Source organism: Hydrotalea sp. (assembly GCF_049968455.1).
In the GTDB taxonomy this organism is placed as follows: domain Bacteria; phylum Bacteroidota; class Bacteroidia; order Chitinophagales; family Chitinophagaceae; genus Hydrotalea.
Window position 1 is genome coordinate 18,952 of record NZ_JBMFQT010000017.1, and the last position, 47,525, is coordinate 66,476.

At 36.6% G+C, this 47,525-nt stretch carries 41 protein-coding genes; 4 read left to right on the forward strand and 37 right to left on the reverse strand.

Translation table 11 applies throughout. The features are described 5' to 3' along the window. The 14 genes from ACP5P5_RS11605 to ACP5P5_RS11670 form a co-directional block, all read right to left on the reverse strand. A partial coding sequence (locus ACP5P5_RS11605) for a hypothetical protein (protein ID WP_428286280.1) occupies positions 1-377 on the reverse strand: 377 nt, incomplete at its 3' end. A gap of 322 nt (positions 378-699) precedes the next feature. Continuing rightward, positions 700-1,704, reverse strand: a complete 1,005-nt coding sequence (gene obgE / locus ACP5P5_RS11610; RefSeq protein ID WP_428286281.1) for a GTPase ObgE — start codon at positions 1,702-1,704, stop codon at positions 700-702. Positions 1,705-1,746: 42 nt separating this feature from the next. Next, positions 1,747-2,352: a transferase hexapeptide repeat family protein gene (locus ACP5P5_RS11615; RefSeq protein WP_428286282.1), complete on the reverse strand. Its 606-nt coding sequence runs from the start codon at positions 2,350-2,352 to the stop codon at positions 1,747-1,749. Further along, positions 2,349-2,768 carry a hydroxyphenylacetyl-CoA thioesterase PaaI gene (gene paaI, locus ACP5P5_RS11620; protein WP_428286283.1) on the reverse strand — a complete coding sequence of 140 codons (420 nt, stop codon included), beginning with the start codon at positions 2,766-2,768 and terminating at the stop codon, positions 2,349-2,351. Before paaI ends, ACP5P5_RS11615 begins: the two co-directional genes overlap by 4 nt. 10 nt (positions 2,769-2,778) lie before the next feature. Beyond that, positions 2,779-3,552, reverse strand: coding sequence for an enoyl-CoA hydratase-related protein (locus tag ACP5P5_RS11625; protein ID WP_428286284.1), 774 nt, complete (start codon positions 3,550-3,552; stop codon positions 2,779-2,781). A gap of 9 nt (positions 3,553-3,561) precedes the next feature. Beyond that, positions 3,562-4,068 (reverse strand): 1,2-phenylacetyl-CoA epoxidase subunit PaaD, encoded by a 507-nt coding sequence (gene paaD / locus ACP5P5_RS11630; RefSeq protein WP_428286285.1) that lies wholly within the window; start codon positions 4,066-4,068, stop codon positions 3,562-3,564. Continuing rightward, complete coding sequence (gene paaC, locus ACP5P5_RS11635) at positions 4,062-4,901, reverse strand: 1,2-phenylacetyl-CoA epoxidase subunit PaaC (RefSeq protein WP_428286286.1); 840 nt, start codon at positions 4,899-4,901, stop codon at positions 4,062-4,064. The genes paaD and paaC overlap by 7 nt, the downstream gene beginning before the upstream one ends. A gap of 30 nt (positions 4,902-4,931) precedes the next feature. Continuing rightward, positions 4,932-5,288, reverse strand: a complete 357-nt coding sequence (paaB, locus tag ACP5P5_RS11640; RefSeq protein WP_428286287.1) for a 1,2-phenylacetyl-CoA epoxidase subunit PaaB — start codon at positions 5,286-5,288, stop codon at positions 4,932-4,934. Positions 5,289-5,306: 18 nt separating this feature from the next. Continuing rightward, positions 5,307-6,290 carry a 1,2-phenylacetyl-CoA epoxidase subunit PaaA gene (gene paaA, locus ACP5P5_RS11645; RefSeq protein ID WP_428286288.1) on the reverse strand — a complete coding sequence of 328 codons (984 nt, stop codon included), beginning with the start codon at positions 6,288-6,290 and terminating at the stop codon, positions 5,307-5,309. A gap of 60 nt (positions 6,291-6,350) precedes the next feature. Beyond that, entirely contained in the window at positions 6,351-7,421 is a 1,071-nt protein-coding gene (gene paaE, locus ACP5P5_RS11650) for a 1,2-phenylacetyl-CoA epoxidase subunit PaaE (RefSeq protein ID WP_428286289.1), read from the reverse strand. A gap of 38 nt (positions 7,422-7,459) precedes the next feature. Then, complete coding sequence (locus ACP5P5_RS11655) at positions 7,460-8,053, reverse strand: TetR/AcrR family transcriptional regulator (protein WP_428286290.1); 594 nt, start codon at positions 8,051-8,053, stop codon at positions 7,460-7,462. 24 nt (positions 8,054-8,077) lie between these two features. Continuing rightward, positions 8,078-8,998 (reverse strand): phosphatidate cytidylyltransferase, encoded by a 921-nt coding sequence (locus ACP5P5_RS11660; protein ID WP_428286291.1) that lies wholly within the window; start codon positions 8,996-8,998, stop codon positions 8,078-8,080. A gap of 15 nt (positions 8,999-9,013) precedes the next feature. Further along, positions 9,014-9,226, reverse strand: a complete 213-nt coding sequence (locus ACP5P5_RS11665) for a putative signal transducing protein (protein ID WP_428286292.1) — start codon at positions 9,224-9,226, stop codon at positions 9,014-9,016. Positions 9,227-9,240: 14 nt separating this feature from the next. Beyond that, a complete protein-coding gene (locus ACP5P5_RS11670) occupies positions 9,241-10,197 on the reverse strand; it encodes a lysostaphin resistance A-like protein (RefSeq protein ID WP_428286293.1) in 957 nt (318 codons plus the stop codon). A 70-nt stretch (positions 10,198-10,267) separates the two neighbouring features. Here ACP5P5_RS11670 and dusB point away from each other — a divergent pair, with 70 nt between their 5' ends. Next, positions 10,268-11,305, forward strand: coding sequence for a tRNA dihydrouridine synthase DusB (gene dusB, locus ACP5P5_RS11675; protein WP_428286294.1), 1,038 nt, complete (start codon positions 10,268-10,270; stop codon positions 11,303-11,305). A gap of 88 nt (positions 11,306-11,393) precedes the next feature. Here dusB and ACP5P5_RS11680 read toward each other — a convergent pair whose 3' ends face one another. The 12 genes from ACP5P5_RS11680 to ACP5P5_RS11735 all read right to left on the reverse strand — a co-directional run bounded on the left by ACP5P5_RS11680 (position 11,394) and on the right by ACP5P5_RS11735 (position 30,506). Next, positions 11,394-11,939: a glutathione peroxidase gene (locus ACP5P5_RS11680; RefSeq protein ID WP_428286295.1), complete on the reverse strand. Its 546-nt coding sequence runs from the start codon at positions 11,937-11,939 to the stop codon at positions 11,394-11,396. Between the two features lie 106 nt (positions 11,940-12,045). Continuing rightward, complete coding sequence (locus tag ACP5P5_RS11685) at positions 12,046-13,425, reverse strand: aldehyde dehydrogenase (protein ID WP_428286296.1); 1,380 nt, start codon at positions 13,423-13,425, stop codon at positions 12,046-12,048. A 124-nt stretch (positions 13,426-13,549) separates the two neighbouring features. Next, entirely contained in the window at positions 13,550-15,832 is a 2,283-nt protein-coding gene (bglX, locus tag ACP5P5_RS11690; protein ID WP_428286297.1) for a beta-glucosidase BglX, read from the reverse strand. Between the two features lie 25 nt (positions 15,833-15,857). Beyond that, on the reverse strand, positions 15,858-17,624 hold the full coding sequence (locus tag ACP5P5_RS11695) for a family 43 glycosylhydrolase (protein WP_428286298.1): 1,767 nt from the start codon (positions 17,622-17,624) through the stop codon (positions 15,858-15,860). A 1-nt stretch (position 17,625) separates the two neighbouring features. Beyond that, positions 17,626-18,954, reverse strand: coding sequence for a glucoamylase family protein (locus ACP5P5_RS11700; RefSeq protein ID WP_428286299.1), 1,329 nt, complete (start codon positions 18,952-18,954; stop codon positions 17,626-17,628). Between the two features lie 15 nt (positions 18,955-18,969). Continuing rightward, positions 18,970-20,646: a glucoamylase family protein gene (locus ACP5P5_RS11705; RefSeq protein ID WP_428286300.1), complete on the reverse strand. Its 1,677-nt coding sequence runs from the start codon at positions 20,644-20,646 to the stop codon at positions 18,970-18,972. A 93-nt stretch (positions 20,647-20,739) separates the two neighbouring features. Next, positions 20,740-21,600: a LamG domain-containing protein gene (locus ACP5P5_RS11710; RefSeq protein WP_428286301.1), complete on the reverse strand. Its 861-nt coding sequence runs from the start codon at positions 21,598-21,600 to the stop codon at positions 20,740-20,742. A gap of 26 nt (positions 21,601-21,626) precedes the next feature. Beyond that, positions 21,627-23,132: a RagB/SusD family nutrient uptake outer membrane protein gene (locus tag ACP5P5_RS11715; RefSeq protein WP_428286302.1), complete on the reverse strand. Its 1,506-nt coding sequence runs from the start codon at positions 23,130-23,132 to the stop codon at positions 21,627-21,629. 20 nt (positions 23,133-23,152) lie between these two features. Then, entirely contained in the window at positions 23,153-26,503 is a 3,351-nt protein-coding gene (locus ACP5P5_RS11720) for a TonB-dependent receptor (RefSeq protein WP_428286303.1), read from the reverse strand. A gap of 163 nt (positions 26,504-26,666) precedes the next feature. After that, positions 26,667-27,812 carry a FecR family protein gene (locus ACP5P5_RS11725; protein ID WP_428286304.1) on the reverse strand — a complete coding sequence of 382 codons (1,146 nt, stop codon included), beginning with the start codon at positions 27,810-27,812 and terminating at the stop codon, positions 26,667-26,669. Positions 27,813-27,874: 62 nt separating this feature from the next. Next, positions 27,875-28,417, reverse strand: a complete 543-nt coding sequence (locus ACP5P5_RS11730) for an RNA polymerase sigma-70 factor (protein WP_428286305.1) — start codon at positions 28,415-28,417, stop codon at positions 27,875-27,877. 136 nt (positions 28,418-28,553) lie between these two features. Beyond that, on the reverse strand, positions 28,554-30,506 hold the full coding sequence (locus ACP5P5_RS11735) for a M1 family metallopeptidase (RefSeq protein WP_428286306.1): 1,953 nt from the start codon (positions 30,504-30,506) through the stop codon (positions 28,554-28,556). A 193-nt stretch (positions 30,507-30,699) separates the two neighbouring features. On the opposite strand from ACP5P5_RS11735, the gene ACP5P5_RS11740 reads away from it, so the two are divergent. After that, positions 30,700-31,374 (forward strand): phosphatidylserine decarboxylase family protein, encoded by a 675-nt coding sequence (locus ACP5P5_RS11740; RefSeq protein ID WP_428286307.1) that lies wholly within the window; start codon positions 30,700-30,702, stop codon positions 31,372-31,374. A gap of 55 nt (positions 31,375-31,429) precedes the next feature. After that, on the forward strand, positions 31,430-31,612 hold the full coding sequence (locus ACP5P5_RS11745) for a hypothetical protein (protein ID WP_428286308.1): 183 nt from the start codon (positions 31,430-31,432) through the stop codon (positions 31,610-31,612). A 56-nt stretch (positions 31,613-31,668) separates the two neighbouring features. Here the strand turns inward: ACP5P5_RS11745 and ACP5P5_RS11750 are convergent, their stop codons facing one another. Then, positions 31,669-32,373: a YjjG family noncanonical pyrimidine nucleotidase gene (locus tag ACP5P5_RS11750; protein WP_428286309.1), complete on the reverse strand. Its 705-nt coding sequence runs from the start codon at positions 32,371-32,373 to the stop codon at positions 31,669-31,671. 66 nt (positions 32,374-32,439) lie between these two features. Here ACP5P5_RS11750 and ACP5P5_RS11755 point away from each other — a divergent pair, with 66 nt between their 5' ends. Then, a complete protein-coding gene (locus tag ACP5P5_RS11755) occupies positions 32,440-33,138 on the forward strand; it encodes an SDR family oxidoreductase (RefSeq protein WP_428286310.1) in 699 nt (232 codons plus the stop codon). Positions 33,139-33,194: 56 nt separating this feature from the next. On the opposite strand, the gene ACP5P5_RS11760 is transcribed toward ACP5P5_RS11755, so the two are convergent. The 10 genes from ACP5P5_RS11760 to ACP5P5_RS11805 form a co-directional block, all read right to left on the reverse strand. Then, the gene (locus ACP5P5_RS11760; RefSeq protein ID WP_428286311.1) at positions 33,195-34,115 is read right to left on the reverse strand and encodes a PfkB family carbohydrate kinase; all 921 of its coding nucleotides are present in this window, start codon (positions 34,113-34,115) and stop codon (positions 33,195-33,197) included. Positions 34,116-34,226: 111 nt separating this feature from the next. After that, on the reverse strand, positions 34,227-36,950 hold the full coding sequence (gene metH, locus ACP5P5_RS11765; RefSeq protein ID WP_428286312.1) for a methionine synthase: 2,724 nt from the start codon (positions 36,948-36,950) through the stop codon (positions 34,227-34,229). A gap of 23 nt (positions 36,951-36,973) precedes the next feature. Next, positions 36,974-37,990 (reverse strand): homocysteine S-methyltransferase family protein, encoded by a 1,017-nt coding sequence (locus ACP5P5_RS11770; RefSeq protein WP_428286313.1) that lies wholly within the window; start codon positions 37,988-37,990, stop codon positions 36,974-36,976. A 321-nt stretch (positions 37,991-38,311) separates the two neighbouring features. Next, positions 38,312-38,839, reverse strand: coding sequence for a YceI family protein (locus ACP5P5_RS11775; RefSeq protein ID WP_428286314.1), 528 nt, complete (start codon positions 38,837-38,839; stop codon positions 38,312-38,314). A gap of 22 nt (positions 38,840-38,861) precedes the next feature. After that, positions 38,862-39,281: an OB-fold protein gene (locus tag ACP5P5_RS11780; RefSeq protein ID WP_428286315.1), complete on the reverse strand. Its 420-nt coding sequence runs from the start codon at positions 39,279-39,281 to the stop codon at positions 38,862-38,864. A 119-nt stretch (positions 39,282-39,400) separates the two neighbouring features. After that, positions 39,401-40,018, reverse strand: coding sequence for a recombination mediator RecR (gene recR, locus ACP5P5_RS11785; RefSeq protein ID WP_428286316.1), 618 nt, complete (start codon positions 40,016-40,018; stop codon positions 39,401-39,403). 58 nt (positions 40,019-40,076) lie between these two features. Further along, positions 40,077-41,486 (reverse strand): Ig-like domain-containing protein, encoded by a 1,410-nt coding sequence (locus ACP5P5_RS11790; protein WP_428286317.1) that lies wholly within the window; start codon positions 41,484-41,486, stop codon positions 40,077-40,079. Between the two features lie 91 nt (positions 41,487-41,577). Next, entirely contained in the window at positions 41,578-44,724 is a 3,147-nt protein-coding gene (locus ACP5P5_RS11795; protein WP_428286318.1) for an ATP-dependent helicase, read from the reverse strand. 260 nt (positions 44,725-44,984) lie between these two features. Then, a complete protein-coding gene (locus ACP5P5_RS11800) occupies positions 44,985-46,190 on the reverse strand; it encodes an efflux RND transporter periplasmic adaptor subunit (RefSeq protein ID WP_428286319.1) in 1,206 nt (401 codons plus the stop codon). A 2-nt stretch (positions 46,191-46,192) separates the two neighbouring features. Next, a partial coding sequence (locus tag ACP5P5_RS11805; protein WP_428286320.1) for an efflux RND transporter periplasmic adaptor subunit occupies positions 46,193-47,525 on the reverse strand: 1,333 nt, incomplete at its 5' end.

Sequence of the window (47,525 nt, forward strand, 5' to 3'; positions counted from 1 at the left end):
GTGCGAATAGAAATATCAAATTTCTTTACATCATTTCCGTTTGCGTTACTTACCACTGCTGTTAATTTTTGATAGGCATTTTTAGGAACACTAAAACGCTTTACAAAATTTGTGTCTTTAAACGAATCGGAATAAATAACATTGCCATTTTCATCGTAGAAAGTTAAATCAAATCTGCTACCAGTAGGATTGGCATAAGTTACAGTAAAGTTTACAAAATCTTCACTGCTACCAGTATATTTAATTTGCACTTTGTTATTATCATTCTCTGTGCTAACAGTGCGGGCATTGGTGTTAACCGATAAGAATAAGGCTGCAGCTAATAAGCTACCTGCAAAAAAATTGCGTGCTACTTTGTTTAAATTAATTCTTTTCATGTTTTTTGGTTTTAAATGAAACAATAATTTATCGCTGATGCTTTCACATCATTTTTTTTTTGTTAAAAAATTGATTTCATTTGACAACCAATCATCTATTGTATTTCATAGTAGGCAAGCGAAGAACGTTAAAGGAAGAATTTAGTAAGGCCTACTGCATTCATTGATTAATACAAAAATACAAAAAAGGTAACCCATGATGCAAAATTTTGGAATATTAATAAAATATTACCAACAAAATGACGAACGTTTGTTTGTTTTTAAGAAGAAAAGCCAACAAAAATACACATGAAATAAATTATAATAAATAACGTGATACTCTTTACGCTGAAACGGGTTTATTCAATAATTGCCATAAAGCATCTTTTAACTTCATTAACCCTTCGCCAGTAACAGATGAAATGAAGAGATGCGGAATATTTTTGGGAAGGTGGTTAGCAATTTCTGCTTTTAACTCTTCATCCAGCATATCAGCTTTGCTGATTGCAATCATAAAATCTTTCTGTAACATTTCCGGATTGTAAGCAGAAAGTTCATTCAATAAAATTTGAAATTCGGCAGCATGATCATTACTATCTGCGGGAATGAGGAAAAGTAACACAGCATTTCGTTCAATATGACGTAAAAATCGATGACCTAAGCCTTTACCTTCAGCGGCCCCTTCAATAATACCCGGCAAATCGGCAATACAAAAACTTTTACCACCGCGATAGGCTACCATACCTAATTGCGGCACAAGAGTAGTAAATGCATAATCGGCAATTTTGGGCTTGGCAGCTGTAATAACACTTAATAAAGTTGATTTTCCTGCATTGGGGAAACCCACCAAACCTACATCAGCTAGCACCTTTAATTCAAGGTATTTCCAGCCTTCAGTTCCGGGTTCTCCGGGTTGTGCATATTCAGGTGCTTGATTGGTAGGTGTTGCAAAATTGGCATTTCCCAAACCCCCACGGCCACCCCGCAACCAAATAACTTCTTGTTTATCTTCTAATATTTCAGCTTCAATTGCACCTGTAACCTCATCTTTTGCAATGGTTCCTAGTGGTACTTCAATAATAATATCTTCACCATCTTGTCCGGTACAATTATTTTTTGAACCCGACTCACCATTCTGAGCTAATACATTTTTGTAGTAACGCAAATGCAGTAACGTCCATAAGTTGGCATTTCCACGTAAAATGATATGACCACCCCGACCTCCATTACCACCATCAGGGCCACCTTTTGCAGTTAATTTATTTCGCATAAAATGACTGGCTCCTGCACCACCATGGCCACTTCTACAAAAAATGCGTATATAGTCTATGAAATTATTATCGGCCACAATTCATTATTAAGTTTAGCGCACAAAGGTAACACAAAGCAATTATTTATGTGGCTTTGTTTCATTCCAGGTTTTATATGCTTTTTCAATATCATTCTTATCAAGCGCACCAGGCAATTCAGTTAAAGGGTTGCAAGGTTCCCAATACAAACGCATTTGCTCTGGTAATGCTTGGTATAATGCGGTACCTTCTATTTTCCATTGAATCATTTCATCACTTACTTCTTTTATTTTTTTGGCAGGATTTCCGACAATTAAACTTCGTGGTTCAAAAATAGTATCAGCTTTAATAAATGATAAAGCACCAACTATGCATTCACTACCCAAAACAACATTATCCATTATTACAGTATTCATACCTATTAAACAATTTTCACCAATGGTAGCACCGTGAATAATGGCACCATGCCCAATATGAGCATTTTGTTTTAAAGTTACAGTTACACCGGGAAACATATGTATGGTGCAATTTTCCTGCACATTGCAACCATCTTCAATCACAATTCTTCCCCAATCACCACGTATAGCTGCGCCGGGACCAATGTAAACATGTTTACCAATAATAACATTTCCGGTAACAGCAGCTTGCGGATGTACAAATGCAGATGGATGAATAACGGGAATGTATTGCCGAAACTTATAAATCATACAACAACAGGTTTAGCAGTACGAAAACAAGTGCCTTTAAACAAAGCAATTAAATGATTGTGCTGGTTATAAATTTTAACCAAATATAAGCCTGTGCTTTTTCCATTATGTAACTCTATGGCTTCAGCAGTTAATTGATCACCTACATGAACCGGTTTTAAGAATTGTATGGAAGTATCTAATGCCAATGAAAGTTGATTCCGGTTATTACAGGCGAAAGCAAAAGCACTATCAGCAAAAGAAAATGCAATACCACCGTGCACTACACCTAATCCATTCATCATTTCGGGTCTTACATTCATAGCTATTTTACTATACCCTTCTTTAATAGCAAGTACCTGAATACCCAACCATTTTGAAAAGGCATCGGAATTTACTATTGATTGCACGACCGCTTCAGGTGAAATATTTGACATAGCATTATTTTTAATTGCCGGTAAAAATGGGTGTACGTTTTTGTATGAAAGCATTTACACCCTCTTTAAAATCATTAGTGGCTGATGCTTTTTGCTGCAAAACATCTTCTAATTCCAATTGCTGATTTAAATTTTGATGCATAGAAGCCTGTAAAGCTTGTTTTATGAAACCCAAAGCTTGCGTAGGCATGTTAGCCAATAGCTGAGCTAATTGTTTAGAGGCATTTTCAAACTCACCGGTAGGAAATTTTTTATAAATCATGCCCATGTTAACAGCTTCTGTAGCCGATACTTTATCGCCCAGCATCATTAAGGCCATTGCTTTTTGATATCCAATTAAACGCGGCAAAAAATAAGTACCTCCGCTATCAGGAATTAAACCAATTTTTGAAAACGCTTGTATAAAAGATGCCTGTTCACTGGACACTACGATATCACAAGCCAAAGCAATGTTAGCGCCGGCACCTGCTGCAACACCATTCACTGCTGCAACAACAGGTTTTTGCAATTGTTGTATAAGAGTAATGATAGGATTGAACTGTTCTTTTAAAATCCTATTCATGCCCGGACCATTGGGGTCAAGCACTTCTTCTAAATCTTGCCCGGCACAAAAGCCTTTACCCGCGCCGGTAATATAAACACAACGTATTGCATTGCTATTGCAGGCTTGTAATTTTTCTTGCATTAACAATGCCATTGGACGATTAAAAGCATTTAATTTCTCCGGACGATTGAGGGTGATAAATGCAATACCGTTATTTAATTCAAATAAAATTTCGGCCATAAAAGCAAATTAATGACATTTAAAATAATCAAATGGTTCCTTACAATCCTGGCATTGATACAAAGCTTTACAAGCCGTACTGCCAAATCGTGAAATTAAACGTGTATTATAAGATAAACAATGCGGACACTGAATTGCTTCTTCTTCCTGAAACTCATCGGTTTTACAAACCGTTTGCTTTGGTAGCGGGGGTGCAATGCCGTAAGCTTTTAGTTTTTCTTTCCCCGATTCACTCATCCAATCGGTTGTCCATGCAGGTGAAAGTACTTTTTCAACTTTTACTTCTTTAAAACCGTATTCCAGCAATACCAATCGAATTTGCATACTAATCACATCCATAGCAGGGCATCCGCTATAAGTAGGTGTTATGGTTACTGTAATACTTTCGGAATTATGAACACTTACATTTCTGACAATACCCAAATCAACAATTGATAAAACCGGGACTTCGGGATCATTAACCGTACTTAACAATTGCCAAACTTCGGATTCGGTATGTTCAATAGTATTTACCATACTGCATTAGGATATGTACGTGGTAAAAATTGCATTTCAGCCAAAATATAACCGAGATGTTCCGTATGAATGCCCAATTTACCGCCCGATTGGTACCATTTTCCAAATGTTTGTTCCGGTAAGGTAGCCAATTGAAATGTGTGATTGATGGTATTTAACCAAGCTTGTTTCAAAAGGACAATAGATGTATCGTCTAACTCAAATGTAGTTTTTTCATATTCGGTACAATTAAAAAATTCACCTACATAAGGCCACAAATAATCTATTGTTTTAAGCATGCGTTCCCGGCTTTCGGCTGTTCCATCGCCCAAGCGCATCACCCATTCACCGCTCCACTTTACATGGTATTGAATTTCTTTTAGCGATTTTTCCGCAATACCAGCCAATTGTACATCATTATTCTTCAGCAATTGCTGAAATAATATTTGCCGATAACTGCTAAATAAGAAAATCTTTACAATGGTTTGAGCCCAATCGCCATTGGGCAGTTCTACCAACAAGTGGTTTTTATAAGCATTCGTATTTCGTAAGTAAGCCAGGCTATCTTCAGTTATAGCACCCGGTATAATATCAAAATCGGCTAACGCCAATGCAGTATCGTTGGGAAGTTTTTGTAAAAATTCGGTGGCATATTGATAAAAATTACGTGCTTGCCCTACAAAATCTAATGCAATATTAGTTAAAGCAATATCTTGTTCAAGAATAGGACCATGACCACACCATTCGCTGCATCGGTGCCCCATTATCAAACTGTCGTCGGCCAAATGAAGCAATGCCTCTACCTTAAATTTTTGAGCATTTTCGTTTTCAGCTAATAAAGTTTGTTCTTGCATAATCATCAATATAATTGGGCAATAAAATTTTTACATATACTTTAATTCATCAGGCAACTGATAAAAGGTAGGATGACGATAAATTTTATCATTTGCAGGATCATACAATGCCCCTGCTTCAGTGGGATTGGATGCATGAATGTATTTGCTTTCAACCACCCAAATACTTATCCCTTCCATACGACGGGTATAAACATCGCGGGCATTTTCAATGGCCATAGCAGCATCGGCTGCATGCAAGCTACCCACATGTTTGTGATCTAACCCTTGTTTACTTCTTATGAAAACTTCCCACAACGGCCATTCACGATTGTTAACGGGTGCGGATGCTCCCCCTTCTATTTCGCCATAATCGCCATAAAAAAACTTAGTGATATGTATATTCATTTTTGCTATAATTTGTTTTTATTGTAATGCAGGTGCATTTTCGGTTGACTTAGCAGTATTTTGAAAAGCATATTTTCGTGCAGATTTTTTTTCTTCATATGCTAAGGCTGCTTCACGTACCCATGCACCGTTATCCCAGGCTTGAACCCGTGTTGCCAATCTCTCTTTATTGCAAGGACCATTACCTTTTACTACATTCCAAAATTCTTCCCAGTTAATGGGCCCAAAGTCGTAGTGCTTTCTTTCTTCATTCCATTTTAAATCTTTATCCGGTAAAGTCATGCCTAGAAACTTCACTTGCTCAGCACATACATCTACAAACTTTTGTCTTAACTCATCATTAGTAAAACGCTTTATTTTCCATTTCATACTTTGTGCAGTATGTGGAGAATCATTATCGGTTGGGCCAAACATCATTAAAGAAGGCCACCACCAACGATTAATGGCATCCTGACACATTTTGCGTTGTGCAGCATTACCTTTTGACAAGGCTAATAAAATTTCAAAGCCCTGGCGTTGATGAAAACTTTCTTCCTTACAAATACGAACCATGGCTCTTGCATAAGGTCCATAGGAACAACGTGATAAAGGCACCTGATTCATAATGGCAGCACCATCAACTAACCAACCAATGGCACCCATATCGGCCCAGGTTAAAGTAGGATAATTAAATATGGAAGAATACTTTGCTTTACCGCTATGTAGTTGATAATACATTTCATCACGGGTAATGCCTAAAGTTTCAGTAGCGGAATATAAATATAGTCCATGGCCGGCCTCGTCTTGAACTTTGGCTAATAAAATAGCTTTACGCCTTAATGAAGGCGCACGGGTAATCCAATTGCCTTCAGGTAACATTCCTACAATTTCACTATGGGCATGTTGTGATATTTGACGAATAAGGGTTTTACGGTATTCATCGGGCATCCAATCCTGCGGTTCAATTTTTATATCCGCATCAATTTTTTGTTGAAATTGTTCGGCTAATTTATTTGCATCCATAACCCAAATTTTAGCTTTCAAATTTACGGAAATAAGTAGCATTTGCTAACAATTGTTAGCTTATTTAACATCATAATCAACAGAAACCTCATCAGAAACGGGGTGACTTTGGCAGGTTAGAATAAATCCGGCCTCCACTTCATCGGGCTCAAGGGCAAAATTGGCATCCATATTTACCTTCCCTTTTAAAAGTTTAGCGCGGCAAGTTGAACATACGCCACCTTTGCAGGCATAGGGCACATCAATACCTTGCTGCATAGCTGCATCTAAAATACTGGTACCATTTCCACTCATGGAAAAATGGAAGACATGACCATCAAGTTGTAAGGTAATAGCATGATTATCCGTTACAGAGGTGGCTACTTGCGTTGCAGCAGTTCGAGGTTGGGCATTAATGGAAGTGAACAACTCAAAATGAATACGTGACTCAGGTATTTGCTGTTCAAGCAAAAAATCTTTCATCTCAGTAATCATATCCGATGGGCCGCAAATAAAATATTCATCGGCATTTAACGGTACAACTTGTTTAGATAAGGCAGCACATTTTGATGCATTAATTCTACCTTCATTCAAAGGCATTTCAACTTTTTCGCGGCTAAATAAAGGAATAAGCATAAACCTTTGCATATAGCAATTTTTCAAGGCTTCCAGTTCTTCTTTAAACATCATGTCGGCCTTGGTTTTATTACCATATACTAAAGTAAAAGTGCTGGCTGGTTCAATGTATAAAGTTTCAGTTATAATTGCCAAAATGGGTGTAATGCCACTGCCTGCAGCAAAGGCTATATAATGTTTTTTTTGCTGTGGATTTAGCGGTGAAAAAAACTTTCCCATTGGCGGCATTACATCTAATGTATCGCCGGGCTTTAGTTGATGAAAAGCATAATTCGAGAATACTCCATCAGCTAATACTTTTACACCAATGCGCCACCGTTGCTCCTTCGGTGCCGAACACAATGAATAAGTCCTTCGCACTTCCTCACCATTAATCCATGTGCGTATATTAATGTACTGTCCGGCATGGTATGCGAATTCATTTCTTAATTCAGTAGGTACATCAAAACCAACCACTACAGCCGAATCTGTGTCGTGATATACTTCATTTACCTGAAGCGGATAAAATTGTGCCACACAAAAAAATTTAATGCTTTGAAATAAAAACGATGCTGTTATTCATTTTTTAAGCCACCCACCAAAATGGTAATCATGTTTTCTTCAAGTAAATTACCACTAATACGTTGCTTACTGCGATGCCAGCTTTCAATACCGCTTATTGCATGCAGCATAATTAGCACAGCGGTGGTGGCATCAATGGGTTTAATTTCTTTTTTTTGAATACCCTCCTCAATAATGGCAGCAAAACGTTTGCGGTAGGTACGACGTTGATTTTGAAAATTAGACAGGTAGGGATCTTCCAAATATTTCCATTCCCGATCGCTTACATACACTTCATTAAAATGTTCAATCATTCCATGAATATGAAAGCGCAATATTTTTTCAATTTTAGCCAAACTACTAATTTGTTCCTGCTCAACCGATTCCATGAATTGGCCATATCGGTTCGCTACACTAAAACAAATTTCGTGCAGTAGTTCACTTTTACTTTTAATGTGGTTATACAAACTAGCGGCTTCAACACCCACTATATCGGCCAGTTCACGCATACTGGCGGCTTTATATCCTTTTTCTTTAAATAATGCAGCGGCTTTGGCTACAATTACTTCTTTACGTGAATTGTTGGTATCGGTTTTTATTCTTCCCATACCGCAAAAATACACTAACTAACGTTAGCGACAAACTATACTTGTAATTGTTAGTTTAAGAGGCATACCACTCATTATCCATAAAAACAGCCAAACGAAAGGAGTGGCTAATAATAATGAATCAAACCGATCTAAAAATCCGCCATGTCCGGGCATAATTTGGCCGCTATCTTTTACACCGGCCATACGCTTTAATTTACTTTCCCACAAATCGCCCAGGGTACCCATTACCGCGGCAATAATAGTTATGCCGAATGCAATAAATAAAGTCATTCCGGTAATTTTAACGGCTAATAATGCTGCCAATACAATGGCTATGATGGCACCACCCAATGTTCCTTCCCAGGTTTTTTTGGGAGAAATTGCCGATAGTGGTGTTTTGCCAATGAATGAACCCACCAAGTAGGCCATGGTATCATTAATCCAAATGGTGGCAATTAATAATAACACAACTACTAAGCCGGGTTCGGTACTAATCGTTAATGTATTTAATACCGGCCAATAATCAAATCGCAAATTCATCATCAAACCCCAACTTAGTGAAATATATAAGAGACCTAATACAGAATAACCCACCATTTTTAAATCAATATCTTTTTTAAACACAATTTCTTTGGCCATTAAAAACACCGCTAATAACAAAAACAGATACCAACCTAGCCCATACAAAGTAACTTCACCAATTGGGTAAGGATTATGGAAACGCCAAAGCACAAAACACCAGCCTAACACCATTACACCATATTCGTGCACCAAACCACGTCCAACATAAGGAGGATAAATTTTATTGATTAATTGACGATATTCATGCCAACAACCAAAATGAATAATGCTGAATAAAACAAAAAAACTCCAGTTATTAATCAGCAAACCGGCCAACATAATTATAACAAACAAAATGGCTGTTCCGGTGCGGGTTTTAAAGGTTTGTAAGTTTAACGCCATGTTAATGTATTCAAATTAATTTAAAAGCGATTTTTCTAATAATTCTTTTGCAATTTCTTTTAGGTGCAGGGGTACATAAATTTCTATTGCACCAAAAGTTAAGTAACTACTATCCAATTTATTTAAAACTTGTACAGGGATACTATTTTCCTCCAACACACCTTTTATAATGCTGGCATGTGGTACATTTTTGGTGCTATACAATAAAAACCAAGTAGACTTTTCCATTGCTTCCCCTTAAATTATGTACTTTGAATGGGCGTTGCTTTTTTAAAATATTTAAAAAGTATTACCAGCGCTATAATTGCTACAATACCAATGTACCAAGGAAAGGTAGTATCATCCATGGCATCATCTTTCAATGCACCGTTTTTGGTAGCAAAATATAACATAGTAACAGCAAACCCGTTGTTTAAAAAATGCAACAAAATATTTAACCAAATATTTTTCCCGTAATAATAAATGTATCCCAAAATAATACCTAAGCCAAAACGTGGCAAAAAGCCATAATAGCTGGTGTGTGCAGCACTAAAAATAATGCTGGTAATAATGATGCCCGCTGCAGCACTTTTTGTCCATTGCACCAAAATGTTTTGCATACCACCTCTAAAGAAAGTTTCCTCAAAAATGGCGGGCGCAATTGCAATAACTAATAAAGTTGATAAATACTCACCAAAATTTTTCATAACGGCCATGCCTTTAACACCATCAGTGTAAGCCTTTTCCATAGCTTTAAAACTTACTTCCCATTTTTTGGGAATGGGTATTATTTGATTAAGCTCGGTTAAAGCGCCACTTAAAAACAATCCAACAAACACCATTGCAATAACCAAATACACCTGTTTCAAATTAATGGAACGATTGTAATGCATGTAATACAATGGCTTTTTGCTAATTAATAATGCCAAGAAAAAAGCCGGTAAAAAAAACATACAAAACGACATTACCAATTGAATAACTTTGGCCGCATTAGCATAAGCCGGCAGCAAAATATTGGTAGTCATTGTATCCAACGACTGATGCGTCATCAACATCCAAATTACAACAGCCAACATGCTACTAATAACAATACCTACACCGGCAAAGCCAATTAAAATAGCCATTTGTCCTAAATTGGATATACGGCTGCTGCGCATTACCGGGTCGGGTGTAGTAAAAGCCTCAAAACTATTCTCTTCTGTATTGTAATTTTCAAACATAGTTACACTTTATTACTAAGGTTGTAAATTTGCACTTTGGTTGTTAAACAACCAATTAATTTTTAATGGAATGGTAAAAATAGGCAATATCAACTTACCCGAGTTTCCTTTGTTATTAGCACCCATGGAAGATGTCAGCGATCCTCCATTTAGAGCTGTATGCAAGGAAAACGGAGCTGATTTAATGTACACGGAATTTATTTCCAGTGAAGGTTTAATTCGAGATGCTATTAAAAGCAGAAGAAAATTAGACATTTTTGACTATGAGCGCCCCATAGGTATTCAAATTTTTGGTGGCGATGAAGAAGCATTGGCCTTAAGTGCAAAGATTGTTGAAGCCGTACAACCCGATTTAGTTGATATTAACTTTGGTTGCCCCGTTAAAAAAGTGGTAAGCAAGGGTGCCGGTGCCGGCGTATTAAAAGATATTGATTTAATGGTTCGTTTAACCGAATCGGTAGTTAAATCAACCCATTTACCCGTTACCGTAAAAACCCGCTTAGGTTGGGATGATCATTCAAAAAACATTGAAGAGGTAGCCGAGCGCTTACAAGATGTGGGCATTAAAGCACTTTCGATACACGGACGCACCAGAGCACAAATGTACAAAGGCGAGGCTGACTGGACATTGATTGCCAAAGTAAAAAACAATCCACGCATCCAAATTCCCATTTTTGGCAATGGTGATATTGACTCGCCTGAAAAAGCTTGGGAATACAAAAACAAATATGGTGTTGATGGCATTATGATTGGCCGTGCGGCTATTGGTTATCCTTGGATTTTTAGAGAGATTAAACATTATTTTACAACAAAAACCTTGCTTCCTTCACCAACTATACGTGAACGGGTTGACGTATGTAAAAAACACCTGCTAAAATCTGTTGAATGGAAAGGACCTATAGTTGGCATCAATGAAATGCGTCGTCATTATACCAATTATTTAAAAGGTTTACCCGGTATTAAAGAGTACCGTAACAAATTAGTTACTTTAAAAGAAACAGAAGAAATTCTTCAGGTGCTTACAGAAATTGAACACCGTTATGAGGGTTATAATTTTGAACGTACCCCCATTGAATTAATGAACTACCATGAAAAGTGTCCCTTATAGTTTTATTGTGTAATCGGCTGCAGCTACTTTGTGCAACTTTCGTTGCGTCGCACACTTGTACATTCAGATCATTATGCAGCTGTATGTATTACAATGAAATAGCTGTTTTCATGGCATTGGACAATGGCGAAACAAACGATGAAAAATAATGCATTAAAACACCCTTTTCATTCACCAAATATTTATTAAAATTCCAAACAGGTGGTTGTTGGTTCCATCCATTTTGTTGGGGTTGCGTTAACCATTGATAAACCGGATGTTGCATGGCCGAAGGCACAACAACTGTTTTTTGCATTAAAGGAAAATCAACACCATAATTAATGGAACAAAATGTTGCAATAGTGGCATTATCATCAGGTTCCTGCTCTTTAAAATCATTGGCAGGGAAAGCCAATATTTCCAATTCGTTATGATATAAGCGATATAATTTTTCTAATTCAGCATATTGTGCCGTAAACCCACAAAAGCTTGCCGTATTAACAATCAACACTTTTTTCCCTTGCAATTGTTGAAACGAAAAATTATTACCATTAAAAAGTGTAGCACTTAATTTATAAAAACTGACATGGGGTTTAACCAAACCTTGATTATAGATAATATTTTTTTTGTTGGAAAGCAATTTCCCCGTTTGCATAATAATGGGGTAAAACCACTTCAATATTGTTTGTCGCGCTTGCATAATAGCATTTTGAACAAATAACAAAACAATGGGTATTATGTTGCATGATCCAAAATGCTAATTAACGAATTAACCATTTAAACAGCTTTAACTTACCGGTAAATGGCGGATATTTTATAGCAGGATCGAACCATGCCGGTGTTTTAAACACTGCTTTCGGATGTGTAAAACTTTCAAAAGAATATTGACCATGATACTGACCAATGCCACTATTACCTCTACCACCAAAAGGTAAATTTGGGTTGGTTAAATGCCAACTACAATTATTAATACACGCACCACCCGAAGGCACTTCGGCTAACCACGCTTCGGCCAATTCATTACTTTGCGTAAAAACATAAAATGCCAACGGATTTGGATTGACGGAAATAATCTGTTTAGCATCCTCTTTATTTTCATAGGGCAAAATAGGCAATACAGGACCAAAAATTTCTTCGTGCATAACAGGAATATTGGTATCATTAATACCTAATAAAGTAGGTGCAATAAACAAATGTTCTTTATTTACACTTCCGCCAAATAAAACTGTTCCTTGTTGCAAATACCCTACCACTCTATTCCATTGCTTTTCATTAATCATTTTACCATAATTATCGCTTTGAGAAGCATCTTCACCAAAAAAACGCAATAACACCTGCTTCATCTCTTCTACAAATGCATGATAAACAGAACGATGCACCAAAACATAATCGGGTGTTACGCACATTTGCCCACAATTTGAAAACTTGGTAACGGCAATACGCTTTGCAGCAACGGGTATATTGGCATCGGCAGCTATTACACAGGGGCTTTTACCACCCAACTCTAAAGTAACAGGAATTAATTTTTCGGCAGCCTGCCGGTAAATAATTTTCCCCACGGCCGTACTTCCGGTATAAAACACATAATCAAAAGTAAATTGTTGCATTAATGCAGTAACTACTTCAGCACCATTTCCCTGTACACAATAAACATAATTGGCTGGAAATGTTTCTTCTATCATTTTTTGAATAACATGCGCAGTTGCATCAGCAAATTCACTAGGTTTTACCACACAAACATTGCCGGCAGCAATAGCGCCAACCAAAGGACTCAATAATAATTGTACAGGATAATTCCATGGCGCAATAATGAACACAACGCCCCAAGGCTCTGCATACACTTTGCTTACCGAAGGCATATTCGCTAAGTTGGTTGCTTTTTTTTGTGGTTGCATCCACTTTTTTAAGTGCTTGAGTGTATGATTAATTTCTGCTACTACCATTCCCATTTCAGTTACCCATGATTCTTCTTTACTTTTTTTCAAATCAACAGCAAGTGCTTCGTACAAAGCTTGTTCATATTTTAAAATTGCAGCCTTTAAATGCTGCAATTGTTGCACTCTAAAAGCATAACCCCGTGTAATACGGCTTTCATAATTTATTTTTAATTGTTGCAGCATCGGTAAATATTCAGATTGCATACAAATAATTTTTGGAAAAAGATAAGCAAAATTTATTAATCAATCACTTCACCAATACCAACAAAAAAGGCCGCCGCAAAAATGCAGCAGGCCCTATCTAACAAAACGACTGCCAGAAAAAAAGTTATTGTTTATACACAAACGAAGCAGAATTTACTTCTTCACTATTGGTTCCAATCATTACCAAAAATTGGCCCGGTTCAGCCACTAATTTCAATTTATTGTTGTAAAACTTCAGCATTTCTGCATAAATAGTAAAATCTACTGTTTTCGATTCTCCTTTTTTCAAAAATATTTTTTGAAAACCCTTTAACATTTTCACAGGGCGACTAATAGAAGCAACTTCATCGCGCAAGTATAACTGCACAACTTCTTCCCCATCATAATTGCCGGTATTTGTTACCTTAACAGTGGCATGAATAGATTTACCGTTGGTTAAAATGGTATCAGATAACTGAACGGGGGAATAATTAAAGTTCGTATAACTTAATCCAAATCCAAATGGGAAAAGAGGCGCGTTAGGAATATCTAAATAATCAGACTTAAATTTAGTTGGTCCACCCAACACATAAGGTCTTCCGGTGTTCAAATGGTTATAATACACGGGAATTTGCCCAACACTATATGGGAAAGATGCAGTTAACTTACCGGAAGGATTTTCATTACCGAATAATACATCTGCAATACCATTTCCCGCTTCTGTACCACCAAACCAAACATCTAATATGGCAGTAGCCATTTCACGCTCTTTTACTAGCGTTAAGGGCCTGCCGTTGAATAAAACAATTACAACCGGCTTACCTGTTTTAAACAATGCAGTCAAAAGCCGTTGTTGACTTTCAGGCAAACCAATGTCGGCCCTGCTGGATGATTCACCACTCATATCGGCTGCTTCACCCAAAGCAGCTACAATTACATCGGCATTTTGAGCAGTAGCAATTGCCTCTTGCAACATTTCATCAGGTGATTGAGGACCCATATCTATTTCCGTACCAAAAACATTTACTTTTTTATTAAATACCGTATCATCAGAAATATTAGCGCCTTTTGCATATACAATCTTTACCGAATTTCCCGCTACCGCTTGAATACCTTCTTTTAAGGTAACTGCCTTGTGCCAATCGCCGGCGACACTCCATGTTCCCAACATATTACGACGACTATCCGCTAAAGGACCAATCAGTGCAATGGTTCCTTTTCTTTGTAACGGTAATACATTGTTGTTATTCTTTAATAACACGCATGCCTTTGCAGCAGCTTTACGTGATAGAGCTAAGTTATCTGGTGATAAAATTACGGACGCTCTTGATGCCGAAACATTTCGATAAGGATTACTAAATAATCCTAATTTATATTTTGCTTCCAAAACACGTCGGCAAGCGTTATTAATATCATTTAGTGTTATTTTTCCTTCTTGCAACGATTTTTTTAATGTAGTTAAAAAACCTTCGCCTACCATATCCATATCTAACCCTGCTTTTAAGGCCAATGCAGATACTTGTTGTAAATCACCTAATCCATGCTCTTGCATTTCATTAACAGAGGTATAATCGCTTACAACAAAGCCATTAAACTTCCATTGATTACGCAATAAATCTGTTAATAACCAACGATTACCTGTTGCCGGAATATCATCAACCACATTAAAAGAACTCATTATACTGCCCACGCCGGCATCTACTGCTGCTTTATAAGGTGGTAAATATTCATTATACATTCTAATTTTACTCATGTCCACCGTGTTATAATCGCGGCCACCTTCCGCAGCCCCATATAACGCAAAGTGTTTTACACAAGCCATAACGGTATTGTCTTTATGAAGGTCATTCATTTGATATCCACGCACCATGGCACCGGCAATGGCACTACCTAAAAATGGATCTTCACCTGCACCTTCAGCTATGCGCCCCCATCTGGGATCGCGACAGATATCTACCATAGGTGAAAAAGCCCAACTTAATCCATCGGCAGTTGCTTCTTCCGCTGCTGCACGAGCCGTTTGTTTAATTAAAGCAGTATCCCAACTGCAAGATAACCCCAAAGGAATAGGAAAGGTAGTTTTATGACCGTGAATGACATCTGACCCAAAAATTAAAGGAATGTGTAAACGAGAGTGTTCAACGGCCAACTTTTGTGCTTGTAATACTTTGTCTGCACCAATTACACCAAACAGGCCACCTACCTGACCATTTTTAATTTTAGCCTCAACATCTGTACTTACTACCGCACCGGTGGGAATTCCTCCACCCGGGGTTAATAAATTCAATTGTCCAATTTTTTCGTCTAACGTCATTTTCTGCATTAAACCATCAATGAATTGTTTCATGGCATTATTGGCACCTGTTTGTGCTTCAGCAGTAAACTGAAGTAGCAATGCTGCCAGTAAAATGAAATGTAATTTTTTCATACTGATTAATTAAAGGGGTTTAAAATTATTCGACCAATGTTGGTGTTGTGCGCATTGAAATTCCATTTTCATTAATGGCTTCAATAGCAAAATAATAAGGCTTTTCTTTATCCATTCCCTTATACCAATATTCATTTTGGTTATAAACCATTATGCTATTGTATAATTTATCGGGTGCTGTACCAAAGTAAATATTGTAAGCAAATGCATTGTCAACCACTTGCCATTTCAACCAAGCACTTCGTTTATCTTTCTCTGTTCGCAAAACCAAAAAATTTTTTACGGTATCGGGCAATGAGCCATTCCCTTTTCCAAACACCCTTAACCCACTTATAGCAAATTTTCCTGTAGGCATGTGAATGTTTTCTAACTTAATATAACGGGTAACAATTGGCGTTGACAGTTCAACATATTCATGAGGAATATCGGTTTTGTTATTTGATTTATCAATGAGGACACGCCAGTTTTTCCCATCGGTTGACTCATACAGCTTGTATTGATGGTAAGTACCCAATTGTTTACCTAAAAATGAACTATCAACATCTTGATCGGCATAATTAATTTGAATGGCATGTACGGTATCAAGGCCACCTAAATCGGTTTGAATCCATTCGCCTTTATTACCGGTTAAAGCACTCCAATATGTTTTTATATTTTCATCTACTGCATTATTGGGTTCAAAACCACCAAGCGTTGATGATACTTGTACGGGCTTATTATAATTCAAGAGCATCCATCCCACAAATCCACTACCGCTAAGTGTTGCATGATTATTACTTTTTAAATATTGTGGTAAATAATGCGGATAATCGCCATATGAAGTATTGCAGTACATTACATTATCGGCATCGAAACCGGCAGGCCATATTCCTAATCTTCTTTCAAAATTGTTTTTTACACTAATAACCATGGTGGAAATATGCCACCAGTTATTCCATGCATCTTGAAATGTACTTCCATGGCCGGCACCACGAGCAAAGCCTCCAGGTTTAAATGAAAGCGGATCTGATTGCGGGCTGAAAGGGCCTAATGGATTTTCGCCAACTACTACACCATCTGCGTATCCACTCATTTCGGTTCCCGGTGCACCATATTGCAAATAGTACTTACTGTTATGCTTTGTCATCCAGGCCCCTTCAATAAAAGGATCTAAAAAGGTGTTGTCCATGTACTCTCCGAAACGTTGCCAGCCGTAACGCCATGGTTCTAATAAATACATTTCTTTACGAGTGCCGATAGGCTGTAAGGTTTTTCTATTAAGCTCAATACCATATAACGGATATCGATTGCTGCTGCCGTTATACATATATAATTTCCCGTCGGTATCAAAAAAAAAGTCAGGATCCCAACCACCTATTGCAAAAGAATCTACCCAAGGTTTCCATTCATTTGCTTTAGGATTTGTGCTCATCCAAACGGTAAAATTTGTTGTGTAAGTAGAACCAAAAACAATCATTGTATCACTTAAAACGGCAACAGCAGGGGCACATAATTCATCATATCCGGCATTCCATGGGCGTAAAAATTTACGGTATACAAAGGTCCAATGTAACATATCATTACTCCACCAATAGCCCCATTGATTGGTTGAAAACAAATAATAATCATTTTTGTAACGAACCATTACAGGATCGGCTGTTGCTCTATGTCGCCCGGCTTCACTAAAATTGGGAATGGGGGTATAACCATAATCAATATTAATGGGATTGCAATAAGTTTTTTGTTGGGCATAAACAGAGATAGTAGAACGAATAGTTACTATAGCAAAAAATAATAGCATTCTCTGTTTCATGTTAATCATTTTTTTTGTTAAACCATGGACTTTCAAAGCCAAGCTTTTGCAAGCCATTTTGAACTTCTTTGCAACTCATGAATAATTTCCAAAGCAATCCGGTTCTATAATTTTCAATCATTACAACAATGGGTCCTTCATCTATTGCTAAGTAGGAAGAGGCATACCAATTTTTACTTAGATTAAATGCATCTTTAAAACCGTATGGCCCCCATAATTTGTTACCAAGACTATCATAAAAAAAACGTAAAGCCTTCATTGAATATTCCGGCGTATATGGGAAGGCCGATAATGCAGCAGTTGGGGCTATTGTACCATTATCATTGGTAGGCGAAAAGGCATTATAACCGTCATAAGTATCACAAGCTGTTAACCCCCAACAATTAGGCCCATAATCTTTATACTGCTTGGGATTTTGCACGCAATACGCATGATTAATAAGTGTATGATTTTGATTCTGTTCCCAATAATTTGCATAACGATCTTTTAATCCACGAGGATCAAGGCCAAGAAAAGAATATTGAGAAAAAAACAAGGGACCTCCACCATCAAATCCCAACGGCAAGGTAATACCGTAAAACTGTTTACCATTTTTAAAAAAATCGCTTTGTACCCATCCTTGGTGGTAAACATCTGCAGAAACCGGATAACGTGTACCCGATGCTGCTAATACATATGTAATCAGGCATTCATTAAATCCACGAATAGGGAAATTCATAGCCCATCCATTATTAGGACTCCAATGCCAATATAAAATAGTTTGTCCATCTTTTGTGAACCAATTCCACTCAATATCATTCCATAACCAATTTATTCTGTTCCTAATTTCCGTTTCAACTTTATTGGGCGCATTAAAATATTGTCGGGCACATAATAAACCTTGAAATAAGTAAGATGTTTCTACTAAATCGGCACCATCATCTTTTCTACTGAAAGGAATAGTAACACCGGTACTTCCATTTAACCAATGCGGGAATACACCATGATAGGAATTAGCCTTTGATAAAAAACGGACCATTTTTAATAATCGGACAGCAATTGTATCACGAGGCAACCATTTTCTATCTGCTGCTACAATCATAGCCATAATGCCAAAACCCGTTCCACCTGTAGTTACTACTTCATCACCATAATCATATGCTACATTGCTGCGTTCACGGGCCATGCCGCTTACCGGATGTGCAAAATCCCAGAAATACTGAAAAGTTTGTCGTTGTACCATTTCCACCAAAGCACTATCTGATAATTTAGGTAAGTTGTTCAACTTTTGTGTAAATGCATTGACCGTTAGCAAACAAACAGCTGATAATATCAATAATTTTTTTTTCATGTTAAAATGATGTTTTTATAAATAAGGAGCTGTAAATCCTAAATTGCGCATGCCCTGTTGAACTTCAGGACAAGAAGTAAACAAGTTCCATAATAAACCCGAACGATAATTTTCAATCATAACAATTTCCGGACCTTGATCTATTGCCAGATAACTGGTTGCAAACCAAATATTGGTTAAATTAAAAGCATCGGTAAAACCATATTGCCCCCAAATTTTATCACCCAGCTTATAATAAAAGAATCGGATAGCATTCATTGATTCCGTAGGTGTGTAAGGCAAAGAAGCAATAGCTGCTGTAGGGCTAATTACACCTAAATCGTTGGTAGGTGAATGAGCTGAATACCCGGAAATATTATCATCGCTGGCGGTAAGCCCCCAACAAGCTGAGCTATATCCATTATATCCACCCGGATTCGCAACACAATATGCATAGTTGATTTTAGCGTGAGCTGTATTTTGTGTTAAATAGTTGGCATAAGCATCGCTTAAACCATTAGGATTAATTCCCAAGAAAGAATAATGTGCAAAAAACAAGGGCCCGCCTAATGTAGGGCCTAACGGTAGCACATTGCCGTAATAGGTATTTCCATTTTTCATTCCCCCGTTAGAAGCCCATCCGTTTGAGTAAACAGATTGATTAATAGGATAAGTGGTAGATGAGGCACCTAACACATAAGTTACTAATGCTTCATCCCAACCTTTAATAGGCATATTAATGGCCCAATTATAATTAGGACTCCAATGCCAATACAACACTTGCTGATTATTTTGTGTAAACCAAGTCCATTCTACACCATTCCACAATGTGTTGATATTATTTCTGAGTGTAACCTCAGCTGAAGTTGTTCCATTAAAATATTGGCGAGCACACAATAAGCCTTGCATTAAAAAAGATGTTTCAACTAAATCCGCCCCATTATCCTGCGTACTAAATGGAACGGTAGCGCCGGTAGTACCATTTATCCAATGTGAAAAAGCGCCATGATATCGGGTGCAATTATTGGTAAGAAAATTAACAATTGTATTAATTCTGTTTAAACCATCGGTACGCGAAATAAACCCTCTGTTAATACCTACCAACATGCTCATTATACCAAAACCAGTACCACCGGTAGTAACCACATCGCCCGATGTATTTCTTTCACGAGCCATACCGCTTACCGGATGACCAAAATCCCAAAAATATTTGAAGGTTTGTTGCTGTATTAGTGTTAATAAGGCTGTATCAGAAATTTGTGGAAATTTATCGGTTGAATCAATACTGGTTGTTAATTTAACTACAATTGCAGATTGCAAGTTTCCGCCCACTTTTGATTGTAAGGCGGTAGAAACATTTAGTGTGTACAACGTTATAGGATTGATGTTATTGACAGGCTGAATTAAAACTGCACTATCATTGTTTTGCAATGAAGTGTTTATGGGAACTACTACACCACTGCTACTAGTTAGTTGAATACTATTACTTAATGAATTGGCATTTAATGAAGTAGTAAAAGTTAGAAGGATGTTTGGTTTGAAGTTTACATTATAGTAAGTAAAACCATTGTATGCACCATTTACTTTTAAACTATTTAAACTAAAAGAAGGTGCCGTGGGTGGAGTAGGCGGTGAAGGTGGTGCACTATTTTTTTTACAAGCGAATGTAATTGCCAATAAAAACAACAGGCAGAAATTGAATATTTTACGCATATAACCAAATTTTTAAAATTTGGAAAAAGTGCATCCTTCTGTCAGTTCATCTGACTTAAGGATGCACTTGTGTATGATTTAAAAGCAACAATCCTACTTTCCAAGATTTTGTAACTGATACAAAGCTTTTACATCAGCTGCTGCAAGCGGCGCATTGTAAATACGTACTTCATCCATGGCGCCAGGCATATAACTAGCCCAACTTTGCGGACCACCGGCTGTACCTAATGAAGGGGTTGTATTGAATTGCATGGTTCCAAAAATTAAAGCTGATACATTTTGAAAAGTTAAAGGGCCATTTCCTGCTTTAACGGTAGTATTAATAGCACTACCATTTAAATAAGTAACAAAAGTGGAAGTTGTTGCATCGTACGTTAATACAATATGCGACCATTTATTCCAAATATTACCTACCGCAAAGCTACCCAACCATTGATCATTATCAGTTGTTGGGGTTACCCAATTTTCAATATGTGCTTTTAAATTAGCGTTTGTTGAAGTACTGCCATTTTCAAAGAAAATATCTAAGTTTCCCCAAAAATCTTGTGTATTTGACAAACAAACCAAACCAAATGTGCCATTGGTATTTTGCGGAGAATTTACCCAAAATGAAATAGTAAAACTTTTCAACCCAACTACCGCACTACTTGGGGTGGTAATAAAATAACCATTATTTGCACCTTGCAAGGCATTACCTTTTATACCAGTAGTAAAGGAAGTGCCTACACCCGTGCCGTTAGTACTTGAAACACTATCAACAAGTGAATTTTCGAACCCCCAATAGCCTACCAAATTGCTGGAAGCAATCTCACGAGAAGAAGCATAACCACCAAATGTTTGAGCGGGTGCATAGCTGGCAGGATTGAATGATTTTTGACAAGAGGTAAACCCAAATGCCAAAACAACCAATGCAGCTATATATGTTGAAATGCTATATTTTTTATGAAGTTTCATAACATTTTTTTTAAGAATGATAAAAATTAGTATCCAGGATTTTGAACCAATACACCACCACTAATATCAATTTGATTTTGAGGAATAGGCCAAACTTCATTTTTACCGGCTTTCCAACCCAAAGGTCCAAAAACAGTTGCAGCGCGGCCTTGACGAATTACATCAAAATAACGATCAAATTCCATAGCTAATTCAACTCTTCTTTCATGCCAAATTGCATTTCTTAAAGTGTTTTGGTCGGTAGTAGTAACTGGCGGTAAGTCAACTGAGGGATTAGCGCTTTGTGCTCTTGCACGTGCACGTACCTGTTCTAATGAAGCCAAAGCAGCTGAGGTATTACCTAATTCATTATTTGCTTCCGCATTCATTAATAAAACTTCAGCGTAACGAATTACTCTTACATTTTGGTCAGCACCTTGATTATCTACCAAAGCCAATGCAAATGGCACATAAGATTTCATATTATACATAGAGGGAGCACCAGCTTGCGGCAAGGGCACTACGTCACCATCAGGAGTAGTAGTACCTGCAAATAAAATAGTACCATTCAAACGAGGATCACCAGGTTCAAATTCATTTACTAAGTTTTGAGTAGGCACATTAAAACCCCATCCTGCATTCGCATCCCTATCACCTTGAACCTGCGAATATTGACTGTTGGAAAGTCCACCGTTTCCTGCTACATAATTACACTGAATTTCAAAAATTGATTCAGAGCAATTTTCATTGGGAATTCGGAACATTTGATAATAGTTAGGGAAAAGAGAATAAACACCGGAAGCAATTATCTGATCAGTGTATGTTTTTACATCACTCCATTTTTTCTGATACATGGCCACTTTTGCATGCAAAGCCAAGGCTGCTCCTTTTGTTGCCCTACCAATGTCTGCAGGGCCATATGTTGCAGGTAGACCATTAGCAGCATCAGTTAAATCCTGTTCAATTGCTGCATATACATCGGCAGGCTTACTTTGAACAGGGTTTAATTGAGCTGCTGTTGATGGCACATGAAGCACTAATGGAATATTACCAAAAGCTCGTACCAACCTGAAATAAGAGTATGCACGTACAAATTTTGCTTCAGCCAAATAACGCCCTTTCAATGAAGCATCCATATTTATATTGGGCACATTATCTAATACCTGATTACACAAATTAATATTTTGGTATTGACCGGTCCAAAATCCATCCAACTGCCCATCAGTAGCTGTTACGGTAAAGTTATCGTAAGCATTAATGAATGTAGCATCACTTGGAACACTTCCTTTTGCTGCATCATCTGAACCAACACTTTCAACACAAATGGGAGCAAATGCCACATTATTCCAACTACGTAAATTGGCATAAATTGCATTTACCGCATTGGTTGCATCGGTTGAAGTTTTCCAAATTTGTGTTGCAGGTTGCTGCCCTTGTACAGGCACATCTAAAAATGATTTAGAACAACCGGAAGCAATAATTACCACCGACAAACCCATTACAGATGGTTTTACCAGCCGATTGAACCAATTTATTTTGAATATATTTTTCATAACACTTTGCTTTAATGAGTTTAGAATGAAAGATTAACACCAAAATTGTAAATGGCAGATAACGGATAGGTATTGTTGTCGATACCAATATTACCTGGGCTACCACCCACTTCAGGAGAAAATCCTTTGTACTTAAAGAAGTTAAATGCATTTTGTGCATTTAAATAAAGCCGCAAAGATTGGATACCCATATGTTGCAAATGAGCATTAGGCAAAGTATAACCTAACTGCATATTTCTAATTCTAAAATAACTTCCACTTTCAACATACCATGAGTTAGGCCAGTAGTTATTTCCACCACCAATATTTACAGAAGGATAGGTATTGGAAGTACCTGCACCATGCCAACGATTGTTATAAAAATCTAAAGTCCAGTTTTCAGCACCATAACGTAATCCTTTATTAGCATTGTAAACATCAACACCGGCTACACCTTGAAAGTCTAAAGACAAATCAAATTGCTTATAAGAAAAATAGGTACTAATTCCATAAATGTATTTCGGGTTGGGGTTTCCTAATACTACTCTATCATTAGCTGAAATAGGGCCTACTCCAGTAGTACTGGCATATTTAAAGTCACCGGGCTGTGCATTGGGCTGGAATAAATTACCTGATTTATCTTTATAATTGGCTACGTCAGCAGCAGATTGGAATATGCCAATTACTTTATATCCGTAGAAAACACCGATGGGTTGACCAACTGTGGTTAATGTAGTGAATTGACCTCCTGTAGCACCCGAACCTCCATCATAAATTTTCTGTCCACCCGCACTATTGCTTAGGAACTCATTTTGGTTATAAGAAATATTACCACTGATAGAATAGCTGAAATCTTTACTAATATTATCATGCCAGTTCAATGACAATTCAAAACCTCTGTTTTGAGCATCACCTACGTTAGTGGTAATGAACTGATTAGCCAAACCTGCAGATCCGGGCAGGTAAACATTCATGATAATATCTTGTGTTTTTTTGTTATACAAGTCACCTTCAATGGTTAACTTGCTATTCAAGACTGTAGCTTCAAAACCAATGTCTGTACCAACGCTTTTTTCCCATTTCAATGGTGGAGGCGGTATTGATGCAACACTTACACCTTGAGATACAGTACCTGAATTTCCATAAATTACACTATATGCCCCACCTGATACAGTTTGTTGAGTACTAACAAATGTGGGCACACCAGCATTACCAACTTTACCCCAACTACCTCTAATTTTCAATGAATTAAAAATGTGCTGATTGCGCATAAAGTTTTCTTGCGTAACCACCCATGCAGCACCTACTGATGGGAAATATCCCCATCTATCACTTCCGGTGAATTTAGAAGAACCATCTGCACGCATGGTAGCATTCAACATATATTTATTTTTGAAAGAATAGTTAATACGACCAAAATAAGAAGAGATGGTTGACTGTAACGGATATTGCTGATTATAACTATTATCAACATCATTTACATAAGGATTATTTCCTAAACCTAAAAACCAGTTACCGGTAGTAACATTCGGCACATTTTGAGCTGATGCAGAAATAAAATTATAGTTATTCCATTCAGCATGTTGACCAGCCAAAATTGTTACCCTATGATTGGTAGCAAAAGTGTTGGTATAGGTAAGTGTATTTTCTGCAATCCACGAACGATTTTCTCCACGAGAAATACCAAGATTGCTTACTGCGTTTTGCTGAGTAGACGTTGCTTTGTAAACAGGAACATAATTTTTAGATTCTGACTCACCATATACACCACTAATAGTGGTTTTAAAATCGAAGTGACTTAAAAAGCGAACATCTACATATGCATTACCGGTAAAATTATAACCACGACTTACAGAATTATTATAATCAAGAGTGGCCTGAGGATTGCTAACTGCTGAACCTAAACCATAATAACCCGGATCACCATATGTAACACCATCGGCAAATTTTACGGGCAATACTGGTGGCGCTGCATATAAAGCATGCCAAATACCGCCGGGTGCATTATCCGAATTATTGAAATTACCAATAACAGTATAGCCTGCTTTAATATTTTTATTAATCTGCATATCGTTACTTAAGTTAGCAGTATAACGAGTATAATCGTTGGTTTTTAATATACCCTGCTGTGATAAGTAACCCAATGAAAAATTATAAGTATTTTTTTCTGAGCCGCCGGTAACAGATACCTGATGGTTAGTAATAATAGCATTACGCAAAACTTGATCGAACCAATTGGTACCAGTGCCGAATTTTGAAGAATCTAAAAAGTTAGTTCCTCCTGTCATTCTGGCTAACTCATTAAATAAAACTGAATATTGATAAGCATTTGCCATTGGTACTTGATTGGTTGCTTTTTGATAACCAACATAGCCATTGTAATTAACCACAGTTTTTCTGTCGGCTGCACCTTTTTTAGTAGTAATAATTACAACACCATTGGCACCTTTAATACCATAAATCGCTTCGCTTGATGCATCTTTTAAAATACTAATACTTTGAATATCGGCAGGATTTAAAAAGTTAACATCATTTAACCAAACACCATCCACAACATATAATGGGCCTGTGTTTGACCAATACGTTCCCAAACCTCTTATATTAATTTGTGGAGCAGAACCAGGAGCACCATTATTGGTAATTTGAACTCCTGCAACTTTACCCTGTAAAGCACTAATTGGATTTACTGAAGCTTGTTTTGAAATTTCTGATCCTTTAATGGTTGCAATTGAACCTGTAACATCTTGCTTCCTTTGTGTACCGTAACCAATTACAACTACTTGATCTAATTGTTTTTCAGATGATTGAAGCGTTACATTAATTACGTTTTGGTTATTTACATGTACTTCTTGTGTAGTATGTCCAACAAAAGAAATAACCAAGATAGCATTAGGTGAAACATTTAATGAATAGTTACCATTGTTATCGGTAACAGTACCCCGTGATGTTCCTTGAATGGCAATACTTACACCACTTAACGGTTCTCCCTTTTCGTTTACTATTTTTCCTGTTATTCTAATGTCTTGTTCTTCAGGATTAACAGAACGAATAGCAATTAAATTATCACTTAAAATTTTGTAGGTTAAACTAGTACCTGCAAAAAGTTGATTTAAAACTGTTTCAATATTAGCATTGTTTACATCAACATTTACCTTTTCTTTTAAATCCTTTAAGCGGCTATTAAATAAAAATCTAAATGCGCCCTGTTGTTCAATATTACCCAGCACTTTGGCTATTTCTGTTTTAGACATTTTTACAGAAACAGTTTGTGCATGGGTACCTGCTGTTGCATTAAAAATGCAGAAAATACTAAGTAGTAGTGTTAGTTTCATATAAATTAATGGCTTTAAGGGAATATGCAATTTCCCCGTAAGAGCAATCGATTTTTTCATACATTAGTGTTTGAATAGTGAATAATGCTGAGAATTCTGCCATTCAAAGCAGTTTTCTAGTGTTTTTCCGGCGGGGAATGTTGCAGCATTTCCCGCTTTTTTTATGATGGTATTTACTTATCCTGAATTAAAGCATTGCATAGACAGTCGTTTTAAGTTTGAATTAATAAATGGTTACCGTTTTATCTTTTATATCATAATGAAAATTGGTAGAAAACTTTAATGCATCCAATGCTTGAGTAAGTGTTTCATTCACAAATGACCCATTCAAGCGAATATCTTTATATTTATTATTTTTAAATACAATTTGAACATCGTACCAGCGTTCTAACTGATGGGCTACTTCTTCAAAATTTTCATCGGTAAAACATAGTCTGTTTTTTGTCCAGGCAGTTTCAATTTTTATAGAATCATTTGATTGAAGGGGGGTTAGATTCTTAATAGCAACAATATTATCATCTAAATTTTTTGAAATTGTAGGCACTTGCTTCTGAACATTTAATGAATCAGCCGTATTTAAGACAACTAATTTTTCATTAGGCTTTAAAAAATATTTTTCGTCGGGTCGGCTATGCAGCGTAACCTGCACTAAGCCACGTACCAAGCTTGTTTCAATTGTTTTATCATTAGGATAAGAACGCACATTGAACTGGGTTCCCAATACTTTAATATCAAGTAATTTGGTATGAATAACAAAGGGCTTTGCAGGGTTTTTTGTAACATCAAAAAAAGCTTCTCCATTCAAATACACTTCCCGCAGGGTATTCCCAAAACTTTTGTAATACCATAATTTGGTATCTGCATTTAACCAAACCACGGAACCATCGGGCAATACAATTTTTGTTTTTGAAGCATTTTTGGTAACAATTTCATTGGGCAATTCAACTGCTTTTACCAAATTACCAGAAGCCTGATTGGTTTTTGATTGGGGGGTATGTAAAAAAAGCCAGCTAAAAAATATAATTAAAGCAAGTAAAGGTAACACGGCTGCAAGCAATATTTTTTTTGTGTCTCTGTTACGCGATTTATTCGAATTATTTGATGCTTCTAAAAAAAGTTCTTGCTGATGTGGTGTACCCATTACCAAGCCTTGTTCTTGCATGCGCTTCAAATGCAATAAATACGTAGCATCTAAAAACTCAATGTCAATATTCGGATTGGTATTCCAATGTTCTTCAATAGTGTGGGCAATTAAAGCAGTAGCCTCATCATTTTTTAATAGTGCACTCAATTCATCTAACTCGGCCTGGGTAGCTTCATTAGATAATTTTCGAGCCAACAATTGCCATATGCGGTCATTTTTCAACATAGCAAGCTATAACATTAACAATAAGAGTTGTTAAAAAGAAAAATCCCCTAAAGCGGTTACCATTATTTTTTTTGTTTGCGAGGAAGTGATAATTTCTCGGCCAATTTTTTGAGTGCAATGGCCAGCTGATTGTCAATAGTTTTTACACTAATTTGTAAAAGAGAAGCAATATCCCGATACTTTAATCGGTCTTCCTTGGCCAACTTATAAATTAATTTACACTGTGGTGGTAATTGCTGAACCGCCTCATCAATTTGGCGAGATGTTTCACTGAATTGTATGGTTTCATCGGGCTGCAAATAATCTGAAATGAGTTCAATTTGCAGATCTTGAATGGAAGCGTTTTTATTGGTTTTCTTTTCCTGCTGCAATTTTTTTAAAGCACCATTTCTTACGCTTACAAATAAATACAATTTTAGATTCTCAATCTCCATTAAAGTGGCTCGCTTTTTCCAAACTTCAATTAACACGTCGGATACAACTTCTTCAGCCAATTGCCGCGAATGTAATATGGCGAAAGCATGGTTTTGTAAGGAAGGGAAAACGCAATAAAACAATTTTTTATAAGCTACTTCATCCTCATACGATGCAATTTGATACTGCAATTCTGCAATATTACAATTTAGTATATGAGCATCGTTAGCCAACTTTCAGCAGATTTACTATTCAAAGTTAATTCGTGCAAAATGAAATTTACAACATTTTGCACGAATTTATTTTTTAGAAATTTTCTCTCTTGTTTTATTGAATAGTATAAACGTTGTTATTTCTGTTTAAATCCGGCAGCCAATTTTTAGGATCGATAGTAACTTTTTTAACGGGTGCATTCGTAGCCAAATGAACAGTACGAACATTCCCCTGCAACCAAGTTTCAACCGGCAGTTGTAGTTGCATGGTTGTTCCATTAGCGTAGGTTACTTCAATAGGAATTGGCATTACCATAGGTTGTAAATTCTCTAAAGTAACATCAATACCATTCAAAGGATTTTGGTGGGTGTACTCCACTTTTTGAATAGACTGATCGAGCGGCTTGTTTTCAAAAAACCATTCACGCCAAAACCACCATAAATCTTCTCCGGCTTGGTTATTAATGGTATTAAAGAAGTCGAATGGTGCGGGATGTTTATATGCCCATTGATGTATATAATATTTAAATGCCGCATCAAAACGTTCATGACCTAAAATTACTTCACGAAGCAACACCAGTCCATACGCAGGTTTGAAATAAACCATGGGATGACGGTACTTCTCAGGAAAACCATCTGCACGGGTCATAATAACAGGTGCGTGAGGATCTGATAAATAAGGAACAATTTCATCAGCAGGATTACCACCACCGGGTGCATATTCCCCATCACGTTTTGGTGCATATTCTCCATTATTAAACACATCGCTTGCATATACATCAATAAAGGTGTTGAATCCTTCATCCATCCATGCATATCTTCGTTCATCAGAACCTACAATCATTGGGAACCAATTATGACCAATTTCATGCGCCGTTACCCAGTATAGTTCCTTGTCTTTATCGGTAATACCATCAAACACAATACCCGGGTATTCCATTCCTCCGGCAATACCAGCCTCGTTAATTGCCACCGGATAAGGATATTCAAACCACTTTTCAGAAAAATATTCAATAGATTTTTTTAAATATTCAGTAGCACGTCCCCAAGCACTATCGCCCATACTTTCAGCCGGATAAACAGACATGGCCATACATTTTTTGCCACTAGGCAAATTAACTTTTGCGGCATCCCATAAATAAGCCTTCGATGCGCCAAAAGCTACATCGCGGGTATTCATCATTTTAAAATGCCATGTTTTAGTTCCTTGTAATGATTTTTGTTGTTGCACTTCAGCTAAAGTTCTAATCCAAACAGTTGTATTGCTTTTAGCAGCTTCAGCAAGGCGATTCCGTTGTTGTGCTGTTAATACTTCATCAGGATTTTGCAGTTCTCCACTTCCGGCCACAATCATACCGGCAGGTACAGTTATGCTATAATCATAATCACCATAATCACAATAAAATTCGCCACTACCTAAATAAGGTAATGTACTCCATCCTTCTAAATCGTCGTACACACACATACGGGGATACCATTGTGCTATTTCAAAAATTTTACCATAGTTTGTTTTAACATAATCTGTTCTTCCACCAAATTCACCGGGCACTTCATAATGATATTGAATGTGAATTTTTATTTTATCACCCTTTGCTTTTAAAGCCTCAGGCAATTGAATTTGCATACGTGTATCATTAATAAGGTATTTCGCCGGCAATAACTTACCATTTACCTCAATTTGAACTGAGGCCAATTGGAAACCTTTGGTAGATTGATTGCGATAGCGATTGGTATAATATTGCGAACGAGCAGTAGGCAAATAAGTATTTTGATCCATTTGTAGCCAAAGTACATTAAATGCATCGGGACTATTGTTGGTGTAGGTAATTACTTCATTTGCAGTTAGGACGTTTTTGATCGTATCGAGAGTTGCATTAATTACATAATCGCTTTTGTTTTGCCAATAATTAGCCGCCGGTGAACCGTTAGCAGAACGATACACACTTCCATTTCCTTGATAGTTAAAAGGTGCAAAAGCAGGCCAATTACCATTTTGAGCATTGGCTTGAGCATTGGCTAAACACAAAAAAAACATTCCTACAATCTGTACAAAGTAATTTTTTTTCATATGATTTTTAAAAACTTTATGGAAATATCAACTATAAAGGGGTTAAAATTAATTAGATTAGCTTGAACTGTTTACTTAAAAAGTTATGAATGGCATACTTCAGTTACAGATTACGAAGTAAAAATTAGCTTGCATTTTTGTTGTATTGATTTATTCCCCTGTAAGGCTTACCTTTGCCCGATAACCATTTTGCATGACTATACACCACGAAGGTTACAGAACCATAGGAATAGCCAGTTTATTATTCGGTTTAATTAACATCTTATCTTTCACCTTTTTAAGTGGCCATGTTTTATGGCTTTCGATAGTTATATTTATAATAACAATTATATTATTGTTATTTATAATATCATTTTTTAGAGTCCCCAACCGTGTATTAACCATAAAAGAGAATGCTGTTATTTGTCCTGCCGATGGAAAAGTGGTAGTTATTGAAGACATTGTGGAAACAGAATTTTTTAAAGACAAGCGTACTCAAATCAGCATTTTTATGAGCCCAGCCAATGTGCATATCAATCGTAATCCAATTGGGGGAAAAGTAATTTACAACCAATACCACAAGGGAAAATATTTGGTAGCCTGGCATCCCAAAAGCTCAACAGAAAATGAAAGATGGACTGTTGTGGTTGAAAATGACTATGGTAAAATACTTTATAAGCAAATTGCAGGTGCTTTAGCCAAACGAATTTGCAACTATACCAAAGTAGGCGACACCGTTGAACAAAGTGCAGAGTATGGCTTTATTAAATTTGGTAGTCGGGTAGATGTAATTGTTCCCACTTATATGAACATAAAAGTAGAACTGAATCAACAAGTTAAAGGCGGTGTTACTGTGTTAGCAACCTTCCCATACAACTTGCAGAAGTAAAAAACTTGCACAGTATTAAAATATCCTTAATTTTATAAAAATTAAAATATTGCACATGAAGAAATTAATGGTACCTGCAGCCGCTCTTTTGATTATGGCATCTTCTGTATTTGCACAAGATAACGGTCAAAAAAAATGTAACAAAAAAGATTGTAAAGATTGTACAAAGAAAGAATGCAAGAAAACCTGCAAAAAGGATTGTTGCAAAAAATCGGCTAATACAGTTGCACTGAATTAAATAATTAGTTTGAGTTTAAAATAAAAACGGTTAAACAAAATGTAGCCGTTTTTGCATTAGAAGATATCTTCCAATTGCTTTAAGTGTTGTACCGTGTAAGTAGCTTGAATATGCGGAGTAATACCAATGTGATTGACAAAAATAGTATCGATACCTACATTAGCTGCACCCATAATATCAGCCTCTAAATTATCGCCAATCATTATACTGTTTTCTACCGAAGCACCCGTTTGCTGCAATGCATATAAAAAAATTTCTTTATTAGGTTTTAAGCTATTAGAGGTTTCAGAAGTAATTAGCTTTTGAAAAAAGGAATCAAGGTTTGCGTTATGAATTTTCTTTTGTTGAACAGCTTCAAAGCCATTCGTAATTAAATGCAAATGGTAATTTTTTGCTGTTAAGTATTGCAAAATTTCCTGTGTGTAAGGGAATACGGCTTTCTTTAAAGGAAGTCTTTCTAAGAAATCAATGGCCATTTGACGAGAAAGTGCTTCATCAGCAATTTTAAAATCGAGCAGAGATAACCACATTCTTTTCCAACGCAATTCATCTTGCTTAATAAATCCTTTGGTATATCGTTCCCACAATCTTTCATTATGATAGCTGTATCGTTCAAAAAATAACGGAAAAGACTCAATACCTTTTTGATTTAAATGATGCAATTCAAACAAGTCGAATAGTGTATTTCGGGCATTGGTTTCAAAATCCCATAAAGTATGATCCAAATCAAAAAATATATGTTGATATTTCGTCGTGGGCATTTCCAAAAATGAGTATGATATTTGATAAACAAATGTAACTGAATTTATCACCAATTATCAAATTAAATGAATGTAATTATAACAGGTGCTTCAAAAGGAATTGGTAAAGCGATAGCCGAAACATTTGCTGCCAAAGGCCATACCTTATTATTATGTGCCAGAAATATTGCAACATTAGAAGAAACTGCAAAAACAATACAACATCAATACCCGCAAGCTTCTGTAAAGTATATGCAGGCCGATTTGGCAGATTACCAACAAGTTCAAGCTTTTGCCAATTGGTGCTTAAACGTAGGAACACCCGATGTACTTGTTAATAATACAGGACAATACTTACCGGGTTCAGTTTTAACAGAACCTGATGGTACACTTCAAAATTTGCTGAACATCAACTTAATGAGTGCCTATCATTTAACAAGACTGATAGCACCGAAAATGATTGAACAAAAAAAAGGACATATTTTCAATATATGTTCCATTGCATCAGTTCAAGCATACACCAACGGAGGTGCATATAGCATTAGCAAATTTGCATTATTGGGTTTCAGCAAAAATTTGCGAGAAGAATTAAAGCCAGACGGCGTAAAAGTAACAGCAGTTATTCCCGGTGCAGTTTATACCGATAGTTGGGTAGGAAGTGGAGTTTCACCTGAACGTATAATGGAGGCGAATGATTTGGCAAGTATGATTGAATGCATGGCCGCCTTATCGCCGCAAGCATGTGTTGAAGAAATTGTTGTACGACCTCAGTTAGGTGATTTATAAAAAATAGCCGGAGCTATTCAATACTCCGGCTAAGTATGCAAATTTATATATAGCAACTATTCTAAATTAATATCAAAATGAACTAATTGAACAAATTCCTCAATACGTTCGGTTATATCAGCAGGTTTTATTTCGCGTAAACGAGTAGTACCGAATTTTTCTACACAAAAACTGGCTAAAGCTGAACCAATGATAATAGCCGTTTTCATATTTTCAAAAGAAATATCTTTTGTTTTAGCCAAGTGTCCAATAAATCCACCTGCAAAGGTATCGCCGGCACCGGTAGGATCGAATACTTCTTCTAAAGGCAATGCTGGTGCAAAGAAAACTTGTTTACCATGAAACAGTAAAGCACCATGTTCGCCTTTTTTAATAACCAAATACTTAGGCCCCATTCGCAGAATTACTTCGGCTGCTTTTACTAATGAATATTGTCCGCTCAACTGTCTTGCCTCACTATCATTGACCATTAATACATCAACCATTTTAATGGTTTTGTGTAATTCATCCGACATGGTATCCATCCAAAAATTCATGGTATCCATTACAATTAATTTAGGCCTGTTACGCAACTGTTCAATTACACTGCGTTGTACTGAGGGCACTAAATTTCCCAGCATTAAAAAATCACAATCCTGATAGTTCTCAGGCACCTTGGGTTCAAAATTGGCTAATACATTTAATTCGGTTACTAAAGTATCGCGGCTATTCATATCCATATGATAGCGGCCACTCCAGAAAAAAGATTTCTCTTCTTTTTTTATTTGTACACCTTCTAAGTTAACACCTCTCTCCTCTAATGCTTTTAATTCTTCGGCAGGAAAATCACCACCTACTACCGAAATTTGCTTAACTGGAGTAAAATTGGTGGCACACCAGGCAATATAGGTAGCAGCACCTCCAACAATCTTATCGCTTTTTCCAAAAGGCGTTTCAATGGCATCGAAAGCCATAGAACCGACAACAACTAATGACATAATTAAAAAATTTGTTTATCGGGGAGCGAAACTATACAAAATGCGGCAGATATAGGCATTTTTTTATTGCACCCAGATTATATTGAATTTTTTCTACATAATTATAGGATATTATTCTAATACCGGGCTTAACCATTTTTCAGCTTCATCTAAACTCCAGTTTTTGCGTTGGGCATAATCTTCTAGTTGGTCACGTTGAATTTTTCCTACACCAAAATATTGGCTTTGCGGATGGGCAAAGTACCAACCACAAACAGCCGCACCGGGATACATGGCCAATGATTCCGTTAACTGAATACCGGTAGTTTCAGTAGCATTCAACAATTCAAATAATTTATATTTTTCAGTATGATCGGGGCAAGCCGGATAACCGGGTGCCGGACGAATACCTTGGTATTGCTCATGAATTAATTCTGCATTACTAAACTGCTCATCAGGTGCATATCCCCAAAATTCTTTTCTTACCCTGGCATGCAAACATTCCGCAAATGCTTCAGCCAAACGATCGGCTAAAGCTTGCAACATAATTTTATTATAGTCATCGTGTTGTGCTTCAAACCTGCGAATATGACGCTCAATGCCATGTATAGCCACAGCAAATGCACCCATAAAATCATCAGCAGTTTCCATATTTTCAGCAGGTTTCACAAAATCGGCTAAAGACAAATTAGGCTGATTGGCAGCTTTTTTAATTTGTTGGCGCAAACATTCTAAATGATAAGTTTTTTCATTGTGTTGCACCAATAGGGTATCTTTTTGGCTTGCTGCCCTGTAAAAGCCTATTGTTCCTTTTGCTACTAACCACTTCTCATTGATTATTTTGTCGAGTAGTGCGTTAGCATCGTTGTATAATTTGGTGGCTTCTGCTCCAACAATACTATCGGTTAAAATATCCGGAAAATTACCATGCATTTCCCATGCAATAAAAAAAGGTTTCCAGTCAATATATGTCCGTAATTCAGTTAATGGATAATCATCAAACACCCTATTACCAATGAACTGAGGTTTTACCGGTTTGTAATTTTGCCAGTTTATGTTAGTTTTGTTTAACAATGCATCGTGGTATGAAATATATTGTTTTACGGGTTTTTTATTCAAGAAATTTTCACGAAGTTGAACATATTCTTTAGCAGTTTGTTCAAGGAAAATATTTTTTTGATCATTACTTAATAAAGAGCCGGCTACAGTTACACTGCGTGAAGCATCTAAAACATGTACTACTCCATTGGGATATTCCGGTGCAATTTTTACAGCGGTATGAATTCTAGAAGTGGTTGCTCCGCCAATTAATAATGGTTGCTGCATATTGCGCCGTTTCATTTCTTTGGCCACATGCACCATTTCATCGAGCGATGGGGTAATAAGACCACTTAAGCCAATAATGTCAACATTTTCTTTAATGGCTGTATCTAAAATTTTGTCAGTCGGTACCATTACGCCTAAATCAATTACCTCGTAACCATTGCATCCCAATACTACTCCAACAATATTTTTTCCAATATCATGCACATCACCCTTAACGGTAGCCAGCAATATTTTGGCTGCACCTGCCGCTTCTTGATTAATGGTACCTGCTGCTAAATGCGCTTGTTTACGAACTTCTTTTTCGGCTTCAATATAGGGCGTTAAAATAGCCACGCTTTTTTTCATTACTCGTGCACTTTTTACCACCTGGGGCAAAAACATTTTACCGGCACCAAACAAGTCACCTACCACATTCATACCATCCATTAATGGCCCTTCAATTACATCTAAAGGTTGTGCATATTTTAAACGAGCTTCTTCGGTATCCACTTCAATGTAATCGGTAATACCGTTGATGAGTGCATGCTTTAAACGCTCTTCAACGGTTGCATTACGCCATGCTTCATCTTTAACAACCGTTTTTTCTTTGGTTTTAACCGTTTCAGCATATGCAATTAAGGCTTCCGTGGCTTGGTTGTGATCGTTGTTTCGGTTAAGCACCACATCTTCACACAACTGACGTAATGTGGGGTCAATTTCATCATACACAGCTAACTGACCTGCATTGACGATTCCCATATCCATACCTGCACGAATGGCATGGTACAAAAACACAGCATGAATGGCTTCACGAACCACATCGTTTCCACGAAATGAAAAAGATACATTGGACACACCACCACTTACTTTGGCTAAAGGCAATTCCTGTTTTATTTGACGAGTAGCTTCAATAAAATCAACAGCATAATTATTGTGCTCTTCAATACCGGTAGCAATGGCAAAGATGTTGGGATCGAAAATAATATCCTGAGGGGGGTAGTTTATTTTTTGGGTAAGAATTTCATAAGCCCGTTTACAAATATCCACTTTACGTTGTAATGTGTCAGCCTGCCCAACTTCATCGAAAGCCATTACCACAATTGCTGCACCAAAAGATTTACATACAATAGCTTGTTCAATAAATTTTGCTTCTCCTTCTTTTAATGAAATAGAGTTTACAATACACTTTCCTTGCACACACTTTAAACCTGCTTCAATAATGGCAAACTTAGAAGAGTCAATCATTATTGGAATTTTGGCTATATCGGGTTCTGCTTGCAACAAATTTAAAAATGTAGTCATAGCAGCAACGCCATCTAACATAGCATCATCCATATTTACATCCAATATTTGAGCACCATTCTCCACTTGCTGGCGAGCAACAGACAAGGCCTCTTCAAATTTGTTTTCGCGAATTAAGCGGGCAAATTTTTTAGAACCGGTAACATTGGTACGTTCGCCTATATTAATAAAATTAGTTTCGGGCCTTACTACCAAAGGTTCTAACCCCGAAAGTCGTAAATAAGGATGTATGACAATTTGTTCGCTCATAATTTATAATTACACGTATGCTATTAAATGAATTGCTTTTCTAAAACAGGTAACGGCCTAGGCTTTATGTTTTTAACATGCTCGGCAATGTGTTTAATATGATCGGGTGTAGTACCACAACAACCTCCTACTATGTTTACATAACCTTGCTTGGCCCATTCTTCAATAAAATGTGCTGTTTGGTGGGGCTGTTCATCATATTCGCCCATGGCATTGGGTAAGCCTGCATTGGGATATGCCGAAGTATAGGTTTCAGCCATTTGCGATAGTTCTTCAATATGACTGCGCATTTCGGCTGCACCTAATGCACAATTTAACCCAACACTTAAAGGTTGTGCGTGCATGATGGATGTATAAAAAGCTTCTAATGTTTGACCACTTAGGGTTCTTCCGCTGGCATCGGTAATAGTACCACTAATCATTATCGGCAATTCAGGTTTCTGTACATCGCGGAAATATTTTTTAATGGCAAAAATGGCGGCCTTGGCATTGAGTGTATCGAAAATGGTTTCAATTAACAGCACATCAACACCGCCATCTACCAAACCTTTTACCTGTTCGTAGTAGGCTTGCATAACTTCATCGAAGGTTACAGCGCGGTAGCCGGGATTATTTACATCGGGCGAAAGGCTTAATGTTTTATTTAACGGACCTATAGCACCAGCCACAAAACGCGGTTTGTTTGGATTTTTTGCTGTGTACTCATCTGCTACTTCTCGTGCACATTTTGCAGCAGCAACATTTAACTCGTAAGCTAATGCCTCCATTTTATAATCGGCCATGGCAATAGCTGTACTACTGAAAGTGTTGGTTTCAATAATATCGGCACCTGCCTCTAAATATTGCCGATGTATATTTTTAATAATATCGGGTTGTGTAAGGCATAATAAATCGTTATTGCCTTTTACTTCAACCGGCCAGTTTTTAAAACGTTCTCCTCTGTAGTCTTCTTCTTTTAAATGATGGCGCTGAATCATGGTACCCATGGCACCATCAATAATTAAAATGCGCTCTTGTAAACAATCTTTAATTGACTTCATAATCTTTTTATTGACACTTTACCAAATGATGTTTTGGCAAAGTTGTATTTATACAGGTATATAGCTTTTGCTATGAAGCTTTTTATTGAGCATTGAACAGAATGATGCAGTGTGCGACGCAACAAAAGCTTAATAGCATTGTTGTAGCCGGTTACCAAATGAATAAGATGAACGGTAGAACGATTGCTAAATTGTGCGGGAAATGCAGCTGCTTACCGTTTATTAGTTCACTTTTCACAGGCCGAACAATAAACAAATCCACCTGAAGTGGCGCAAAGGTAATACAAGATTTTGGGAAAAAATACAAACAGGTGTTAGTAGTTATTGATAGGTGCAATTAAATTGGATGGCGACTTTTTTGGCAACCCGATCGGCATGAATATTAAAATCGCTTAATTGCAGGGTAAATTTTGCTTTTGCAATAACTTTAGCGCCCTGTACTTCAATGGTACCATTAACGGTAATGGGTTTGGTTACACCATGCAAAGTTAAATTACCTTGAACAGTTGCCGGATAGACACCGTTTTTATTAAAGTTAATGTTTTGAATTTTGGTAATTTTTCCTTTAAAATCGGAACGTGGATAGGTGTTACTTTGCAAATAGTCGCTATTAAAATGATCTTGCATTTCGGCATACTGAAAAAAGAAGCTCTTAATTAACAAACTAAAAGTTATATCACCATTAGTGGTAATTCGGCTGGCGACTTCATTATTAACGGCACTTACATCATCATCGTTAGTGGCTACGAAACTAATTTGACCATTTCGGGTAACATAAGCTTTTTGTGCCTTAACAGTAACAATACTCAATGCAAAGCATAAGAAAAACAACATGAATTTTGTTGACATGGATTCAGATTTTTAAAAAAATTTATTGTTTTACCAATATTCCGTTATTCATTACCACATTCATGTCTGGAATATAGCCGGTGCATATTCCTTTAAAATGAATTGAATCGCCTACTTTAATATTTTGCGGTGCTTCTTTAAAAGTACAATTAATAGTTACCAGTGAATCGGCTGTATTGAAATCAATAACGGTTTGCCCTTGCTGATTGGTGGTAATTTGTGCAATACGCCCGGTTAATTCAATAGCCTTATCGAGGTATAATTGATTGGCTTGTTGTTCGTTTTCTTTAAACGCCTGATATAATTGTTCGGCAGTAAGGGAAACTGCTTTTTCGTTAGCTACATTGCGATGCGGTTTATTGTACACATAAATAACAAACCCGGTAGCTACAATAGCCACCACCAACAAAGCAATTAAAAAATATTTGAGCGTTTTTTTCATGAAGCCTTTTTTCTTTCATTAATGATTGAATAACCATTTTAAGCTGAAATAGTTGAAACTAACAGCATTTTAAAAATAATAAGCGATTGTTTGATAAAAAAATTATTTGTAACGGGCATTTAACCTTTAACATATTGTTGTACCGGTAAGCGATTAGCCAAGCTGCGTGCCAAGGTCATTTCATCGGCATATTCCAATTCACCGCCAAAGGCAATACCACGGGCAATGGTGGTTATTTTACAAGGCAAATGCTGTATTTTTTTTTGAATATAATATATGGTAGTATCGCCCTGAATATTGGGATTCAACGCAAAAATTAATTCTTCTACGGGTTCAGATTCCAGCCGATGCAATAATGGTTGAATGGTTAATTGATCAGGGCCTATGCCATCGAGCGGGGAAATAATGCCACCTAAAACATGATAGGTTCCATTGAATTGCTGCGTTGTTTCAATAGCTATAACATCGCGAATATTTTCAACCACACAAATTACGGCTTTGTTGCGCATGGAATTGGCACAAATGCTACAAATGTCACCATCGCTTATGTTATAGCAACGCTGACAAAATTTTATTTCGCGGCGCATTTTTGCAATGGTTTCTGAGAATAAGCTTACTTCTTCTTCGTTTTGCTTTAAAAGGTGCAACACTAAGCGCAGGGCAGTTTTCTTTCCTATTCCCGGCAATTTAGCAAATTGCGCTACTGCATTTTCCAATAAACCGGAGGGTAATTGCATGGCTCAAAGATACAATTTTGCTGCTTGAATAACAGATTGTTTAACGGAACATTACTTTTTATAGGTTAAATTCAAACTCATTATCCCAGTTGCTTTTGATGACAATTTTTTTATTTAAGTCGTACACAATTTCAGGTTGTCGGTGCTGTTTATAATTGCCGGTATCCCAAACACCATTTTGATTGGTATCGTACAGTATGCGAATATCATAATCGCCGGGGCGATACAGCTTGCGGTAAATTTCGTTGGAAGTTAGGGGAATAGATTCCATTATGGTATTGTTTTGCAGCAGTTGCAAAACGGGATGCTTTTGTAAATCGAGATGATTAAAGCGCATACGCAATGAACCATAATCAGATTCGTTTTTGGTTGAAAACCGAATAGTATCGGCTTTAGCCAATTGCACGTGATTGGTATCGGTGGCAGCATTTTTTTGCAAAAGCAGAATAAATTGTTCGGCTGCTTTCCAAGGATAGGTAATACTGCAAATGGTTTTTGTTGAATCTAAATGAATAGTATAACCTTTAATGGGTTTAAATGCTGTATCGAGCAATGCAATTGCAGAAGTATTTAAAGTATCTAATGGCGTACTAAATTTTAATTGCAATGCCGGGGTTAGCAAATCTTGTTTACCATTATCAAGGTTTAAAGCAAAGCGCAAACGTTTATGTTCTTCTTGATTTTTTTTAATTTGTTTGGCAGCAGGTGGTGCAGTGGCTTTGGCCGGTTTTTCCTTTTTCTTGGCTGCTTCAAAAGCATAAAAGGTTACCGGTTGCATATTGGAAGCAACAGTAATAGCAGCATCTAAAAATGCAAACATTTTGGTAGTATCATCGTAGCGTTTACTATAATCGTCGGGTAGCACATAAGCATTAAAAGTTTTAGCGGGCAGGTAATGAAAAGCAAAATGCCCCTTGCCGTTTACCCGTGCAAAATATTCCGGTGCATTTTTTATAACAGCAGTATCGTTTAAATTTTCATGCAATACCACAATTAAAGTAGAATCTGTTTTACCGGTTTCAGCAACAATAACATTTCCGGTAAAACTTAACGAATCTAAATAATTGCCGGTTGAAAATACGTAGGTAAAATTTTTAAGGATATTTCCTTCATTTACATCGCGAATAGCATTGCCGAAATTAATGGAATAAGTGGTGTTGGGTTTCAGTGTATCCTTTATTTGAATAGTTACATTTTTTAAATGTCCCTGAATGTTAGGAGTAACTTTTGGAATTGGCGATACAATTAAATTTTTTTGTAAATCTTTTACATCCACATACTCATCGAAAGTAAGCACAACTTTTTTGCTATTGAAGTCAAGCATTGAATCTTTAGGAACAGCCATTACCAGTTTTGGAGGCAAAGTATCTTTAGGGCCACCGGTAGGTGGAATAATATTGGCACAACCCGTAAAAGTAAAGGGTATAAAGAATGCAGCAATAATAACGACCCACAATAGCTTTTGCATGAAATGAATATTTTATTGTAGCAATACTTATTAAAATAGCTGCAAACTTAAGGTTTCAGTTGGGTTTTGCCAGTAAATAGAATGATAAAATCTATTCTTCACCTTCTTCTTCAACCGCATCATTTATTTCATGCAATGCAATGGCCAACTGATTATCTTTTACAAAATTGCACCAATGACAATCTTCTTTACCACAGCCGGTATAAAAATCGTGTGCCTGAATTTTTTCCCATGCTGTTACAATTTGCTGCTGAACGGTTGTTACATCGGCAGGGTTAATGACCAGTTTTCTTTTTACAAGTTGTCCATCTTTTCCTGGTTCCAAGAAATCGAATTCTGTACTAACTGCTTCCCAGTTTTTGGTAGCATCATAATCAACCAATATTTTATAAAACACCGCCTGACGCCAATAATCGCCACCTAAGGGATGTTTTTCAGTAGGCGGCTTAAGCTTTTCTTTTGCATTTTCAACACTGCCTGTCTTATAATCTACTACATTCACCATTCGGCCATCAAATTCCAGTTTATCTAATTTTCCTTTAATGGGTACACCATTTACCACAATATTTTTAATGGTATGCTCTACCACCACAATTTTATGCCAGGTTAATACATTTTCTTCATAATATTTGGTTAGAACAATATGTCCGTATTCTATTCGCCTATCAAACTGCTCTTGTGTAAAGCTTTCGCGATGGCGATGCATATACCATTCAAAATAACCAATAAAGTTTTGCAGCGATGGGAATTGCTTTTCAGGGTCGTCTTTCATTTTTTTGAACAACTGTTCTAAAGCATAGTGCACGGCAGAGCCAAATTCCGTTGCCTCGTTTTTAGGTGAAGGTATGCGAATGAGGTTTCGATAATAAAACTCTAAAGGACATTTTAAATAGTTATTTAATGCAGTAACATTCATTACAAATTTTTCAAGCATGCGGTTAATAACATCTGCTTCCATAGGTGCAATTTCAGGAGCACCCATGCCACTAAATAAAACTGCACGGAAATTGGCCAAAGTTGTTGCATCTATTTTCTTGTGTTCAATACCCAGGCTGGTTTGATCAACTAGTTCGGCTATAAACATAGATGGTTCCAACAATTTTCCATCATTACCATGTTCTGAAAAACTAATGGTTAAATATTGTTCTGCCCGGGTAACAGCTACATAAAAAAGCCGGCGTAATTCCTCTTCAATTTTATTTTTAGGCGTTGAAATAAAAAGTGTATCTGGAAAAGCAAACCCATTGTCGCTCTTTTTCTTTTTTTCCCAAAATGAAGCATTACAACCTGCTAAAAAAACGTGTGTATATTCTAAGCCCTTTGAACCATGCGCAGTTAAAAAATTTACCCCCTTTTCGTTACCGCTTACCTGTATCAAGGGTAGTTGAATTTTTTCTTTTTGCATTAAATCAATTAGGGTTACAAATTGTTTTAAGGTGATAAGAGGATTTCTTCGTGTTTCTTCCTTTACAAAATTGAATAAAGCGGTTAGTACCTGTAACAAATAAAATTTTTCAGGCTGCTGCATAATGTATTCTATAACACTTGCCTGCATAATAATGGTTTCGAACAAATGCTGTAATGTTACATTAGGAACCGCTGCAATTAAATTTTCTATTGTTGCAGAAACTTTTTGTAATGACGTATGTAATGATTGACTGAATAAATCTTTTGCCGGAGCATAGGCCTTTTCATACAACAATTTTCGAATAGAAGTTTTACGAGGAGTAAACTGAACATCTGCAACTTCTAAGGATAACTTGGCAATTTCGATGGGTGGAATATGAAACCAATTAAAATGTAAAATTTCAAACAACATTTCATCACCGCCAAAAGGAGTATCATGTTCTGCATTCAAATATTCCAGCATTAATAGAATTTGCCTGGCTAAAGGAATTGTGAATACATCTGTATTTTTTTTAGTGTAAACAGGAATATTCTTAACACTGCAATAGCGTGCAAGCTCTTCACCAAATTTGTGCTCTTTATAAATCACTGCAATTTTACCCGGCTCCACCCCATTTTGCAACAATTGTTCAATTTGCAGGGTAATACCCACCATTTCTTCCTGTTGGTTTTCATATTCATCAATAAGGGGCATTTGCCTTAAATGCGCAATAGCGGGATTAGCAGCCACTAAATCTTTGGACAAATTGGGAATTTGATTAATTAATCGTTCTTCATTTTTATTAATCAATTGCTTAGCGCTTTCTAAAATAGGTTGTGTGGAACGATAATTTTTGGTAAGAACAACGGTTTCAATATTATGCTGATATTGTTTTTGAAACAACAGCATGTTTTCAACATTAGCCCCTTGAAAGCGATAAATACTTTGGTCATCATCACCCACCACAAAAATATTTGGCTCATCCCAGTAATTAACCAACAGTTGTACTAACTTATTTTGTGTACCGCTTGTATCTTGGTATTCATCTACTAAAATATATAAGAACTGCTCCTGGTAACGCGATAATAGTGAGGGATTGGTTTCAAATGCTTGAATTACCCACTGAATCATGTCATCAAAATCGTAGCGGTTGTTTTCGTTCATTAACTGCTGAAATCGGGGGAATTCGCGTACTGCAGCTCGAAGTTTTTCCATTGAAGTTTTTTCTTCTTCAATTTTATTAAGTTTTAAATCGCCTGCTTTAAAATTCTTATACTTTCGTTTGTACACAAATTCATCTCGGTTGGGTAAGTCATTCAAATAATCATCAATGGCTTTTTCAATTTGCTGTATGGTCCAACCTTCACGTTTCATGGTGCTGAACAGGTTTTGCAAATTTTTTATTTCATAGTAAACATTACCTCGGTAACGTTTTATTGGATGATTTTTAGGCAACCCATCAATTAATTGTTTTAAAAATGCAATACGCTCAACATCCGATACAGGATCAAGCACCTGCTTTTCAAACATGGATAAATTTTCCTGAATAACATCATTACAAAAAGCATGAAAAGTATATATGTTTACGCGATAAGCATCGGGGCCAATGAAGCTCATTAAACGTTTACGCATGGCCACTACTCCGGCATCGGTATAGGTTAAACAAAGAATATTTTCCGGAAGTGTATCCGTCTCCAGTAATATTTTACCTATACGAGCTGAAAGAATTTGTGTTTTACCGGTACCTGGTCCGGCAATTACCATAACAGGTCCCTCTATTTTGTCAACTGCTTTACGTTGTTCATCATTCAATTGATTGTATATAAGTTGGAAATTTTGATTCAAATTCATATAAACACATTTAAATGCTGAAAAAAGCAATACCTTTTCAGGTATAAGCATACAAATATAAGCGCAGATTGAATTGATGTTTTTTGGAATTTATGAACACTGTTTACAAAATATTTTACAAACAAAAGCATTGAAGATTAAGTTGAATAACTATTTAAAGCATAGGAACAAGCAGTCATTCGTGAATAACAATTTAAAATGTGCGGGTATAATTTTTTTTAAAAAAATTATATTCTTTACCTGGCAAAAAAAGGAAGGTTTTACATTTTCATGCCCGGCATATTCATTTGCATTTCAGAACCATTTTTAAAAACAGCTTCGCTATTTAATAAGTAAGTACCATGGGTTACAACTACATCACCTTTGTTTAATCCGCTAACTACCACTATATTGTTTTTGTTTTGTGTACCAATCTGCACCATACGTTGTTCAAAAGTATGTTCCGAAGTTCTTACCCAAACCACATTTTTATTTTTGCCCAGCTGCAAAACAGCTTGTAATGGCAATATCCATCCTTGTTGCTTTTGAATTTTACTTATAACATAAGCAGGCATTCCGGGCTTTAGTAACTGTGTTTTATTGTTAAGCATAATTCTAACCAATGCAATATGTTGTTCATCGGATAAGAAAGGATTGATAGCAATAACTTTCCCATGCATGGTAACGGTAGGGAATTGAGGTAGCTGTATTTCTACCCAATCATATTGATGAATGGATAATTCATTGACTGCATAAACCTGTGCGTCGACATATACTGTACTTAAATCAGCTATATTAAACAATGGGGCGCCTTCATTCACATATTGCCCCTGCACAATAGGCAATTCAGTAAGTATGCCCGCCGCTGAACTATAAAATGTAGTTGTGAATGGAATATTTTTTAATAAAGGCAACTGAGCAATGTCAGTTTCTGACATACCCCATAATAAAAGTTTATTTTTTGCATTATTTACTAATTGCGCTAATTGTGCTGAAGGATGTGCTTTTTGCTGTTGATACAATTGCACATAGGACTGTTTAGCATTATTTAATTCTTCACTATACAAATCGTACAAAGGCATTCCCTTTTGCACAGATACTCCGGTTTGCCGTATATACAGCTTATCAATACGGCCATTTATTCGCGCTGTTATATTTTGTAAACCGGTGGGATTATATGTAACCGTAGCCGTTAAAATCATTTCATTGGCAATGGTACCTTGCTGAACAGTATCAGATTGAATATTTCCCAGTTCTAATTGTTCATTGGTTAAGTGAATTGCATTGTCGTGATGCATTTGTTTATCAACAGCAATCAATTCCATGTGGCAAATTGGACAAGTTCCCGGCTTATCTTGCTTTACCTGCGGATGCATACTACAAGTATAATAAACATTAGAAGAAGCAGTGTTTGATGAATTTTGTTTTTGCTTGCAAGCAGAAATCAAAAACAATATGGCATATATGAAAATTGTAATTTTTTTCATAATTATGATTTTAATTGAATGAAGCTTTCACTATCCACCAAATATTGAGCATCTGCAGCAACAGCTTCGTGGGTGGATAGGCCATCTATAATTTGAATTAGGTTTTTATATACAATACCTGTTTTAACTTTACGAGCCATGAATACCTCACCTGAACGAACAAAAACCACATTATTCATTCCAAGCGTTAACACAGCCTCTTTAGGCAACCACTGTGCAGTTCTATTTCCTGTATAAATTGTTGCTTTAACCAACGCACCAATGGGTATTTTATATTGTGTATTATCAAACAAAACTCTTAAGCTGGTAGTTTTGGATGTTACATTGTAATAAGGCTCAATTAAATGAATGGAAGAAGTGATAGGTGTTTGGGTATTGGTTTCTGCTGAAAAAACTACTTTATCGCCTTTTTTTACCAATGGAACATCTGAATCGTAAAGATTAAGTATTGCCCATGTTTTAGCGGGATTAAATACCTTAAACAAAGTGCTTCCTTTCATTACATACATTCCTTCTTTAATGGGTAACACGCCGGTTGTATTATTATAGTTGTTAATGGAATTTTGAGCACCACTAACATTCATACTATCGTCATTTAACAATACCGTACCGGCATAATTACTATACAATGTTACATGCATTAAAGCAGTTCGTGTTTGCTCAACGTATTGTAATTGACGTTGGCTCATCCCCATTAACAACAATTTTTGACGAGCCATTTGAATAAGCGAACTGTTATCAGCATCAGATGCCAATAGTTGTAATAAATTTTGTTGGGCAGTTACTAATTCAGGACTATAAATTTCAGCTACCTTAGCTCCAACACTAATTTTTTGAAAAGTTGAATTAATATACAGTTTGTCAATTCGTCCGCTTACATTACTTACAATACTGTATAAATAATCAGTATTGTATTGCACGTAACCCACTACATCTAACGAAATGTTTTCAGTTCGGGGCATTAAATGAATCATTGGCACATTGGCTACAACCTGATGGTTCACCGGCTTCAATAAAGCATTTAATGAAACGGTACCTTTTAATGAATCCGGTTTCAAAGGTTCTAATGGCATACTACAAATAGGGCAATTGCCCATTGTATCACTTACAATTTGTGGATGCATGGGACACGTAAATTTTTTACTGTTGCTTATGCTGTCTTTTGAAAGTTGATTGATATTATTCGGATTAGGAATTAATTGCATACCACATTTCGGACATTTGCCCGGTTCATCGGAAAAGAAACTATCCGATGGCATTGGGCAAGTATATGCATTAATCATTTTTCCGGCATCAGCATGATTATGCTGATTACAAGCCTGTAAAAAAAAGAGG

Bases quoted from the DNA above. Each gene is read 5' to 3' on its own strand.
- ACP5P5_RS11615 (WP_428286282.1), bottom strand. From the start codon at position 2,352: ATGATTTATAAGTTTCGGCAATACATTCCCGTTATTCATCCATCTGCA.
- paaI (WP_428286283.1), bottom strand. From the start codon at position 2,768: ATGTCAAATATTTCACCTGAAGCGGTCGTGCAATCAATAGTAAATTCC.
- ACP5P5_RS11625 (WP_428286284.1), bottom strand. From the start codon at position 3,552: ATGGCCGAAATTTTATTTGAATTAAATAACGGTATTGCATTTATCACC.
- paaD (WP_428286285.1), bottom strand. From the start codon at position 4,068: ATGGTAAATACTATTGAACATACCGAATCCGAAGTTTGGCAATTGTTA.
- paaC (WP_428286286.1), bottom strand. From the start codon at position 4,901: ATGCAAGAACAAACTTTATTAGCTGAAAACGAAAATGCTCAAAAATTT.
- paaB (WP_428286287.1), bottom strand. From the start codon at position 5,288: ATGAATATACATATCACTAAGTTTTTTTATGGCGATTATGGCGAAATA.
- paaA (WP_428286288.1), bottom strand. From the start codon at position 6,290: ATGGATGCAAATAAATTAGCCGAACAATTTCAACAAAAAATTGATGCG.
- ACP5P5_RS11655 (WP_428286290.1), bottom strand. From the start codon at position 8,053: ATGGGAAGAATAAAAACCGATACCAACAATTCACGTAAAGAAGTAATT.
- ACP5P5_RS11660 (WP_428286291.1), bottom strand. From the start codon at position 8,998: ATGGCGTTAAACTTACAAACCTTTAAAACCCGCACCGGAACAGCCATT.
- ACP5P5_RS11665 (WP_428286292.1), bottom strand. From the start codon at position 9,226: ATGGAAAAGTCTACTTGGTTTTTATTGTATAGCACCAAAAATGTACCA.
- ACP5P5_RS11670 (WP_428286293.1), bottom strand. From the start codon at position 10,197: ATGTTTGAAAATTACAATACAGAAGAGAATAGTTTTGAGGCTTTTACT.
- dusB (WP_428286294.1), top strand. From the start codon at position 10,268: ATGGTAAAAATAGGCAATATCAACTTACCCGAGTTTCCTTTGTTATTA.
- ACP5P5_RS11680 (WP_428286295.1), bottom strand. From the start codon at position 11,939: ATGCAAACGGGGAAATTGCTTTCCAACAAAAAAAATATTATCTATAAT.
- ACP5P5_RS11685 (WP_428286296.1), bottom strand. From the start codon at position 13,425: ATGCAATCTGAATATTTACCGATGCTGCAACAATTAAAAATAAATTAT.
- bglX (WP_428286297.1), bottom strand. From the start codon at position 15,832: ATGAAAAAATTACATTTCATTTTACTGGCAGCATTGCTACTTCAGTTT.
- ACP5P5_RS11695 (WP_428286298.1), bottom strand. From the start codon at position 17,624: ATGAAACAGAGAATGCTATTATTTTTTGCTATAGTAACTATTCGTTCT.
- ACP5P5_RS11700 (WP_428286299.1), bottom strand. From the start codon at position 18,954: ATGAAAAAAAAATTATTGATATTATCAGCTGTTTGTTTGCTAACGGTC.
- ACP5P5_RS11705 (WP_428286300.1), bottom strand. From the start codon at position 20,646: ATGCGTAAAATATTCAATTTCTGCCTGTTGTTTTTATTGGCAATTACA.
- ACP5P5_RS11710 (WP_428286301.1), bottom strand. From the start codon at position 21,600: ATGAAACTTCATAAAAAATATAGCATTTCAACATATATAGCTGCATTG.
- ACP5P5_RS11715 (WP_428286302.1), bottom strand. From the start codon at position 23,132: ATGAAAAATATATTCAAAATAAATTGGTTCAATCGGCTGGTAAAACCA.
- ACP5P5_RS11720 (WP_428286303.1), bottom strand. From the start codon at position 26,503: ATGAAAAAATCGATTGCTCTTACGGGGAAATTGCATATTCCCTTAAAG.
- ACP5P5_RS11725 (WP_428286304.1), bottom strand. From the start codon at position 27,812: ATGTTGAAAAATGACCGCATATGGCAATTGTTGGCTCGAAAATTATCT.
- ACP5P5_RS11735 (WP_428286306.1), bottom strand. From the start codon at position 30,506: ATGAAAAAAAATTACTTTGTACAGATTGTAGGAATGTTTTTTTTGTGT.
- ACP5P5_RS11740 (WP_428286307.1), top strand. From the start codon at position 30,700: ATGACTATACACCACGAAGGTTACAGAACCATAGGAATAGCCAGTTTA.
- ACP5P5_RS11745 (WP_428286308.1), top strand. From the start codon at position 31,430: ATGAAGAAATTAATGGTACCTGCAGCCGCTCTTTTGATTATGGCATCT.
- ACP5P5_RS11750 (WP_428286309.1), bottom strand. From the start codon at position 32,373: ATGCCCACGACGAAATATCAACATATATTTTTTGATTTGGATCATACT.
- ACP5P5_RS11755 (WP_428286310.1), top strand. From the start codon at position 32,440: ATGAATGTAATTATAACAGGTGCTTCAAAAGGAATTGGTAAAGCGATA.
- ACP5P5_RS11760 (WP_428286311.1), bottom strand. From the start codon at position 34,115: ATGTCATTAGTTGTTGTCGGTTCTATGGCTTTCGATGCCATTGAAACG.
- metH (WP_428286312.1), bottom strand. From the start codon at position 36,950: ATGAGCGAACAAATTGTCATACATCCTTATTTACGACTTTCGGGGTTA.
- ACP5P5_RS11770 (WP_428286313.1), bottom strand. From the start codon at position 37,990: ATGAAGTCAATTAAAGATTGTTTACAAGAGCGCATTTTAATTATTGAT.
- ACP5P5_RS11775 (WP_428286314.1), bottom strand. From the start codon at position 38,839: ATGTCAACAAAATTCATGTTGTTTTTCTTATGCTTTGCATTGAGTATT.
- ACP5P5_RS11780 (WP_428286315.1), bottom strand. From the start codon at position 39,281: ATGAAAAAAACGCTCAAATATTTTTTAATTGCTTTGTTGGTGGTGGCT.
- recR (WP_428286316.1), bottom strand. From the start codon at position 40,018: ATGCAATTACCCTCCGGTTTATTGGAAAATGCAGTAGCGCAATTTGCT.
- ACP5P5_RS11790 (WP_428286317.1), bottom strand. From the start codon at position 41,486: ATGCAAAAGCTATTGTGGGTCGTTATTATTGCTGCATTCTTTATACCC.
- ACP5P5_RS11795 (WP_428286318.1), bottom strand. From the start codon at position 44,724: ATGAATTTGAATCAAAATTTCCAACTTATATACAATCAATTGAATGAT.
- ACP5P5_RS11800 (WP_428286319.1), bottom strand. From the start codon at position 46,190: ATGAAAAAAATTACAATTTTCATATATGCCATATTGTTTTTGATTTCT.